At 70.0% G+C, this 57,671-nt stretch carries 42 protein-coding genes and 2 pseudogenes (2 of these 44 running past the window's edge); 34 read left to right on the top strand and 10 right to left on the bottom strand.

Annotated features, from left to right (window positions below; genetic code table 11):
* The 4 genes from dapF to hflX form a co-directional block, all read left to right on the top strand.
* Positions 1–438, top strand: the 3' portion of a protein-coding gene (gene dapF, locus IEZ19_RS07475; protein WP_189310272.1) for a diaminopimelate epimerase. Its footprint begins 435 nt before the window's first position; only the last 438 of its 873 coding nucleotides appear in the window; its start codon lies off the left edge, out of view; it ends in the stop codon at positions 436–438.
* Positions 439–721: 283 nt separating this feature from the next.
* The gene (locus IEZ19_RS07470) at positions 722–2,989 is read left to right on the top strand and encodes a RelA/SpoT family protein (protein WP_189310271.1); all 2,268 of its coding nucleotides are present in this window, start codon (positions 722–724) and stop codon (positions 2,987–2,989) included.
* A 352-nt stretch (positions 2,990–3,341) separates the two neighbouring features.
* Positions 3,342–4,859, top strand: coding sequence for a M1 family metallopeptidase (locus IEZ19_RS07465; RefSeq protein ID WP_189310270.1), 1,518 nt, complete (start codon positions 3,342–3,344; stop codon positions 4,857–4,859).
* A gap of 150 nt (positions 4,860–5,009) precedes the next feature.
* Complete coding sequence (gene hflX / locus IEZ19_RS07460; RefSeq protein ID WP_189310269.1) at positions 5,010–6,500, top strand: GTPase HflX; 1,491 nt, start codon at positions 5,010–5,012, stop codon at positions 6,498–6,500.
* 61 nt (positions 6,501–6,561) lie between these two features.
* On the opposite strand, the pseudogene IEZ19_RS07455 reads toward hflX, so the two are convergent.
* Positions 6,562–7,765, bottom strand: a pseudogene (locus tag IEZ19_RS07455) (trypsin-like serine peptidase).
* 136 nt (positions 7,766–7,901) lie between these two features.
* Positions 7,902–9,134 carry a trypsin-like serine peptidase gene (locus tag IEZ19_RS07450; RefSeq protein WP_189310268.1) on the bottom strand — a complete coding sequence of 411 codons (1,233 nt, stop codon included), beginning with the start codon at positions 9,132–9,134 and terminating at the stop codon, positions 7,902–7,904.
* A 286-nt stretch (positions 9,135–9,420) separates the two neighbouring features.
* Here IEZ19_RS07450 and IEZ19_RS07445 point away from each other — a divergent pair, with 286 nt between their 5' ends.
* The 4 genes from IEZ19_RS07445 to IEZ19_RS07430 all read left to right on the top strand — a co-directional run bounded on the left by IEZ19_RS07445 (position 9,421) and on the right by IEZ19_RS07430 (position 16,377).
* Positions 9,421–11,001 carry a diaminobutyrate--2-oxoglutarate transaminase family protein gene (locus IEZ19_RS07445; RefSeq protein ID WP_189310267.1) on the top strand — a complete coding sequence of 527 codons (1,581 nt, stop codon included), beginning with the start codon at positions 9,421–9,423 and terminating at the stop codon, positions 10,999–11,001.
* 126 nt (positions 11,002–11,127) lie between these two features.
* Positions 11,128–13,164, top strand: coding sequence for an IucA/IucC family protein (locus IEZ19_RS07440; protein ID WP_373296927.1), 2,037 nt, complete (start codon positions 11,128–11,130; stop codon positions 13,162–13,164).
* Positions 13,165–13,233: 69 nt separating this feature from the next.
* On the top strand, positions 13,234–14,247 hold the full coding sequence (locus IEZ19_RS07435; RefSeq protein ID WP_229840021.1) for a GNAT family N-acetyltransferase: 1,014 nt from the start codon (positions 13,234–13,236) through the stop codon (positions 14,245–14,247).
* A gap of 153 nt (positions 14,248–14,400) precedes the next feature.
* Positions 14,401–16,377, top strand: a complete 1,977-nt coding sequence (locus IEZ19_RS07430) for an ATP-dependent DNA helicase (protein WP_189310265.1) — start codon at positions 14,401–14,403, stop codon at positions 16,375–16,377.
* 153 nt (positions 16,378–16,530) lie between these two features.
* Here the strand turns inward: IEZ19_RS07430 and lexA are convergent, their stop codons facing one another.
* Positions 16,531–17,310, bottom strand: a complete 780-nt coding sequence (lexA, locus tag IEZ19_RS07425; protein WP_189310264.1) for a transcriptional repressor LexA — start codon at positions 17,308–17,310, stop codon at positions 16,531–16,533.
* A 561-nt stretch (positions 17,311–17,871) separates the two neighbouring features.
* Here lexA and nrdR point away from each other — a divergent pair.
* The 4 genes from nrdR (at position 17,872) to IEZ19_RS07405 (ending at position 23,250) form a co-directional block, all read left to right on the top strand.
* Positions 17,872–18,423 (top strand): transcriptional regulator NrdR, encoded by a 552-nt coding sequence (nrdR, locus tag IEZ19_RS07420; RefSeq protein ID WP_189310263.1) that lies wholly within the window; start codon positions 17,872–17,874, stop codon positions 18,421–18,423.
* 164 nt (positions 18,424–18,587) lie between these two features.
* Positions 18,588–21,482, top strand: a complete 2,895-nt coding sequence (locus tag IEZ19_RS07415; protein WP_189310262.1) for a vitamin B12-dependent ribonucleotide reductase — start codon at positions 18,588–18,590, stop codon at positions 21,480–21,482.
* Positions 21,483–21,651: 169 nt separating this feature from the next.
* A complete protein-coding gene (locus tag IEZ19_RS07410) occupies positions 21,652–22,356 on the top strand; it encodes a DUF6215 domain-containing protein (protein WP_229840019.1) in 705 nt (234 codons plus the stop codon).
* Between the two features lie 105 nt (positions 22,357–22,461).
* Positions 22,462–23,250, top strand: a complete 789-nt coding sequence (locus IEZ19_RS07405) for a DUF2785 domain-containing protein (protein WP_189310261.1) — start codon at positions 22,462–22,464, stop codon at positions 23,248–23,250.
* Positions 23,251–23,253: 3 nt separating this feature from the next.
* Here the strand turns inward: IEZ19_RS07405 and IEZ19_RS07400 are convergent, their stop codons facing one another.
* Complete coding sequence (locus IEZ19_RS07400; protein ID WP_189310260.1) at positions 23,254–23,787, bottom strand: TerD family protein; 534 nt, start codon at positions 23,785–23,787, stop codon at positions 23,254–23,256.
* Positions 23,788–23,937: 150 nt separating this feature from the next.
* On the opposite strand from IEZ19_RS07400, the gene IEZ19_RS07395 reads away from it, so the two are divergent.
* From IEZ19_RS07395 to IEZ19_RS07385, 3 genes are all read left to right on the top strand, one after another.
* Positions 23,938–24,543 carry a YdbC family protein gene (locus IEZ19_RS07395; RefSeq protein ID WP_189310259.1) on the top strand — a complete coding sequence of 202 codons (606 nt, stop codon included), beginning with the start codon at positions 23,938–23,940 and terminating at the stop codon, positions 24,541–24,543.
* A gap of 119 nt (positions 24,544–24,662) precedes the next feature.
* Complete coding sequence (locus tag IEZ19_RS07390; RefSeq protein ID WP_189310258.1) at positions 24,663–25,322, top strand: histidine phosphatase family protein; 660 nt, start codon at positions 24,663–24,665, stop codon at positions 25,320–25,322.
* Between the two features lie 12 nt (positions 25,323–25,334).
* Positions 25,335–26,240: an ADP-ribosylglycohydrolase family protein gene (locus tag IEZ19_RS07385; RefSeq protein WP_189310257.1), complete on the top strand. Its 906-nt coding sequence runs from the start codon at positions 25,335–25,337 to the stop codon at positions 26,238–26,240.
* A 319-nt stretch (positions 26,241–26,559) separates the two neighbouring features.
* Here the strand turns inward: IEZ19_RS07385 and IEZ19_RS07380 are convergent, their stop codons facing one another.
* Positions 26,560–28,107, bottom strand: a complete 1,548-nt coding sequence (locus IEZ19_RS07380; RefSeq protein WP_189310256.1) for an MFS transporter — start codon at positions 28,105–28,107, stop codon at positions 26,560–26,562.
* A gap of 187 nt (positions 28,108–28,294) precedes the next feature.
* Here IEZ19_RS07380 and IEZ19_RS07375 point away from each other — a divergent pair, with 187 nt between their 5' ends.
* The 3 genes from IEZ19_RS07375 (at position 28,295) to IEZ19_RS07365 (ending at position 30,403) form a co-directional block, all read left to right on the top strand.
* Positions 28,295–28,918: a TetR/AcrR family transcriptional regulator gene (locus IEZ19_RS07375; protein ID WP_189310255.1), complete on the top strand. Its 624-nt coding sequence runs from the start codon at positions 28,295–28,297 to the stop codon at positions 28,916–28,918.
* Positions 28,919–29,000: 82 nt separating this feature from the next.
* Positions 29,001–29,702: a ribonuclease HII gene (gene rnhB / locus IEZ19_RS07370; RefSeq protein ID WP_189310254.1), complete on the top strand. Its 702-nt coding sequence runs from the start codon at positions 29,001–29,003 to the stop codon at positions 29,700–29,702.
* A gap of 68 nt (positions 29,703–29,770) precedes the next feature.
* Entirely contained in the window at positions 29,771–30,403 is a 633-nt protein-coding gene (locus IEZ19_RS07365) for a hypothetical protein (RefSeq protein WP_189310253.1), read from the top strand.
* A gap of 352 nt (positions 30,404–30,755) precedes the next feature.
* Here the strand turns inward: IEZ19_RS07365 and IEZ19_RS07360 are convergent, their stop codons facing one another.
* Both IEZ19_RS07360 and IEZ19_RS07355 read right to left on the bottom strand, forming a co-directional pair.
* Positions 30,756–31,361, bottom strand: coding sequence for a hypothetical protein (locus tag IEZ19_RS07360; RefSeq protein WP_189310252.1), 606 nt, complete (start codon positions 31,359–31,361; stop codon positions 30,756–30,758).
* Positions 31,362–31,651: 290 nt separating this feature from the next.
* The gene (locus IEZ19_RS07355) at positions 31,652–33,817 is read right to left on the bottom strand and encodes a RecQ family ATP-dependent DNA helicase (protein WP_189310251.1); all 2,166 of its coding nucleotides are present in this window, start codon (positions 33,815–33,817) and stop codon (positions 31,652–31,654) included.
* Between the two features lie 132 nt (positions 33,818–33,949).
* Here IEZ19_RS07355 and IEZ19_RS07350 point away from each other — a divergent pair, with 132 nt between their 5' ends.
* The 7 genes and pseudogenes from IEZ19_RS07350 to IEZ19_RS07320 all read left to right on the top strand — a co-directional run bounded on the left by IEZ19_RS07350 (position 33,950) and on the right by IEZ19_RS07320 (position 45,319).
* Entirely contained in the window at positions 33,950–35,494 is a 1,545-nt protein-coding gene (locus IEZ19_RS07350; RefSeq protein ID WP_189310250.1) for a DUF4192 domain-containing protein, read from the top strand.
* Positions 35,495–35,791: 297 nt separating this feature from the next.
* Positions 35,792–38,086 (top strand): annotated as a pseudogene (locus IEZ19_RS07345) (glycogen debranching N-terminal domain-containing protein); the annotation flags it as partial.
* A gap of 132 nt (positions 38,087–38,218) precedes the next feature.
* Complete coding sequence (locus IEZ19_RS07340; RefSeq protein WP_189310326.1) at positions 38,219–38,977, top strand: NUDIX hydrolase; 759 nt, start codon at positions 38,219–38,221, stop codon at positions 38,975–38,977.
* Positions 38,978–39,135: 158 nt separating this feature from the next.
* Positions 39,136–41,340: an ABC transporter ATP-binding protein gene (locus IEZ19_RS07335; protein ID WP_189310325.1), complete on the top strand. Its 2,205-nt coding sequence runs from the start codon at positions 39,136–39,138 to the stop codon at positions 41,338–41,340.
* Between the two features lie 162 nt (positions 41,341–41,502).
* Positions 41,503–42,390, top strand: a complete 888-nt coding sequence (locus tag IEZ19_RS07330; protein WP_189310249.1) for a FadR/GntR family transcriptional regulator — start codon at positions 41,503–41,505, stop codon at positions 42,388–42,390.
* 430 nt (positions 42,391–42,820) lie between these two features.
* Complete coding sequence (locus IEZ19_RS07325; protein WP_189310248.1) at positions 42,821–44,365, top strand: RNA polymerase sigma factor; 1,545 nt, start codon at positions 42,821–42,823, stop codon at positions 44,363–44,365.
* Between the two features lie 123 nt (positions 44,366–44,488).
* Positions 44,489–45,319 (top strand): S1 family peptidase, encoded by an 831-nt coding sequence (locus tag IEZ19_RS07320; RefSeq protein WP_189310247.1) that lies wholly within the window; start codon positions 44,489–44,491, stop codon positions 45,317–45,319.
* Between the two features lie 145 nt (positions 45,320–45,464).
* On the opposite strand, the gene IEZ19_RS07315 is transcribed toward IEZ19_RS07320, so the two are convergent.
* Positions 45,465–45,695, bottom strand: a complete 231-nt coding sequence (locus tag IEZ19_RS07315; RefSeq protein WP_189310246.1) for a DUF7455 domain-containing protein — start codon at positions 45,693–45,695, stop codon at positions 45,465–45,467.
* 443 nt (positions 45,696–46,138) lie between these two features.
* Between IEZ19_RS07315 and IEZ19_RS07310 the strand changes: the two genes are divergently transcribed.
* The 6 genes from IEZ19_RS07310 (at position 46,139) to IEZ19_RS07285 (ending at position 53,582) form a co-directional block, all read left to right on the top strand.
* Positions 46,139–48,262, top strand: a complete 2,124-nt coding sequence (locus IEZ19_RS07310) for a DNA gyrase/topoisomerase IV subunit B (RefSeq protein WP_189310245.1) — start codon at positions 46,139–46,141, stop codon at positions 48,260–48,262.
* 772 nt (positions 48,263–49,034) lie between these two features.
* A complete protein-coding gene (locus IEZ19_RS07305) occupies positions 49,035–49,559 on the top strand; it encodes a DUF1453 family protein (RefSeq protein ID WP_189310244.1) in 525 nt (174 codons plus the stop codon).
* Positions 49,556–50,707 carry a sensor histidine kinase gene (locus tag IEZ19_RS07300; RefSeq protein WP_189310243.1) on the top strand — a complete coding sequence of 384 codons (1,152 nt, stop codon included), beginning with the start codon at positions 49,556–49,558 and terminating at the stop codon, positions 50,705–50,707. Before IEZ19_RS07305 ends, IEZ19_RS07300 begins: the two co-directional genes overlap by 4 nt.
* Positions 50,704–51,384: a response regulator transcription factor gene (locus IEZ19_RS07295; RefSeq protein WP_189310241.1), complete on the top strand. Its 681-nt coding sequence runs from the start codon at positions 50,704–50,706 to the stop codon at positions 51,382–51,384. Before IEZ19_RS07300 ends, IEZ19_RS07295 begins: the two co-directional genes overlap by 4 nt.
* A 69-nt stretch (positions 51,385–51,453) precedes the next feature.
* Positions 51,454–51,993, top strand: a complete 540-nt coding sequence (locus IEZ19_RS07290) for a DUF485 domain-containing protein (RefSeq protein ID WP_189310239.1) — start codon at positions 51,454–51,456, stop codon at positions 51,991–51,993.
* Entirely contained in the window at positions 51,990–53,582 is a 1,593-nt protein-coding gene (locus tag IEZ19_RS07285; protein ID WP_189310237.1) for a monocarboxylic acid transporter, read from the top strand. The genes IEZ19_RS07290 and IEZ19_RS07285 overlap by 4 nt, the downstream gene beginning before the upstream one ends.
* A 68-nt stretch (positions 53,583–53,650) precedes the next feature.
* On the opposite strand, the gene IEZ19_RS07280 is transcribed toward IEZ19_RS07285, so the two are convergent.
* Positions 53,651–54,343, bottom strand: a complete 693-nt coding sequence (locus tag IEZ19_RS07280; RefSeq protein WP_189310235.1) for a response regulator — start codon at positions 54,341–54,343, stop codon at positions 53,651–53,653.
* A gap of 161 nt (positions 54,344–54,504) precedes the next feature.
* On the opposite strand from IEZ19_RS07280, the gene IEZ19_RS07275 reads away from it, so the two are divergent.
* The 3 genes from IEZ19_RS07275 to IEZ19_RS07265 all read left to right on the top strand — a co-directional run bounded on the left by IEZ19_RS07275 (position 54,505) and on the right by IEZ19_RS07265 (position 57,317).
* Positions 54,505–55,320: an ABC transporter ATP-binding protein gene (locus tag IEZ19_RS07275; protein ID WP_189310233.1), complete on the top strand. Its 816-nt coding sequence runs from the start codon at positions 54,505–54,507 to the stop codon at positions 55,318–55,320.
* Positions 55,310–56,173, top strand: a complete 864-nt coding sequence (locus IEZ19_RS07270; RefSeq protein WP_189310231.1) for an ABC transporter permease — start codon at positions 55,310–55,312, stop codon at positions 56,171–56,173. Before IEZ19_RS07275 ends, IEZ19_RS07270 begins: the two co-directional genes overlap by 11 nt.
* A gap of 73 nt (positions 56,174–56,246) precedes the next feature.
* Positions 56,247–57,317, top strand: coding sequence for an ABC transporter substrate-binding protein (locus IEZ19_RS07265; protein ID WP_189310229.1), 1,071 nt, complete (start codon positions 56,247–56,249; stop codon positions 57,315–57,317).
* Positions 57,318–57,335: 18 nt separating this feature from the next.
* Here IEZ19_RS07265 and IEZ19_RS07260 read toward each other — a convergent pair whose 3' ends face one another.
* A protein-coding gene (locus IEZ19_RS07260; protein ID WP_189310227.1) for a response regulator crosses the window boundary here: on the bottom strand, positions 57,336–57,671 show its final stretch. It continues 345 nt past the right edge of the window; only the last 336 of its 681 coding nucleotides appear in the window; its start codon lies off the right edge, out of view; its stop codon occupies positions 57,336–57,338.

Here is a 57,671-nt window from a genome sequence, read left to right as displayed (position 1 = left end):
GGAGAGCGCAGCTGGCCCGCGCGCAACGTCAACATGGGCAACCCGCACGCGGTCGCCTTCGTCGACGACCTCGCGCACGCCGGCAGCCTGTACAGCCCGCCGCCCGTCGCCCCGGCGTCCGCCTACCCGGACGGCGTCAACGTGGAGTTCGTGGTAGACCGCGGGCACGGGCACGTGGCGATGCGCGTGCACGAGCGAGGCGCCGGCGAGACCCGCTCCTGCGGCACGGGCGCATGCGCCGTCGCCGTGGCCGCCGCCCGTCGGGACGGCGCCGACCCGGCCGTCACCGGCACCCCGGCGACGTACACCGTCGACGTGCCCGGCGGACGCCTCGTGATCACCGAACGCCCCGACGGCGAGATCGAGATGACCGGCCCCGCGGTGATCGTCGCCGAAGGCCTGATCGAGGCCGAATGGCTGGAAAACGCGGCCCGTTGACCGTGTGATCCGTGGCCTCGGCGCCCTGCGACGACCGGATTCGAGGCCGTTGTTCTTCGGCACGCCGGGAAACCACTGCCGACCGTCGTACGGGTGGCGTAAAACCGTAAACCTCCAGATCGTCGCTCGAATGGGTGATCCGTTTCACGCTCGGCGAGAGGCGGTCAATCGGGCGTGATGGGCTCGATAGCATCAAGCACCGGCACGGACGGGGGAACGTCGCCATCCCTGAGCCGCGTATGCCCTGTGGCCCCGTCCGCCGGTCCACGAGCCGGAGGTGCCCATGAGTGCGGAGGCCACGAACCCCGCGAGCCCAGGCCCTGTCACCCCTGCGGCGCCGCGCAGGAAGGCCCGCGCGCGGATCGATCTGCGGCGGCTCGGCCGGGCCGCGCTGCTGGGCTCACCCGCCCGTGACAAGCTGCCCGACGCCATCAGCCACGTCGTCGAGGCCCACCGCGCCCACTACCCGGACGCCGGCCTGGAACCGCTGCGCCGGGCCTATGTGCTGGCCGAGTCCTCGCACCGCGGACAGATGCGCAAGAGCGGCGAGCCGTACATCACGCATCCGCTCGCCGTGACCCTCATCCTGGCCGAACTCGGCGCCGAGACCACGACCTTGACGGCTTCTCTGCTCCACGACACCGTCGAGGACACCGACGTGACGCTCGATCAGGTGCGGGAACAGTTCGGCGAGGAGGTCCGTTATCTGGTCGACGGGGTGACGAAACTGGAGAAGGTCGACTACGGCGCCGCCGCCGAGCCGGAGACCTTCCGCAAGATGCTCGTCGCCACCGGCAACGACGTCCGCGTGATGTCGATCAAACTCGCCGACCGCCTGCACAACATGCGCACCCTCGGCGTGATGCGCCCCGAGAAACAGGCCCGCATCGCCCGGGTCACCCGCGACGTCCTCATCCCGCTCGCCGAGCGACTCGGTGTACAGGCACTCAAGACCGAGCTGGAGGACCTGGTCTTCGCGATCCTGCACCCCGAGGAGTACGCACACACACGGGAGTTGATCGCCGGCAACGCGACGCGCTCCGGCGACCCGCTCGCGGAGATCGCCGACGAGGTGCGGGGCGTGCTGCGCGAGGCCGACATCCAGGCCGAAGTCCTCATCCGCCCCAGGCACTTCGTCTCCGTGCACCGCGTGGCCCGCAAACGCGGACGGCTGCGCGGCGCCGACTTCGGCCGCCTGCTGGTACTCGTCAGCGAGGACGCGGACTGCTACGGCGTCCTGGGCGAGCTGCACACCTGTATGACGCCCGTCGTCTCGGAGTTCAAGGACTTCATCGCCGTACCGAAGTTCAACCTGTACCAGTCGCTGCACACCGCCGTCGCCCGCGCGGACGGCCAGGTCGCCGAAGTCCTCATCCGCACCCACCAGATGCACCGCGTCGCCGAGGCCGGCGTGATCGCGCTCGGCAATCCCTACGCTCCTCCCGCGGAGACCTCGGACACCTCGGAGGACCAGACGGCGGACGGTGCTCCGGCCGACGGCGAGCGCGCCGACCCCACCCGCCCCGGCTGGCTCTCCCGTCTCCTCGACTGGCAGCGCGCCGCGCCCGACCCGGACACCTTCTGGTCGACGCTGCGCGAGGACCTCGCCCAGGACCGCGAGATCACCGTCTTCCGCCCGGACGGCGGCACCCTGGGGCTGCCCGAGGGCGCGACCTGCGTGGACGCCGCTTACGCGCAGTACGGCGAGGACGCGCACGCCTGCATCGGCGCCCGCGTCAACGGCCGCCTGGCGACACTCAGTACGGTCCTCAAGGACGGCGACAGCGTCCAGCTCCTGATGGGCCAGGACCCCGCGTCCGAGCCGTCCCGGGAATGGCTGGAGCACGCGCACACCCCCGCGGCCCGGATCGCCATCCAGCGGTGGCTGGCGGCGCATCCGGGGGGCGACGGGACGGACGCGGCGCGGGCCGAGGCGAGCCGGTTCCGCCAAGGACCCCGTGAGGGGTTGCGCGAAGCGGCACCGCGCGACGGGAGCGGCGCAGAGGCCGACCCCGGCAATCGCACCACCACCATCGCCCGGCTCACTCCCGAAGGCGCGGGCGCCCCCCCTACCGCCGAGGCCCCCGCCCGCCCCCGAGGAGCCGAAGTCCTGCTGGACCGTGCCGGCGCCACCGCCCGCCTCGCCGGGTGCTGTACGCCCGTGCCGCCCGACGAGGTCACCGGATTCTCCGTGCGTGGGGGAGTGGTGACCGTGCACCGCGTGGAATGCCCGGCGGTGGCGCACATGAAGAGCGGGGGGCGCCCCGAGATCGGCGTGCGCTGGGGCGACACGACCGAGTGCAGGGTCACGTTGTTCGCGGAATCGTTCGGCCGCCCCCATCTGCTCGCCGACCTCACCGAGGCCATCGCCCTCGAAGGCGCCGAGATCGTCTCCGCGACCGTAGAACCACCGAGCCAGCAGCGCGTCCGGCACACCTACACCCTGCAACTCCCCGACGCGGCCCGCCTTCCGGCCCTCATGCGGGCCATGCGCAACGTACCGGGCGTGTACGACGTGAGCCGGGCGCAGCACCAGATGCCGACGTCGTGACGGCCGCGTCCAGCCACTGTCTGGACGTGCCGTGCGTCCACGACCCGGCCGGGCGCAGCACTTGGCCGTGGCCTCCGCAGCCGCCGTCCCCGGCTTACCGACGGCCACGCCGGCAGCCCCTGCGTTCGTGCCGGGCGCCCTGGTGTCCGCCAGCCACGGCACCGCACATCGGCATCCGCGGCCCTGTCCCCGACCTCGTGACACGCACGCCCGGGCCGCCGGCCGTACAGGCCCTGAGCCGGGCTCGCAACCAGCCCCCGGCCCCCTGACGGACGCGCCCCGGGCCAACCGTTCGGGTGGGACGGGCGCGCGTCGTCGCCGCTGCCCGCGCCCGCGCTGGTAGCGGTGGTCCATGCTGCTCACTCCCCGCACCGTCCGGCCGCCCCGGCCGCTTCCGCAGGCCCGGCCGGCCGGCCGGAGCCCTCGGCGCGCGGCGGCCCTCCTCGCCTCCGCCGTCTCCGTCTGTCTGCTCGCCGCGAGCGCCCCCGCCCCTCCGTTGGGCGTCGGCGACCGTCTCTTCCCGTACCTGGGGAACCCCGGATACGACGTCGCGTCGTACGACCTGTCCCTGACCTATCCCGGCACCAACGACAAGCCCCTCAAGGCCGTCACCACCATCGACGCCTGGACGACCACCGGCCTGGACCGCCTCAACCTCGACTTCGCGCACGGCAAGGTCGACTCCGTCGAGGTCGACGGCAGGCGCGCCACCTTCAGCCGCGCGGGTGACGACCTCGTCGTGACCCCCGAGCGGGCGCTGCCCCGGGGCAGCTGGACGCGCATCACCGTGCGGCACACCAGCGACCCGAGGCCCGCCAAGGGCCACGACGGCGGCTGGGTGCGGACGACCGACGGACTCGCCATGGCCAACCAGGCCGACGCCGCGCACCTGGTGTTCCCGTGCAACGACCACCCGTCCGACAAAGCGATGTTCACGATCCGGGTCACCGCGCCCAACCGCTACACGGCCGTCGCCAACGGCCTGCCGACCGGAGTGGACAAGGTCGGAAGCTCGACCACGTGGACGTACCGCACCCAGCACCCCATGGCCACCGAGCTGGCCCAGGTGTCCATCGGCCGGTCGACCGTGCTGCACCGCACCGGCCCGCACGGACTGCCCGTGCGCGACGTCGTGCCCACCGCCGACCGCAAGGCCCTCGAACCCTGGCTCGCCAAGACTCCCGACCAGATCGCCTGGATGGAGAAAAAGGTCGGACCCTACCCGTTCGAGACGTACGGCCTGCTGATGGCCCAGGCCACCACCGGCTTCGAACTCGAGACGCAGACCCTCTCTCTCTTCGAGAAGAACGTGTTCACCGAGCCCGCCTACCCCAAGTGGTACGTCGAGTCGATCATGGTTCACGAGTTGTCCCACCAGTGGTTCGGTGACAGCGTCAGCCCGCGCACCTGGTCCGACCTGTGGCTGAACGAGGGGCACGCCACCTGGTACGAGGCCCTGTACGCCGAGGAGAAGGCGCACAGGCCCATGGCGGACCGTATGAAGGCGGCCTACAGAGCCTCCGACAGCTGGCGTGAGTCCGGTGGACCGCCCGCCGCGCCCAAGCCGCCCAGCGCGGGCCAGAAGATCGGGATCTTCCGGCCGAACGTCTACGACGGCGCCGCCCTGGTGCTGTACGCCCTGCGCCAGGAGATCGGCCGGCCCGCCTTCGAGCGGCTGGAGCGGACCTGGGCCCGGACGCACCGGGACGGCACCGTGACGACGGCCGACTTCGAGCGCCTGGCCTCGAGCACCGCCGGACGCGATCTGAGCGGGTTCTTCAAAGCCTGGCTGTACGGCGCGAAGACCCCGCCGATGCCCGGGCACGGGGAATGGAAGGCCGCGCCGCCGGCGAAGGCGGCCGCGCGATAACCCGGTGACGAGACGGGCCGTGCCGTGCGACCATCGTCAGGTCGGCGCGGCACGGGGCGGGCACGGGAATCTCCGAACGTCCCCGTGCGTTGTAACCAGCGATCGCCGTAGCCGATTGCATATCGGCATATCCACCGACGTAAGGATCCAATGACCTCCTCTTCTTCCCCTTCCCAGGACACCAAGCGCTTCGCGCACGCCTACCCCGAAGGTCTTCGGGCCGATGCCCTGATGGAAGAGGACGTCGCCTGGAGCCACGAGATCGACGGAGAGCGTGACGGCGACCAGTTCGACCGCTCCGAGCGCGCGGCCCTGCGCCGCGTGGTGGGCCTCTCCACCGAGCTCGAGGACGTCACCGAGGTCGAGTACCGACAGCTCCGACTGGAGCGCGTCGTGCTCGTCGGCGTGTGGACCACCGGGACCGTGCAGGACGCGGACAACTCCCTCGCCGAGCTGGCCGCCCTCGCGGAGACCGCGGGCGCGGTCGTGCTCGACGGTGTGATCCAGCGCCGCGACAAGCCCGACGCGGCCACCTACATCGGCTCCGGCAAGGCCCTCGAACTGCGGGACATCGTCATCGAAACGGGCGCGGACACTGTCATCTGCGACGGTGAACTGAGCCCCGGCCAGCTGATCCAGCTCGAGGACGTCGTCAAGGTCAAGGTCATCGACCGTACGGCCCTGATCCTGGACATCTTCGCCCAGCACGCCAAGTCCCGAGAGGGCAAGGCGCAGGTGGCGCTCGCACAGATGCAGTACATGCTGCCGAGGCTCCGTGGCTGGGGTCAGTCGCTGTCCCGGCAGATGGGTGGCGGTCGCGGCGGCCTCGCGACGCGTGGCCCCGGTGAGACCAAGATCGAGACGGACCGGCGCCGGATCCGCGAGAAGATGGCGAAGATGCGCCGGGAGATCGCGGACATGAAGACCGGCCGCGAGATCAAGCGCCAGGAGCGCCGCCGCAACAAGGTGCCGTCCGTCGCCATCGCGGGCTACACCAACGCCGGCAAGTCCTCCCTGCTCAACCGCCTCACGGGCGCGGGTGTGCTGGTCGAGAACGCCCTGTTCGCGACCCTGGACCCGACCGTCCGCCGGGCGGAGACCCCGAGCGGCCGCCTGTACACGCTGACCGACACGGTCGGCTTTGTACGGCACCTGCCGCACCACCTGGTCGAGGCGTTCCGCTCCACCATGGAGGAGGTCGGCGACTCCGACCTGATCCTGCACGTGGTGGACGGTTCGCATCCGGTGCCCGAGGAGCAGCTGGCCGCCGTACGCGAGGTGATCAGGGACGTCGGCGCCACCGGCGTACCCGAGATCGTCGTGATCAACAAGGCGGACGCGGCCGACCCGCTGGTGCTCCAGCGGCTGCTGCGGGTCGAGAAGCGGTCCATCGCGGTCTCGGCGCGCACCGGTCAGGGCATCGACGAACTGCTCGCGCTCATCGACAACGAGCTGCCGCGTCCCTCGGTCGAGATCGAGGCGCTCGTGCCCTACACGCACGGCAAGCTGGTGGCCCGCGCCCACACCGAGGGCGAGGTGATCTCCGAGGAGCACACCGCGGAGGGCACCCTGCTCAAGGTGCGCGTCCACGAGGAACTGGCCGCGGACCTCGCGCCGTACGTGCCGGCTCCCGCGCTCTGACCATCTGCGCACGAAGGCCCGCCCCCGCGCACAGCGGAGGCGGGCCTTCGCCGTGCCGGTGTCACCGGCCGCCGTACGTCCTGCTCATGTTCTGGTAGAGCGCCTCGGCCTCCTGGCCGAGCTGCGGACCCGCCAGCCAGGTGTTGTCCGTCGGGCCGATCGAGGTGTTCGACACCAGCTCGGTCCTGCCGTCCACCACCCGGAACCAGCCGCCGCCGGACGAGCCACCGGTCATCGTGCAGCCGATGCGGTACATCGTCGGCAGCGCCGGGCTCAGCGACAGCCGCCCCGGCCGGTCGATGCACCGGAACATCCGCTGACCGCCGTACGGCGGCGCGGCCGGATACCCCCAGGCGCCCATGCTGCTCACCGCGGAGGACGGCGCGGAGAAGTCCACGTCCAGCGCCGCGCCGACGGTCTCCTCCAGGGACTTCGACCCGGACTCGGGCTTCACGTGCAGCACCGCGTAGTCGTACGTGGCACCCGCGCCGCCCGTCTCCGAGCCGCCCTGGGTCCACTGGTTCGAGGTCGACGCCCAGTCCGCCCACCACTGGCCGTACGGTGCGATCTGCGACGCCGTCGCGTTCGCCAGCTCCGCCTCGGGCTTGCCCAGGTCGTTGTACGACGGCACGAACGCGATGTTGCGGTACCAGCCGCCCTTCTTGCCGGCGTGCACACAGTGCCCCGCCGTCCACACCAGGTTGGACTTGCCCGGGTGGTTGACGTCCTTGACCGGTGCCCGAACAGACCATCGAACCCTCGGGCGAGTCGAAGAAGACCTTGCCGACGGGCGCCGCGTTGTCGTGGTACGGCGTCTTCTCCGCCTGTGCCTGCACGGGCTGCGGCTCCGGGTCGCTGACGCCCTGGTCGGCCGAGGCGTCCTTCGTCGAGACCGTCTTGTCGGCCTCCTTCGCGGACTTCATCCGCTCCGGCTTCCACAGGCCCTCGATCACCGGGTTGACGAAGTCCTTGGCCTCACTGAGCCACTTGTCCTTGTCCCAGTCCTGCCAGCCGCCGTCGCCCCACTTGTCGACGTCGATGCCGTGTTCCTTGAGCTTGCCGGCGATGTCGGCCGGGATCTCGACCTTGCCGCCACCGTCGTCGGCCGCCTGCGAAGTGCCGGGCTTGTCGCCGGCCTTGCTGTCGTCGGCCGAGCCGCCGCAGGCCGCGGCCGTGAGTGCCAGCGCCGCGACCAGGCCGGTGGCGGCCAGGACGGTGCGCCGCCGTCCGCGCCGGTGGGCGAAGGGCGTACGTATGGAACGCATGGTGCGATTACCCCCGTTGATGCATGTGATGACACCCCACTGTGCCCGTGGGGCTGGGACGAACGGCGGCGAGGGAGTGAAGGTCTCCCGTGCGGGACCTCGCCGCCGCCTGTGACTCGGCCGCGCCCGTCCGCCGCTACTGAGCGGCGAACTTCTTGCTGACCGCCTGATACACGCCCTCGGCCACGTCACCCAGCCGCGGACCCGCAAGCCAGCCGGAACTCACCGGCCCGATCGAGGTGTTGGACACCAGAGCCGGCTTGCCGTCGGAACCGGTCGCCACCCAGCCACCGCCGGACGAACCGCCCGTCATCGTGCAGCCGATCCGGTACATCGTCGGGTCCGCCTTGTTGATGGACAGCCGCCCCGGCTTGTCCTGGCACTGGTACAGCGACTGACCGTCGAACGGCGCCGCCGCCGGGTAACCGGTCGCCGTGATGCTCTCCACCTGCGGCACCGCCGGAGCCTTGAAGTTCACCGGGAGCGCCGAACCGACCGTCTCCTCCAGCGACTTGCCGCCGTTGCCCTGCTCCGGCGTCACATGGATGACCGCGTAGTCGTACGAGGCGCCGTCCCCGCCCGTCTCCCCGCCCTGCTCGATCCACTGCTGGGAGGTCTGCGCCCAGTCACCCCACCACACGCCGAACGGAGCGACCTGCTCCTTGGTGGCGTTCTGCAACTGCTCTTCCGTCATGCCCTTGTCGTTGTACGACGGCACGAACGCGATGTTGCGGTACCAGCCGCCCTTCTTGCCGGCGTGCACACAGTGCCCCGCCGTCCACACCAGGCTGGACTTGCCCGGGTGGGCCGGATCCTCCACCACGGTCGCCGAGCAGACCATCGTGCCCTCGGGGGAGTCGAAGAACACCTTGCCCGCCGTCGCAGCGTTGCTGTGGTACGGCGGCCGCACCGCCTGTGCCTTGACCGGCGCCGGCGTCGGGTCGGTCACGCCCTGGTCGCCCGAGAGGTCGTTGTCGTCGACACCCCGGTCCGGGTCGTCGGCGTCCCGCATACGGTCCGGGTCCCACAGACCCTTGATGATCGGGTTGATGAAGTCGTTGGCCTCGCGCAGCCAGTCGTCCCTGTCCCAGTTCTTCCAGGCGCCGTTCTTCCACTTGTCGATGTCGATCCCGTGCTCTTTGAGCTTGTCCTTGATGTCGTCCGGGATCTGGATCTTTCCGTCGCCGTCGGCACCGCTCGTCGCGGAGGCGGACGCCTCCCCGCCCGCGTTGTCGTCCTTGTCGCCGCCGCAGGCGGTGGCGGTCAGCGCCAGCACCGAGGCGAGAGCGACGGCCGCCAGCACGGGGGAGGTTCCGCGGGACCCACTCCTCCCTCGGCGAACGGTGAACGACGGCCGTATGGATCGCATGGTCTTGACTCCCCGTGAGGTAAAGGAACTCGGTGCCGCGCCCGCGAAACGCACCGCACGCACATGCGGTCCACATCGGTCTCGCGGGCGTCTGGGAATGGCACCACACACTATGCGCTCGCTGTGGGGGACTTCCGACCGAACGGCAACAGTTCCGTCACGGCAAGGATCTTGAGTCAACCCGTAACCCCCTGAGCCGTCCGGGGTTGTAGCGGTGGGGGGCCCGCTGCCTGCACCCGGTCCCCGCGGATCAACTCGCCTCTGGACAGCGGGAGGACAGGGAACCGTGGCCGTGACCGAGTCGTTGACCGGGGAGACGTGCGAGGGAGCGCGCGGCGCGCACGAAGGAATCCTGAGGCGCCAGTCGGCGCGCGAGTCCTCGGCGCGCACCTATGCGCGGGCCCTCCCCATCGTGCCGGTGCGCGCCCGCGGGCTGACCATCGAGGGTGCCGACGGCCGCCGCTACCTCGACTGTCTCTCCGGCGCAGGAACCCTCGCCCTCGGCCACAACCACCCGGTCGTCCTGGAAGCCATCCGCAAGGTCCTCGACTCGGGCGCCCCCCTCTCCGTCCTCGACCTGGCGACCCCCGTCAAGGACGCCTTCATCACCGAACTGTTCCGCACCCTCCCTCCTGGCCTCGCCGACCGCGCCCGCGTCCAGTTCTGCGGCCCGGCCGGCACGGACGCCGTCGAAGCGGCGTTCAAACTGGTCCGGACGGCGACCGGCCGCACCGGAATCCTCGCCTTCACCGGCGCCTACCACGGCATGACCTCCGGCGCCCTGGCCGCGTCCGGCGGCGCCGACGACGTACGGGTCGCCCGCCTCCCCTATCCCCAGGACTACCGCTGCCCCTTCGGCGTCGGCGGCCCGTTCGGCGCGGAACTCGGCGCCCGCTGGACCGAGTCCCTCCTCGACGACCCGAAGTCGGGCGTCCCTCTCCCCGCCGGGATGATCCTCGAGCCCGTCCTGGGCGAGGGCGGAGTGATCCCCGCCCCCGACGACTGGCTGCGCCGCATGCGGAAGATCACCGCCGACCGGTCCATCCCGCTGATCGCCGACGAGATCCAGACCGGAGTCGGCCGCACCGGCGCCTTCTGGGCCGTGGAGCACAGCGGCATCACGCCCGACGTGATGGTCCTGTCCAAGGCCATCGGCGGCAGCCTCCCCCTGGCTGTCGTGGTCTACCGCGACGACCTCGACGTCTGGGAACCCGGCGCCCACGCGGGCACCTTCCGCGGCAACCAACTCGCCATGGCCGCCGGCACGGCAACCCTCACCCACGTCCGCGAAAACGGTCTCGCCGAACGTGCGGCCGGACTCGGCTCCCGGATGCTGCTCCAACTGCATGAGCTCAAGCGGGAGTTCGCTTGCGTGGGTGACGTCCGGGGACGGGGGCTGATGATCGGCGTTGAGTTGGTGGATCCGGAGGGGGGCGGGGAGCCAGCGGGAATCGGGAGATCAGTCGGAGCCCGGGGAGTAACCGGGGCCGAGGAATCCGCGCGGGCGCGAAGAGCAGCGGGAGCCGGGGAAGCAGCGGGAGCGGGAGAACCAGCCTTGGCCGGCCTCGGCACCGAGCACGAGTTCGCCGGCACCCCACCGCGCGCGGCTCCCGAACTCGCCGCCGCCGTCCAGCGGGAGTGCCTGCGCCGAGGCCTGATCGTGGAACTCGGCGGACGTCACTCAAGTGTTGTCAGGCTTCTCCCTCCTCTCACGATCAGCGATGAACAAGCGGCAGCGGTCCTGGACCGACTCACCGACGCGGTGGCAGCGGTGGCCCGCAGCGACACGGGCCGGGTCGGTCGTCCCCGGCGACCCGAGGGCCGTACCGGCCGCCGATCCGAAGGTGGTACCGGCAGGGCCGGTTAGCGGGGCGAGCGCCAATCGGCCGCCTCTCGGCGCACCTCGGCCGTCCAGCCTCTGCCGCACCGCTCCCGCTCGACCCCGTCCCGTCTCGCGGAGCCGCGTCAGCCCGAACCGCATTGAGGAACCGTCTTGAACAGCACTCCTACCACCACCTCCCGTTCGCACACTCCTGACGACAACTCCCTGGTGACGCAGGCTTCAGCGGGGTGGCCAGGAGCGGGACCGGCATCAGGATCGGTACCGGCGTCGGGCCCCGCACCGGCGAGGGAGCCGCTCCCCGAGCAGCGGCACCGCACCCCGGAGGCCGAGTGCCCACCGCCTGCGGCCGACCCCCTGGAACACCCTGACCCCCACACCGCCGCCCAGGCCGCGGCCATGGAGAACCTGCTCCGATGCTGGGTACGGGAGGCGAACCTCCCCGCACCCGAGTCAGGCACCCTGCACATCCCCCTTCCCGCCACCGGAACAGCGCTCACCGCACCGGTCCACTACTGGTCCCCGACCGGCTGGCACCGCTTCGGTCTCCCGCGCGTTGCCGAAGCATCCGGGTGGCTCGAGAACATCCCGCCGGTCGACGCCGTCACGCTCGCGGCACTGCTCTCCAGGGAAACACCCCCCGGAACCGGCGCCGCAGCGACCGACCCCGTAGCCGCCGTGACGACGCACGGCGGTGACCTCGTTGCCAGGGTGGCCGACTCCGTCGCCCGTACCGTCACGTTCATCAGCGACCGGCGTGAGCAGCCCGCCGACGGTCCCGACCTCTTTCTCAGCGCCGAGCAGGCACTGCTCCTCGGACACCCCCTGCACCCGACCCCGAAGAGTCGCGAAGACCTGTCCGGTACCGAAGCCCGCCTGTACTCACCCGAATTACGCGGCTCCTTTCCCCTCCACTGGATGGCTGTCGCGCCTTCCGTGCTCACAACCGACTCGGCCTGGACGGACCGCGGCCGTCCCGTTCCGGCGGAGCACCTCACGGCACGGCTCGCGGGCACCAGCCTCCCGTTGCCCGACGGCTACGCCGCTCTGCCCCTGCACCCGTGGCAATCGCGCGAGGTCCGGCACCGCGACGAGATCGCGGCCCTGCTCGATGCCGGGCTGCTCCGGGACCTCGGCCCCTACGGCCCTCCCTGGAACCCCACCTCCTCCGTACGCACCGTCCACCAGTCCGGCACCCCTGCGATGCTCAAACTGTCGCTGGGTCTTCGAATCACCAACTCCCGCCGTGAGAACCTCCGCAAGGAACTCCACCGTGGCGTCGAGGTCCACCGTCTGTTGCGCAGCGGCCTGTCCAGGCAGTGGCAGGCCGTGCACCCGGGCTTCGACATCGTTCGCGATCCCGCCTGGGTGGCCGTCGACGGCCCCGACGGCCTGCCCGTCCCCGGCCTCGACGTGGTGATCCGGTACAACCCCTTCCTCCCGTCCGACGACGTCTCCTGCGTCGCCGGTCTCGTTTCGCCCCGGCCCATGGCCCGTCCTGCTGCCGGCAGAGACGCACTGGCTGATGACCCCGGATCCGAGTACGGGGGCAGAGGGACACCACCACCTCTCGGCTCCCGTCTCGCCCACGTCGTCACGCGGCTGGTCGAGCGGTCGGGCCGCTCCCGTGGTGCCGTCGCTGCAGAGTGGTTCCTGCGGTACCTGGAGCAGGTCGTGCGTCCTGTGCTGTGGCTGGACAGCGAGGCCGGCATCGCCCTCGAAGCGCACCAGCAGAACACGCTGCTCCTGCTGGACCCGGACGGCTGGCCGGTGGGCGGCCGGTACCGCGACAACCAGGGTTACTACTTCCGCTCATCCCGGCGTGCCGATCTGAATGCCCGACTGCCCGGCATCGGCGAGCGGAGCGACACCTTCGTCTCCGACGAGGTCGCCGATGAACGCTTCGCCTATTACCTCGCCATCAACAACGTGCTCGGCGTGATCGGCGCCTTCGGCTCCCAGCATCTCGCCGACGAGACGCTGCTGCTCGCCGCCTTCCGCCGATTCCTCGCGGACGTCACCTCGGGGCCTGCACCTCTTCGCACGTCTCTGCCCTCCCTCCTGCTCGACTCACCCGTCCTGCGCTGCAAGGCCAATCTGCTGACCCGGCTGCATGGTCTCGACGAACTCGTGGGCCCGGTCGACACCCAGTCCATCTACGTCACCATCGCCAACCCCCTTCACTGCTGAACCGAACAGCATCGACTTCATTCACCCCCGAGGACCATGACCCACCTCGGCTCCCGAAAGGAGGGCGCTGTGCCTCCCACCGACGCGAGCGCCGACGCCGGCCACGGCCCTGTCCCGGCCCCGGAGTACCCGGGCCGTCCCGGCTCCGGCGGAGACAGCGAGGACACACTGGACCTGCGTCTCCCTGACGAACTTGTCGCCCTCTTCGCCGGGGAGACAGCCGACGGCGATGGCCGGAAGGGAGAGCGGAACGCGGAAGTCCGCTCAACCCCCGCTGAAGGCAAGCCTGCCGGCGCCGACGGAGGGTTCGCCCGAGCCGCAGTGCGACCCGTCACCGCCCCGGATCAACTCGCCCTCATGGACGATGATTTGCTCGCCCTGACGGACGACGCTTCGGCCACTGTCGCGGACGTTGCCCCGTTCTCGGTGGTGGACCATGCCCGGTTCGAGGTCGTGGACCAGGCCCCACCTGCCGTCGCGAACGACAACAACCCGGTTTCCACGCAAGACGACGACCTGCTCGACCGCGTAGGAGCCTGGGGCCCCGGAGACACCTCTGCCGGTCCCTTCGAGCTCGTCCCGGTCCGCCCGGAACACGACCTGCCGCTCATCAGCCGCTGGATGAACGACCCCGCCGTCGCCGCGTTCTGGGAACTGGCCGGGCCTCCTTCCCGCACCGAGGACCACCTCCGCGCCCAACTCACCGGCGACGGGCGCAGCGTTCCGTGCCTCGGCGTGCTGGACGGCACCCCCATGAGCTACTGGGAGATCTATCGGGCGGACCTGGATCCACTGGCCCGCCACTATCCGGCCCGCCCGCACGACACCGGGATCCACCTCCTCGTCGGCGATGTCGCCGACCGGGGGCGGGGACTGGGCTCGGCTCTGCTCAGAGCCGTGGCCGACCTGGTCCTGGACCGGCGTCCCTCCTGTGCACGGGTCATCGCCGAACCCGATCTTCGCAACACCCCCTCCATCGCCGCTTTCCTCTCTGCGGGCTTCCGGTTCGCCGTCGAGGTCGACCTGCCCGCCAAGCGGGCCGCCCTCATGATCCGAGACCGGTCCCTGCGTCATCTGATGTAGCGCTACGTGACGACGCCTTCACATGTGGTACACCGCTCGGGCCGCCCGGGTTCCCGTCCCACCCCCTTCTCCTGGAGCCCCACCCGTGTCCCCACCGCCCGTCCGAGCCTTGATCACCCGTTTGTCAGTGCCGGGCCGTAGGGTGGTCGGGCTATGACGAAGCCCTCACTCCCCGAACTCCTGCATGCCGCTGTCACAGCTGTCGGCGGTACGGAGCGCCCCGGCCAGGTGACCATGGCCGAATCGGTCGCCGAGGCGATCGGTGACGGATCCCACCTGCTGGTCCAGGCCGGTACCGGCACCGGAAAGTCGCTCGGCTATCTCGTGCCCGCGCTCGCGCACGGCGAGCGCGTCGTCGTGGCGACGGCGACCCTCGCGCTGCAGCGCCAGCTCGTGGAGCGCGACCTGCCGCGCACGGTGGACGCGCTGCATCCGTTGCTGCGCCGCCGCCCGGAGTTCGCGATGCTCAAGGGCAGGTCGAACTACCTGTGCCTGCACCGTCTCCACGAGGGCGTTCCGCAGGACGAGGAAGAGGGACTCTTCGACCAGTTCGAGGCGGCGGCACCCACCAGCAAACTGGGGCAGGACCTGCTGCGGATGCGCGACTGGGCGGACGAGACCGAGAGCGGCGACCGCGACGGCCTCACACCCGGCGTCTCCGACCGGGCCTGGGCGCAGGTGTCGGTGTCTTCGCGGGAATGCCTGGGTGCTTCGAAGTGCGCGTACGGCGCCGAGTGCTTCGCCGAGCTGGCCCGCGAGCGCGCCAAGCTCGCCGAGGTCGTCGTCACCAACCATGCGCTGCTCGCGATCGACGCCATCGAGGGTGCCCCGGTGCTCCCGCAGCATGAAGTGCTGATCGTTGACGAGGCGCACGAACTGGTCTCACGGGTCACGGGTGTCGCGACCGGCGAGCTCACGCCAGGCCAGGTCAACCGAGCCGTGCGCCGGGCCGCGAAGCTCGTCAACGAGAAGGCCGCCGACCAGCTCCAGACCGCCGCCGAGGGCTTCGAGCGGCTCATGGAGCTGGCGCTGCCCGGTCGCCTGGAGGAGATCCCTGAGGACCTCGCCTATGCCCTGATGGCCCTGCGGGATGCAGCCCGGACGGTCATCTCGGGCATCGGCGCGACCCGCGACAAGTCTGTCCAGGACGAGGACGCGGTCCGCAAACAGGCCCTGGCCTCGGTGGAGGCGGTGCACGACGTGGCGGAGCGCGTGGTCAACGGCTCCGAGTGGGACGTCGTCTGGTACGAGCGTCACGACCGCTTCGGCGCTTCCCTGCGCGTCGCCCCCATGTCCGTCTCCGGTCTCCTCAGGGAGAAGCTCTTCGCGGACCGGTCCGTCGTCCTCACCTCAGCGACCCTCAAACTGGGCGGTGACTTCAACGGAGTCGGCGCCTCCCTCGGCCTCGCCCCGGAGGGAGCAGAGGGCGAGGACGTTCCGAAGTGGAAGGGCGTCGATGTCGGCTCGCCCTTCGACTACCGCAAGCAGGGCATCCTCTATGTGGCCAAGCACCTGTCGCGCCCCGCACGGGACGCCGACCGCGCCGACATGCTCGACGAGCTGACCGAGCTCATCCAGGCGGCCGGCGGCCGCACGCTGGGCCTGTTCTCCTCGATGCGGGCCGCCCAGCTCGCCGCCGAGGAACTGCGCACCAGGATCCCCGAGTTCCCCATCCTGCTCCAGGGCGAGGAGACGCTCGGCGAGTTGATCAAGAACTTCTCGGCGGACCCGAAGACCTGCCTGTTCGGCACGCTGTCACTGTGGCAGGGCGTCGACGTCCCCGGCCCCAGCTGCCAACTGGTCGTCATGGACAAGATCCCGTTCCCGCGCCCCGACGACCCGCTGATGAGCGCCCGTCAGAAGGCGGTGGAGGACGCCGGGGGCAACGGCTTCATGGCGGTCGCCGCCACGCACGCCGCGCTCCTCATGGCCCAGGGTGCCGGCCGTCTCGTACGGGCTTCCGAGGACCGCGGTGTGGTCGCCGTACTCGACCAGCGGCTCGCCACCGCGCGGTACGGCGGTTATCTCAAGGCTTCACTGCCCGACTTCTGGTACACGACGGACCGTAACCAGGTCCGGAAGTCGCTCGCGGCCATCGACGCGGCGGCTCAGCAGGCCGGGGCGACGTGATCATGGGGCGGCCGGACCCGGCGCCGGGTCCGGCCGCCCCATGATCACGTCGCCCCCGGGCGACCTGGGCCCGTACAGCTCAGGGCCCCGGAACCGGCGCAGAGGTCCCGGGGCCCGGTCAGGGGACGGGGGCCGGCCCGCCCGACGCACCCGTCACACGCGCCGCAGCACCGCGACGACCTTGCCCAGGATGGTCGCGTCGTCGCCGGGGATCGGCTCGTAGGCCGAGTTGTGGGGGAGGAGCCAGACGTGGCCGTCCTCGCGCTTGAAGCGCTTGACGGTCGCCTCGCCATCGAGCATGGCGGCCACGATGTCGCCGTTCTCTGCGACCGGCTGGCGGCGGACAGTGACCCAGTCGCCGTCGCAGATCGCGGCCTCGATCATGGAGTCGCCGACGACCTTCAGCACGAACAGCTCACCGTCACCGACCAGCTGGCGGGGGAGAGGGAAGACGTCCTCCACCGACTCCTCGGCGAGGATCGGGCCACCGGCGGCGATACGGCCGACCAGCGGGACGTACGACGCGGCGGGCTTGCCCGCGGTGTCCGTGGGCTGCACGGTGACCGCCTGGTCGGAGCCGCGCACCTCGTACGCGCGCGGGCGGTGCGGGTCGCGGCGCAGGAAGCCCTTCCGCTCGAGTGCCATGAGCTGGTGCGCGACCGAGGAGGTGCTGGAGAGGCCGACGGCCTGACCGATCTCCCGCATCGACGGCGGGTAGCCCCGCCGTTGGACCGAGTCCCGGATCACTTCGATCACACGGCGCTGCCGGTCGGTGAGTCCCGAGCTGTCCGCCCTGATTCCTGGAGGTCGGCCGGGCAAGGAGCGCTTGTGCGCTTCGGGATTCACGGCTTCGTTCATCGCATGCACCGGCTCGAGTCGGCCCTGGGAGCGGTCCTGGGCGGTGATGGTGGCGCTGTCTGCGGTGGTGGTCACGTCGGCCCCTCTCGATGGTCTCCCTGCTGGACAACGGTAGTAGCTTTCGAAAGGTTGCGCCAAACACACGTTCGAGTGAAAAGCGGCGGTTCACCTGTCGCGATCATGTGTCTGGGTGTATGGCTGACGCGGTACCCGACGGACAAAAGCGCTCATTGTTGTACGCTTCACCGCCGTGGTGGTGGCCTAGCGGGTTGTTTCCCCAGTCTGCCATTCGGGACTCGGTCAACCGTGAACCGGGTCCGCTCTGCGCCGGAGTCCCACGCGTTCTCCGTGCGGCGCCCACGGTATCTCCGTAAGTGCCACCGCGATACGGCCGTGCGTGTACGTGTTCCGGGAAGTGGGCGGTGCTGTGGTGCCGCGTCGCACGCGCGCGACACGCGCATAGGCTCAATGTGTGAGCCGATCCCCACATCTAGTGGTTGGATTGCAAGAGCAGCCCACAAGTTGTGGTCCCCCGGGTCCTCGGTGGTTCCACGATCGCCTATGCTTGGGGCTGCTCCGAGGGGCCCAAGAGGTCTTTCGGGGCTATTGAGTCTGCTGTGAGGAGGGTTGGAGATCATGCACTGCCCCTTCTGCAGGCACCCCGACAGCCGCGTCGTCGACAGTCGTACGACCGACGACGGCACGTCGATCCGCAGGCGCCGCCAGTGCCCCGACTGCTCCCGTCGTTTCACGACCGTGGAGACGTGTTCGCTCATGGTGGTCAAGCGGTCCGGAGTCACCGAGCCTTTCAGCCGTACCAAGGTCATCAACGGCGTGCGCAAGGCATGCCAGGGGCGGCCTGTCACCGAGGACGCGCTCGCCCAGCTCGGTCAGCGGGTCGAGGAGGCGGTGCGCGCCACCGGCAGTGCCGAGCTGACCACCCATGACGTGGGTCTGGCCATACTCGGCCCGTTGCAGGAGCTCGACCTGGTGGCCTATCTGCGATTCGCCTCCGTGTACCGGGCGTTCGACTCGCTCGAGGACTTCGAGGCCGCGATCGCGGAACTGAGGGAAGCGACGCGCGGCCCCGCCACGGAGGACGAAGACGCGGGAGCGGGGAGCCAGGAAGACGATCGCGGGCGCGGCGGGACCGAGCAGGTTCCGGTGCCCGCCCACGCCGCCGACTGATCGGCGGGCCGGAACCGGGCAGGGGACTCCGGTTCCGGCCGGACGGCGGCTATCGAAGATCTGTTGCGGGCGGCAGCGTGAGGGTGCCCGCGACACCAGACAGAACACTGTGCCACGGGAACATCGGGGCATTTCAGGGCGTTTTGCCCGTAGAGGGAGGCGGCATGACAGAGACGGCGAGCGGTCCGGCACGAGGTTCCCGAGCCAAGGGAACCAAGGTCACCAAGGGGCTGCGTATCGAGCGCATCCACACCACCCCCGGCGTGCACCCGTACGACGAGGTCGAGTGGGCGCGCCGTGACGTCGTCATGACCAACTGGCGCGACGGCTCGGTCAACTTCGAGCAGCGTGGCGTCGAGTTCCCCGACTTCTGGTCGGTGAACGCGGTCAACATCGTCACCAGCAAGTACTTCCGCGGTGCCGTCGGCACCCCGCAGCGCGAGACCAGCCTCCGGCAGCTGATCGACCGCATCGTGAAGACGTACCGGAAGGCCGGTGAGGACTACAAGTACTTCGCGTCGCCCGCCGACGCGGAGATCTTCGAGCACGAGCTGGCGTACGCCCTCCTGCACCAGATCTTCAGCTTCAACAGCCCCGTGTGGTTCAACGTGGGCACCCCGCAGCCCCAGCAGGTCTCCGCCTGTTTCATCCTGTCCGTCGACGACTCCATGGAGTCGATCCTCGACTGGTACAAGGAAGAGGGCATGATCTTCAAGGGCGGCTCCGGCGCCGGCCTGAACCTCTCCCGCATCCGTTCCTCCAAGGAACTGCTGTCGTCCGGCGGCAACGCCTCCGGTCCGGTCTCCTTCATGCGCGGTGCCGACGCCTCGGCCGGCACGATCAAGTCCGGTGGTGCCACCCGCCGTGCCGCGAAGATGGTCATCCTGGACGTCGACCACCCGGACGTCGAGGACTTCATCGAGACCAAGGTGAAGGAGGAGGAGAAGATCCGGGCCCTGCGTGACGCGGGCTTCGACATGGACCTCGGCGGCGACGACATCACCTCCGTCCAGTACCAGAACGCCAACAACTCGGTCCGCGTGAACGACGAGTTCATGAAGGCGGTCGAGTCCGGTGGAAAGTTCGGCCTCCGCGCGCGGATGACCGGTGAGGTCATCGAGGAGGTCGACGCGAAGGCGCTGTTCCGCAAGATGGCCGAAGCGGCCTGGGCCTGTGCCGACCCGGGCGTGCAGTACGACGACGTCATCAACCACTGGCACACGTGCCCGGAGTCCGGCCGCATCAACGGCTCGAACCCGTGCAGCGAGTACATGCACCTGGACAACACGTCCTGCAACCTCGCCTCGCTGAACCTGATGAAGTTCCTGAAGGACGACGGCAAGGGCCACCAGTCCTTCGACGTCGAGCGCTTCGCCAAGGTCGTCGAGCTGGTCATCACCGCGATGGACATCTCGATCTGCTTCGCGGACTTCCCGACCCAGAAGATCGGTGAGAACACGCGCGCGTTCCGCCAGCTCGGCATCGGCTACGCCAACCTCGGCGCACTGCTGATGGCGACCGGCCACGCGTACGACTCCGACGGCGGCCGCGCCCTCGCCGGTGCCATCACCTCCTTGATGACCGGTACCGCGTACAAGCGCTCCGCCGAACTCGCCGCGGTCGTCGGCCCGTACGACGGTTACGCCCGCAACGAGCAGCCGCACCTGCGCGTGATGAAGCAGCACGCCGACGCCAACGCCGAGGCCGTCCGCATGGACGACCTGGACACCCCGGTGTGGGCCGCCGCCACGGAGGCCTGGCAGGACGTCCTGCGCCTCGGCCAGAAGAACGGCTTCCGCAACTCCCAGGCGTCCGTCCTCGCGCCGACCGGCACCATCGGTCTCGCGATGTCCTGCGACACCACCGGTGTCGAGCCGGACCTGGCGCTGGTCAAGTTCAAGAAGCTGGTCGGCGGCGGCTCCATGCAGATCGTCAACGGCACCGTGCCGCAGGCGCTGCGCCGCCTCGGTTACCAGGAGGAGCAGATCGAGGCGATCGTCGCCCACATCGCCGAGCACGGCAATGTGATCGACGCGCCGGGCCTCAAGCACGAGCACTACGAGGTCTTCGACTGCGCCATGGGCGAGCGCGCCATCTCCCCGATGGGCCACGTCCGCATGATGGCGGCCATCCAGCCGTGGATCTCCGGCGCCATCTCCAAGACGGTCAACATGCCGGAGTCGGCGACCGTCGAGGAGGTCGAGGAGATCTACTTCGAGGCCTGGAAGCTGGGTGTCAAGGCGCTCGCGATCTACCGCGACAACTGCAAGGTCGGCCAGCCGCTCTCCGCCAAGACCAAGGAGAAGGAGAAGGCCGAGATCACGGAGAAGGCCGAGGCCACCATCCGTGAGACGGTCGAGAAGGTCGTCGAGTACCGCCCGGTCCGCAAGCGCCTCCCGAAGGGTCGTCCCGGCATCACCACGTCCTTCACGGTCGGCGGCGCCGAGGGCTACATGACCGCCAACTCCTACCCGGACGACGGTCTCGGCGAGGTCTTCCTGAAGATGTCCAAGCAGGGCTCCACGCTCGCGGGCATGATGGATGCCTTCTCCATCGCCGTCTCGGTCGGCCTCCAGTACGGCGTGCCGCTGGAGACGTACGTCTCGAAGTTCACGAACATGCGCTTCGAGCCGGCCGGCATGACGGACGACCCGGACGTGCGGATGGCACAGTCGATCGTCGACTACATCTTCCGCCGTCTGGCGCTGGACTTCCTGCCCTTCGAGACGCGTTCGGCGCTCGGCATCCACTCCGCCGAGGAGCGTCAGCGCCACCTGGAGACGGGTTCGTACGAGCCCGCCGATGACGAGGTCGACGTCGAGGGCCTGGCCCAGTCGGCGCCGCGCACCCAGGAACTGAAGGCGGTCGCCACGCCGAAGGCCGACATCGAGGCGGCCAGGCCCGCTCCGCGGCAGGCCCACACCAGCGCCGAGCTGGTGGAGATGCAGCTGGGCATCCAGGCCGACGCCCCGCTGTGCTTCTCCTGCGGTACGAAGATGCAGCGGGCCGGTTCCTGCTACATCTGCGAGGGCTGCGGCTCGACGAGCGGCTGCAGCTGATCCCGCCCGCCCGCCGGGCATGAAGTAGCTGATCAGGGTGGTGGTGCCGGAGTCCCGGTGCCACCACCCTCGGCGTTTGTGCCACCCGGCACGAATATCTCTTTCCGGCGAAACGATCACCGGTCAGGCTCCCCCAGCGCGCATCGGGCGCGCGGTCGGGTGGGGAGACATGACGGAGGGTCTCAAGGAATCCGGCAAGGGCATGAGCGCGGGGGCTCAGGCCGTGGCGGCCGTGGTGGTGGTCGGCGGCGTCCTGGGAGGCATGTGGGGGCTGGGAGAGGTCTCCGAGTGGGGAACGAGCACCGATCCGGGGCCGGCCGCCTGCGAGAAGCCGCACGGCACCAAGTCGTTGAAGCCCATTTCGTCGCCGAAAATCGTTTCCGGCGCGCAGCTGTGCACCGCGCTGAACCTTCCGGACCTGCCCGGACTCCTGGGCACGCCCACGGAGTACGCGCTGAACGCATACGGCAGCGACGGCTTCATCAAACTAGCCGGCGGCACCAAGATCGCGTCACCGGAGGCGAACGTCCAGCTCGACACCTACTCCGTGAAGCTCTCGGCGTCCGACGATCATCTTCCGATCGGCGAATACGCCGACTTGCTGGGTACGACCGTGGAGCGCAGGACGATCCTGGGGCATCCCGCGGTTCTCTACTCGGACCGGACCATCGCCATCTCCTTCCACGACGGCAAGGCCGCCACCGGACCCGGCGGCATCGCCCGCAGCCTGCTCGTCGCCCGGGACGCGAAGGACGGTGGCGGTTCCTTCGAGATCGACATCTGGCGCCAGGACGCAGTGCCGCCCGACGACACCGCATTGCTGTGGGTCGCCGAGAAGGTACTGCCGAGGATCCCGGGCTGGACCGCCGTCTGAGGGGACCTGGGCGAAGTCGCCGATCGCCCGCACTCTGCGGCAATCCCCGCAGCGCCCGGGGCAGCGCCATTCCCAGCCCGTGGCCGGGCGTCGTAGCCTCCGCGCATGACCACATCGCAGACGTACGACGGCGACATCCGCGAGCTCTCCGGGCCGGGCCGTGCCGTAGCACTCGCCGCGCTCGTCGCGGACCTGCGTTCCCCGGACCCCGAGGTGCGCGACGAGCGGGGGTACGTCACTGCCGTGCGCTGGATACCGTCCTTGGACGCGACCGAGCGTCACCTCCTCGGTGACCGGATGGCCGCACACTTCGATCATCCCGCCGTTCAGGCCCGTGCCTTCGCACCTCTGGTCCTGGCCCGGATCGTCGAGGCGGGTGACTGGCGGCGGGAATGGTGGCGGGCCTTCGCCGACTGGTACCCGGCAGAAACGGATCTGCGCGGCCATGACCCGGTGCTCGGCTGGGTGCACGCCGCCGCGCACGGCGCGGACCTCCTGGCCGCCCTGGCCAGGCGCCCCGGGCAGGATCCGCTTTCGCTCGCCGGGTCCGCCGTGGCCCGGCTCCTGGCGCCCACGGACCACGTCTTCGACGCCCAGGAGGACGACCGCCTCGCGTACGCGCTCGCTCAGATCCTGAGCCACCCCGGCCTGACCGAGGCCCGGTCGACGCAGTGGCTCGAACCCGTCGCCAGGGCCTTCAGGACGGGCGAACCCGGACCGGTGCCCGCCTGGGCCTCGAACACCATGCGGACGCTGCGCATGCTCTACCTCCTGGCTGACCGGGGCCTGAACACGCGCAACACGGACGAGCCCCCGCACGCGCTCACCCACCGCGAGGCCGTCCTGAAGGCCCTGGCCGAGACACTCGCGATCGTCGCCCCGTACACGGGTTGAACGTCAGGGCCGGCCCAGCGCGCCCATCGTCCTCGTGAAGGTCACGGGGTCGTCCTCGAAGCCGTTCATGGCGTGCCGGAAGTCCCACCCGCCGGACGCGCCGCGCACGAACTCCGCGACCGTCGTCGCCGTCGCCCCGAGGACGGAACCGAAGCCGTCCTCGGCGAGGACGGTGTAGCCCTCGCGTATGCGCACGCCCGGGTTCAGCACGTTGACGAACGTCCGTGCCGCGTCCCGCTGTTGGATGACGACACCCACCACAACGCGCGCGTACCGGGCATCGAGCCGGTCGAGTTCGAGCGTCATGACCTCGTCCCAGCCGAAGCCCTTGCCGTCCTTGCTGTCCCTGTTGAGATAGATCGTGCCGTCGGGCGAGCGGCTGTCGAAGTGCACCAGGTACGCCGGTGTCGCGTACGGGTCGTTCGCCAGATAGGTCGCCGCGACGATGTCCAGATCGGTGGGCGGCTGTCCCGCGGGACTCGGATCCCACTTCAGTGCGACCTCGACCCTGCGGATTCCCTTGCTCAAGCCGTTCACCAGGTCTCCCCTTCCCCTGATCGCCTGCGGCTCCAACTGCCAGGTAGCCAAGACTCGTTGTCCATCGTGCCACGCACGCGGGGGCGTGCGCGCGGGTGATCTCCGCCCGAGCGTGACCGGCGCCACGCCGCATGGCCTTACCATGGCGCGGTGCTGGTCAAGTGGATTCGCTGCACCGTGGTGGACCGCCGCGGCTTCGAGCGGGGGCAGCGAAAGTGGGCGGGGCTTCTGGGGGAGCCGGGATTTCGTGGGCAGGGCGGAGGCTGGAGCCGGCAGCGGCCGGGAGTCGTCCACATCTTCGCGTTCTGGGAGAGCCGTGCCTTCTACGACTCCTTCATGGCCCGCTCGCACGACCGGCTCGCGGCGGCCCAGACGGGCACCTTCAAGGACAGCCAGGTCAAGCTGTTCGAGTACCGGTTCGACGTGAAGACGGGGTTCGAACCGCGGTTCACGGACTCCGATCTGATCCGCATCGCCCACTGCCGCATTCACGAGGAGCGTGTCGAGCACTTCACGCTGATGCAGGAGAAGGTCTGGAACCCCGCGATGGCGGGCTCTCCCGGCATGATCCGCGGGATGTTCGCCGAGGCCCCCGAGCATGAGTTCCTCGTCCTGTCGATGTGGCGGTCGGCCGCCGAGCACGGCAAGTACCGCACCGAGCGCGTGGAGCGCCTCGCGCTGCGGGCACAGACCGAGGCGGACGTCGCAGGACTCACCGGCGACATCGTCGACCTGGAGCCGACCTGGACGGTTTGACATCCCAACCCGTGAAACGTGCGCCCAGTGTGGCCTGTGAGGCAGGGCTTCGTGTGACCTACGCCGTATGGAGCCCCCACGGTTCCGCGATCGGCCGTCACCCGATCTAGGGTTTTGGCATGGTACGACCACGGCGCATCGTCCTTGTCCGGCACGGCGAATCAATGGGCAATGTTGATGACTCCGTTTACGAGCGTGAACCCGACCACGCTCTGGCACTGACGGAGCGCGGATGGCAACAGGCGGAGGAGACCGGCAAGAAACTCCGCGAGGCGTTCGGGCGTGAGCGCGTGAGCGTGTACGTCTCCCCGTACCGCCGTACGCACGAGACCCTCCGCGCCTTCCATCTCGACCCCGAGCTCATACGGGTGCGGGAGGAGCCCCGGCTGCGCGAGCAGGACTGGGGAAACTGGCAGGACCGCGACGACGTACGCCTCCAGAAGGCCTACCGGGACACCTACGGACACTTCTTCTTCCGCTTCCCGCAGGGCGAGTCCGGCGCCGACGTGTACGACCGGGTCGGCGGCTTCCTGGAGAGCCTCTTCCGCAGCTTCGAGGCTCCAGACCATCCGCCCAACGTGCTCCTGGTGACCCACGGTCTGGCCATGCGGCTGTTCTGCATGCGCTGGTTCCACTGGACGGTCGCGGAATTCGAGTCCCTGTCGAACCCCGGGAACGCCGAGATGCGCATGCTCGTTCTCGGCGACGACGGCAAGTACACGCTCGACCGGCCCTTCGTTCGCTGGCGCCATCCGGAACCGTACTGGATCACCGGATAGAGTGGCAGGGCAATGACCGCTGACTCTCCTTCTCCCGGGCGCCTGGACCGCGCCCTGACCAGCCTGTGCGGACTGGCGGTGGGGGACGCTCTGGGCTCCCAGTTCTTCGTCCCCGCGAACTACCCGCTGCTGAAGCGCCGCGAGCTGCCGGCCGGCTCCTGGCGGTGGACGGACGACACGGAGATGGCCTGCTCCGTGGTCGCCGTTCTCGCCGCTCACCAACGCATCGACCAGGACGCCCTGGCCCGGTCCTTCGCCGAGCACCACGACTTCGACCGCGGCTACGGCCCCGCGGTCAACCGGCTCCTGCGCCTCGTCCGGGAGGGCAGCGACTGGCGTGAACTGGCCGCCGCGCTCTTCAACGGGCAGGGGTCCTGGGGCAACGGCGCGGCCATGCGCATCGCTCCGCTGGGAGCCTGGTACGCGGACGACCCCGAGCAGGCGACCCACCAGGCGGAGATCTCGGCGTACCCGACGCACCAGCACCGTGAGGCCGTTGTCGGAGCCATGGCCGTCGCCGCGGCCGCCGCGCTCGCCGCCGGCCCGGGCGGTCCGCCCAGCGCCGAGGCGCTCCTCGACGGCGTCATCGCGCTCGTGCCGAAGAGCGCGGTGGGCGCGGGTCTGCGGCGTGCCCGCGACATGCTCGACTACGGTGACGCCGGCACCGTCGCGGCCGTGCTCGGCTGCGGACGGCGCACGAGCGCCCATGACACCGTCCCCTTCGCCCTCTGGTCGGCGGCCCGGTCCCTCGGTGACTACGAGACGGCGTTCTGGACGACCGCCCAGGTCGGCGGAGACGTGGACACCACCTGCGCGATCGTGGGCGGCGTGCTCGCGGCCGGCAAGGCGGGGACACCGCCCACCGAGTGGGTGGAGCGGACGGAGATCCTGCCGGAATGGGTGCGAGCGCCGGTCTGAAGACCGCACGCCGCATGCTTGAAGACTCTCTGTGCTCGCCGGGAACTCTGTGTGACCGTGGCGCGTTGTTGTGGCATCGGCAGTGCGACGCATGGGTGCACACGGGGCAGAGGTCTTGAGGGTGGCAGGGGGTGTGGTGATGTCGTGGGTGGCGTCGGCGCCGCTGGTGCTGGTCGCGCTTTTCGTCCTCGTGACCTGGCTGGTTCTCACGAGCAGGATGGTTCTCTCGATCGGCATGCGAATGGCCGGACCGTCGCCCTCGCCGTCCGTCCCCCGGGCGTGGTCCGGCCATCCGCGGTCTTGCGGGGGCCTGTTCGGGTCAGCCGATCCCCGGACCCGCCGCGCCGGAGAGCGCTTCGAGATCGCTCTTGCGGACCTTGATCACCAACCAGGCCGTGGCCAGGGCCAGTACGGCCATCGCGGCGGCGGGGACGAACGCGGTCGAGATTCCGTGCGCGAGCACCTCGTGTCCCCAGGGAGCCGGCAGTTGTCGGGTCTTGGCGAACTCCGCCTTCTGCTCCGGCGAGCCGTCGGCGAGGAACTTCGGCAGCTGGTTCTTCGCCTCGTCCTTGCTGGCCGAGCCGAAGACCGTGGTCAGGATGGACAGTCCGAGCGAACCGCCCACCTGCTGTGTGGCGTTGAGCAGGCCGGACGCCGCACCCGCCTCGTGCTGGGCCACACCGGAGACCGCTGTCACTGTCACCGTCACGAAGTTGAGGCCCATACCGAAGCCGAACACGAGCATCGGGCCGAGGATGCCACTGAGGTACGTGCTGTCGGGACTGATGAAGGCCTGCCACGTGAGCCCGATCACCGCGAGTGTCGAGCCGACCAGCATGAACGGCTTGGGGCCGAGCGTCGGCAGGAACCGCTGGGACAGACCCGCGCCGACAGCGATCGCAAAGGTCACGGGCAGGAAGGCGAGACCGGCCTTGATCGCGCTGTAGCCGAGCACGTTCTGCACGAACAGCACGATGTAGAAGAACATGCCGAACATGGCCGCGGCCAGGCTCAGCATGATCACATACGTGCCCGAGCGGTTGCGGTCGGCGAACATCTTGAGCGGTGTGATGGGTTCCGTGGCCCGCATCTCCGTGAAGACGAAGGCCAGCAGCAGGGCCACGGCGGCGCCGAAGGAGCCGATGGTCAGGCTGTCGCGCCAGCCCTGTTCCGCCGCGCGGATGAAGCCGTAGACGAGGGAGGCCATTCCCAGTGTCGAGGTCAGCGCTCCGGCGATGTCGAAGCGCCCCGGGTGCCGTTCGGACTCGTTGATGTACAGCGGTGCGAGCGACGCGATCAGCACACCGATCGGGACGTTGACGAAGAGTACCCAGCGCCAGTCGAGCCAGTCGGTCAGCATGCCGCCGGCGAGCAGACCGATGGCACCGCCGCCCGCGGACACGGCCGCGAAAACGCCGAACGCCCGGTTCCGTTCCGGACCTTCGGGGAACGTGGTGGTGATGAGCGCCAGCGACGTGGGCGACGCGATCGCGCCGCCCATGCCCTGCAGCGCGCGTGCGGCGAGCAGCTGCCACGGCTCCTGGGCGAGACCGCCGAGCAGCGAGGCGAAGGTGAACAGCAGAATGCCGGTCATGAACACTCGGCGGCGACCGAGAATGTCACCGGCACGTGCGCCGAGGAGCAGCAGGCCTCCGAAGGTGAGCGTGTAGGCGCTGACCACCCAAGTGAGGTCCGTGGTGCTGAACTTGAGCGCTTCTTGAATGTGCGGGAGAGCGATATTCACAATCGTCGCGTCGAGTACCACCATGAGTTGGCAGGCCGCGATGACGGTGAGTGCGATGCCGGGCCGCCCCGCCCGGCGGGCCGCTCCTGGTATGTCGTCCTTGATCAGCTGAGAGGTTGTCACTATGGGTCCCCCACGGAGGTGTTAGTGAACGCTTGCGTTCACTGTCCCGCCAACCGTAGTGAGTCCCCGATAGAGAACGCAAGCGTTCACTTAATCCCGCGTCGCGCGTCAGGTCCCCCTTCGATGTCTCGCGATACGTCCCCATGTAGCGGAATCCCCGATTCCACAGTTCGCTGGAGAAACTCAGATGGTTACCTCGAGCTGGACGGCCGCCCCCGCTCAGACGGCCTCACTCCGCCGGCGCGGCGCCGTGCTCGAACGCGCGATCCTGGACGCCGCGCTGGAGCAGCTCAGTACGGTCGGCTGGAACGGCCTGACGATGGAGGGTGTCGCCGCCGGCGCCCAGACCGGAAAGGCCGCGGTCTATCGCCGTTGGTCGTCCAAGGAGGACCTGGTCGCCGACGCGCTCCAGGCGGGACTGCCGCGCCTCGAGCAAGCGCCCGATCTCGGGAGCGTGCGCGAGGACCTGCTCGCCCTGTGTCGGGAGGCGCGGGAGGCGATGTACTCACGCCCCGGTTCCGCCTTGCGCTCAGTGGTTCACGAATGCGATCCCGCGCAGGCCGAACGCTTCCATGGCGTGATCTTCGGTGGGGTGGTCGAGCCGATGATCAAGCTGCTCGGTGAGGTCATCACCCGTGGAGTGGGGCGGGGAGAGGTGCGCGGCGACGCGGCGAACGGCTATGTCCTCGATGTGATTCCCGCGATGATGATGTACCGCTCGAAGATGTGCGCCAGTGAATGGAGCGAGCAGGATCTCGAGGAGATGATCGACCAGTTGATGGTTCCGCTGCTCCGGCCCAACAGGGCCTGAACCCAGGGCACGGGGGCGGTGCGGCGGACCAGCACGGGCGGGGTGTCGCTCGGGTATCCCGGCGGCGTACGCTAAGGGCGCCATGCCGTACGAACCGCCTACTCACACCGTCGAGCGCTCCCTTCGCGCCACGACCGGAGCGAAGGTCATCGCCGGTGTCGACGAGGTCGGACGCGGCGCCTGGGCCGGGCCCGTTACGGTCTGTGCGGCGGTCACCGGTCTTCGCCGACCGCCCGAAGGTCTCACCGACTCCAAGCTGCTCACTGTCAAGCGGCGCACTGAACTGGCCGAGACCCTGCGGACGTGGGTGACGGCCTACGCCCTGGGGCACGCCTCCCCGGAGGAGATCGACGACCTGGGGATGACGGCGGCGCTTCGGCTCGCGGCATCGCGCGCCCTTGAGGCGCTGCCGGTCCGCCCCGAGGCCGTGATTCTCGACGGGAAGCACGACTACCTGGGAGCCCCCTGGAAGGTCCGCACGGTGATCAAGGGCGACCAGTCCTGCGTGGCCGTGGCAGCGGCCTCGGTGATTGCCAAGGTTCAGCGCGACAAAATGATGGCCGAACTGGGTATCGACCATGCAGACTTCGGTTTTGCGGACAATGCCGGGTATCCGTCGCCCGTGCACAAGGCCGCACTGGCGGAGCGGGGCCCCACCCCGTACCACCGATTGTCGTGGGCGTATCTTGATGCGCTGCCCCAGTGGCGGCATCTCAAGAAGGTCCGCAGCTGGGCGGATGGAAGCGTTCCGGAGATCGAGGGCCAGCTCGGCTTCGATTTCTGACGGTTCCGCTCGCACTGTTGTGCCACCCGGTCACGCCGGCTGCACCAACGTTTGATAAATATCAGCTCATGCCTCTCCTTCCCGAGGAGCCTCAGATTCACGAGAGTGCCCAGGGTCCCCGCGCCACGCCGGCCAGTGGCCGCACCGCGCCGACCCCCCGCCCCGTACCCGGACCCCGCCCCGCGGCTCCGTCGCGTCCCGGTCGTCCGGGCCCTCTGCGGCCCGCGCCGCCGGTGCAACGCACGCCGCGTGACGCGGCCGCAGCCAAGCCGGGCCCGTCGGGTCCGGCCGTTCCCGCCGCCTCGGCGGCGACCCCGCAGATCCAGCTGATTCCGGCTTCGGTCGAGGGTGCGCTCGACTCCGCCGAGGAAGCAGTGGACCTGCTCCTGGAATCGGGCCGTGCCCCGGGCGACGTGCTGGTGATCACCACCGGCCGACCCCACCCGTGGGCCGAGCACGAGATGTCCTTCGGTGAAGCCTCCTACTGGGCGCAGCACGACGCCGGTGACGACGTCTTCTACGCGGATGTCTCCGTGGCCTCCCGTGCCGCGTCCCGTCCCGTGGTCGTGGTCGCCGTCAACGGCGGTCCGGCCACCGCTGCCGCCACCGCCCTTCCCCTGGCCCATGCCAGGGCCGGTGCCCTGCTGATCGTGTGCGGCGACCCGCAGCAGATCAACTCGGTGCTGGGCGCGGGCGTCTGAGCCGCGTCCGGCACCGCCGGGGCATCGGGGATGACGAGGGCGCCGCTGCCGCGGCACCCAGGCACGGTGGCGCTTTCGGCATGCCCGCACACGTGGCGATCGCCGTTATGTATTGAGGGACGGCTGCTGGACCGGCGGCCGATGGCCGGTCGCGGGAGTCGCGGGGGACTCCGGCGAGGCGGACCGGCGGCCGGGCCGGTGGGGCGGGCCTGTTCGGCATGGCTTGAGGCGTCGGTGGTGGCCGTCGCGACGACACCACGAACGCACACTGTGACGCCCCGCGGGGACCGCTGACCAGGCGGAGCCATCTGGAGGCGGAGGCGGGGGAGAGGCGGACGCGTAGCCGGCCTCCTCAGCGAGCCGCCGCCCGGCGCAGTAGCTCTGAGGCGGCGCCGCCTGTTCGCGGTGGCAGGACCGAGGCGTCCGAGGTGCCGAAAGGTTCCGGCGTCGACGTCGAGTTCGGGCGGCGTCCACCGCGGCCCTCGCCGAGCACCTGCCAGCCGTCGCGTGTGAGCGTGATGTACGCCCCGCAGCGCAGCCCGTGCAGGGTGCAGGCGTCACGCAGCCCCCACATCCATGCGCCGTCCTCCTCCGTCCAACGCGCGTCCCCCTCGCGGCAGTAGAGCAGCACGGCGGTGCGCACGGGAGTGCGGCGCCGCAGGTCGTGCGGGATCACGCGGCGCAGCTGTGCGAGCAGTGCATTGCGGAACATCCAGCCATCGGCCGGTGCCGGCCGGCGGATGAACGAGGCGCTCGCCAGCAGCCGTTCCTCTGGGTCGAGGACGGCGACGACCGCGGTCGCCGGTCCGGGCCGGTGCCGGGTGTGCAGCCCGCTGACGACCTCACGCGGGTTACGCAGCAGGGGGATGCCGGCGGCTGCCCACTCCGCCGGTTCGAGCAGGCGGCTGGCGGACGCGGACGTGGATGCCGCCGAGGACGGAGCGAATCCGAAGGTCACGTTCCTCCCTTCGGCTACGCGCCCACACTGCGGGCGGGGTCGGATTCGGGGAGCGCGCACCGCAGGGGAGCCCAATCGGATCACGGCAAGCCGTGCGGGGAGCGGACTTCAATTCTTCCTGTCGAACTTGAATGCGGCAACGAGCAATTGGGGCCACCCGCTGTTATCTGGTGATACGTGGCATATATCCCTACCTTGAGGGTCTCCCGGCGACCCGTGGGGCGTTCGGCCACGGCGCGTTCGTACATCACGGGTGGGGCGGTGAGGCGGACCTCCGGAGGAATCGGCAGTCAGCCCTGAACCGCGAGCACCAGCGGCAACACACCGTGGGCACCGGACTTTCTGAGCAGCCGGGCCGCGACGGCCAGGGTCCAGCCGGTCTCGGTGTAGTCGTCCACGAGCAGGACAGGGCCCTGAGCCTCGGTGAGCGCGGAGGCCAGTGCGGAGGGCACGGACAGCGCGCCGTCGAGGGTCTTCAGCCGCTGGGCGCTGTTGCTGCGCGGGGCCCGCGACTCCTCCCCGACGTACTCGAGCGAACCCAGGAGCGGCAGTCTGCCGATCTCCGCGATGCGCGCGGCCAAGGAGTGGATCAGTCGTGGCCGTGTGCGCGAGGCCAGGGTCACGACGCCCACCGGGCGTGGTTGTGCCTCGGATGAGCCGGGCGCCCAGCCGTCGGGTCCCTTGGCCCAGTCGGCCAGCACGCCCACCACGGCCGTTGAGACGTCGTCCGGAACGGGAGTGTCGGGTGCTTGCGGTGCGAGCAATGGCCGCAGCCGGTTGCCCCACCCGATGTCCGACAGACGCCCCAACGCGCGCCCCCCGGACGCCTGCTCTCCGGCCGGAATGCGCCCCTTGAGATCGATGCCGATCGCCGGCAGGCCCGTCGGCCACATGCGCCTGGGTTCCACGTCGACGCCCGCGCGGCCCAGATCGACACGTGCGGCGTCCAGCGCTGCGACGGATGTGTCCGCGGCGAAGCGCGCACCGGCGCAGTTGTCGCAGCGGCCGCAGGGTTTCGCGCCCTCGTCGTCCAGCTGCCGCTGCAGGAAATCCATCCGGCAGCCCGCCGTGGACGCGTACTCCCGCATCGCCTGTTGCTCGGCCTTGCGCTGCCGTGCCACCCAGTCGTACCGCTCCGCGTCGTAGGTCCACGGTCGGCCGGTCGCGATCCAGCCTCCCTTGACCCGTTTGACGGCCCCGTCCACGTCGAGGACCTTCAGCATCGTCTCCAGACGGGAGCGACGCAGCTCCACCAGAGGCTCCAGGGCGGGCAACGACAGTGGGCGTTCCGCCCGGGCGAGGACGTCCAGGGTGCGGCGCACCAGGTCTTCGGACGGGAAGGCCAGTGACGCGAAGTACTCCCAGATCGCCTCGTCCTCCTTGCCCGGCAGGAGGAGCACCTCGGCGTGTGCGACGCCTCGGCCCGCGCGGCCGACCTGCTGGTAGTAGGCGATGGGGGAAGAGGGTGAACCGAGGTGCACCACGAAGCCGAGGTCGGGTTTGTCGAAGCCCATGCCCAGCGCGGAGGTGGCCACCAGCGCCTTGACCCGGTTGGCGAGGAGATCGTCCTCGGCCTGTTGCCGATCGGCGTTCTCCGTCTTCCCCGTGTACGAGGCGACGGTGTGCCCGCGCTGCCGCAGGAACGCACTGACTTCCTCGGCGGCAGCCACGGTGAGCGTGTAGATGATGCCCGAGCCCGGCAGATCGTCCAGGTGCTCGGCCAGCCAGGCCATGCGATGCGCCGCGTCCGGCAGGGGCAGCACGCTCAGGGCCAGGCTCTCCCGGTCGAGTGGGCCGCGCAGCACCAGCGCGTCGGACGCGCCTCCGGTACCGAGTTGTTCCGCGACGTCGGCGGTCACGCGCGCGTTGGCCGTCGCGGTGGTGGCCAGTACGGGTACGCCTGGCGGGAGGTCGGTGAGCATGGTGCGCAGCCGTCGGTAATCGGGGCGGAAGTCATGGCCCCAGTCGGAGATGCAGTGAGCTTCGTCCACGACGAGCAGTCCGGTCGCGGCCGCCAGTTTGGGCAGGACCTGGTCGCGGAAGTCGGGGTTGTTGAGACGCTCCGGGCTGACGAGCAGCACGTCTACGTCGCCCGCCGCGATCTCGGCCTGGATGGTGTCCCACTCCTCGGTGTTGGAGGAGTTGATGGTCCGGGCGTGGATCCCGGCCCGGGCCGCGGCTTCCACCTGGTTGCGCATGAGGGCGAGAAGTGGTGACACGATCACGGTCGGGCCGCTGCCGCGGGCCCGCAGGAGCGAGGTCGCCACGAAATACACGGCGGATTTGCCCCACCCCGTCCGCTGGACGACCAGGGCACGGCGCCGTTCGGCGACGAGCGCCTCGATAGCGCGCCACTGGTCTTCGCGCAGCCGCGCCGTGCCCGAGGTGTCCCCGACGAGTCGGGCGAGGACGCCGTCGGCCTGTGTCCGGAGGTCTGCGTTGCTCGTGTGCGCCATGCGTCCCATACAACAGGACGGCGCCGACAATCGGGCCGGCGGCCTGTGGACAACGCGGCCGGTTGTCGTGTTCCTGCTCGTAGTTGTCCACAGGCTCAAGCGGAATCTCATGATCCGCGAGATCGTCTGCGCATGACAAATCACAGCGAAACGACCGGACCCTCCGAAAACGACGGCATCGGCCGACGTGACGTGACCGGCGCGGGCACCATGCACGACAACCAGGTGACACTGCGCACCCCGGCCGAGCTGGCGGACGCCTTGCCATATCTGCTCGGGTACCGCGCAGAGGACAGCATCGTGCTCGTGGCCCTCCACGACCGGGGCGGACGCGGCCGGTTCGGCGGCCGGGCCCGGCTGGGCATCCCCACGAGCAGGGACGACTGGGAGCCTGCCGCCCGGCAACTGGCGCAGGGGCTCGTGGCCGGCAGTGAACGCAGAGGAGCTCGCCCCGAGCAGATGGTCGCCTACGTCTGCCAGGAACCGGGGAAGGGCGAGTCCGGCCGCGACGTCATGCGGCGGCTGCAGCCACTCGCCCAGCTGCTGCGCACGGAGTGCGGCCGTCTCGACGTACCGGTCATCGAAGCCCTGTGCATCTCGGCCGGCCGCTTCTGGTCCTACTGCTGCCCGAGCGAAGGATGCTGTCCCGACGACGGATCGCCCATGGGCCTGCCCGGAACCTCCGTGCTCGCGGCGGCGGCAACCTACGCCGGAATCCAGGTGCGCGGCACCCTGCGCGAGTTGCGGGCCAGGCTGCTTCCCTGGGAAACCGCCGCCGCTCTGGAACAGGAGATCGCCCTGGACACCGTGGGCATGAACCTGGTGCCGCGGATCCTCGACGAGGCGAACCGTGCACAGGTGGCGCAGGAGACCCTCGACCTCGCCGAACTCGTACTCGTCCGGTTCACCGCGGCCACGCCCGTGCCCGGGACGCTTCCGTCCGACCTCCGCGACGACGAGCTGCTCACGCACGAGGAAGCTGCCGCCCTGATCCTCGGCCTCCAGGACCGTACGACCCGCGACCGTGCCGCCGCCTGGATGGAAGGGGACGAGGCCGGCCCCGCACTGCGCCTCTGGCGCGCCCTTGCCCGCCGTTGTGTCGGACCGTACGGCGAGCACGCCGCAGCGCCGCTCACTCTCGCCGGCTGGGTGGCCTGGTCGTCCGGTGACGACCTGGAGGCCAGGGAAGCCCTCGCGATGGCGCTGGGAGCGGACCCCGACTACCTCTTCGCACGCCTGTTGCACCAGGCCTGCAACGAGGGCCTCGACCCCGAGGCGATCCGCCGTTGTCTGCGGGCGGGAGGCACGGGACGCAAGGCATCGTGCGCCGACGAGAAGAACGCAACGGAACAGCAGGACGGGCCACACCAGAAGTACGCGCCGGATCGGAAGGACGGGGCCGGGAGCCCCGACGGTTCCTCGGAGACGGGCCCCCGCCGTCGGCGCCGCCTGCGTTCCGGCGACGGCGGTCGCTCTCGCTCGGCACGAACCGAGAGTCGCAGGTCACGGCCGGACGTGTCCCGCACCAGCACTTCGCCCGAGGGACGCACACATCCCCGTGTCTCGAGGCCGGGCGCCACGCGCACGAATGGGGCGGGCAAGGGAGCCATGGCGCGTGACACCGCTTCCTCGGGAGGCGGGCGATCGGAGAGCAACGGCACTGAGGGGGATGTATGAGCGACGGCCGGCGGGAGGGTGGCCGGTGGAGTCGCGCGCTCACGCACTGCTTCCGGGTCCGGGCACTGCTGCCGCTCGGCCGCGACAGGACAGCCGCTGAGCACACAGGCTCACCCGGCGTCGGCCGTTGTTCGGACGGCGGTGCCGAGGCAGGGCGTGACCCGGAGCAGGCCCGTTCCGTTCACCTGAGTGGCGGAGCGCCAGGAGGCGTGCCGCCGCACGTCCGTTGTCCCTCCGGGGCCCTCCATCAGGCGCCGAGCATGCACGAGGCGCACCGAGCGCAGAAGAAGCCGCATCATGCACCAGCCGACTTCGCCTTCCACCGCCGACGACAATGGCCCGGTCCCGGGCACGATCGCACCGTCCGCGCCAAGTGGTCCAGGACCTCGTTCTCCGGTCAGCACCGGCGGCCTTCGGTGGCCGGAGCGGGAACGCCGGGACGAGCCCTCGTTCACACCGGACCGCGCGTCGCCGCTGGACTGGGGACAGGCCTTCGGCACATCGACCGTGCCGCGGGAAAATCGTCCGCATTCCCAGGCACCCCCGAGCCTGCCACAATCCGGGCACGGGAGTCCGGTCGGCGGCGCCGCCACGTCACCGCCGCCCGGCCCCTCGCCACATGCCCTGTTTCCGGCCCCTCGCCGCTCGGCCGACCTTCCCTCCACCCACACCGCCCTCATCTGCGTCGCCCTGCCCGGCCTCGCCATCTCCGGCGGGCAGGGGGAGCTGACGGGGCAGGGGCTGGAGGGGTTCTACCGGGCCGGTCGTCGCCTGCTCTCGCGCTGCCGGCTTCGGGTGGCCGGACGGGAGCCGCTCGTGGTGCAGGCCAGGACGGCGGGAGCGGACCGGGCCCGCATCGTGGCGACACTGCGTACTACGCCGGGCGGCGGTCCGGACCCGGATGTCGTCGTCGAACGCATCCGGCACGCGGACGGGACCGAGCGCATCACGCTCCACAACACCGGCCACCGCCCGCTGCGTCTGCCTGTCGAGGTGTCCCTCGGCACGGACCTCGCGGATCTGAGCGCCATCGCCTCCGGCCGTGTGGGCCCGGAACTTCCCGCCTGCGTCCACGACTCGGGCCTGCGCTGGGCCGGAGCCACGGCGAACTCCCTGGTCACGGCGGATCCGCCACCCGCCGACGCACTGGCCTCCGCGGGGCTGCTGCGTTGGGAGTTCGAACTGCCGACGGGTGGGACGGCGACCGTGGAACTGCGGGTACGGCCGGACGGCGCGGCACCGCTGCGGACCGTGGGCCGTGTCGCGACGGGGCTTCTGGCGCCCGCCAGAGCCGTCGGCGACGATCCGAGGATTCCGGAACTGCTGCGGACGAGCGTCGAGGACCTCCAGGCGCTGCTGCTGCGCGACCCCGCGCACCCTTCCGACACCTACCTCGCGGCAGGGGTGCCCTGGCGCTGTGGGCTGGCCCCGGCCGAGGCACTCGCCGCAGCGCGCATGACACTGCCACTCGGTACCCGGCTCGCTGCGGGCACGCTGCGCATCCTCGCCCGTACCCAACGCCCGGGCTCGGGCGCCCAGACGGGCCTGATCGCCGGACCGCTCCGAGATGCAGGCCCTCATCTGCCGCCCGGCTGCACGGGCACGGAAGCCACACTGCTGTTCCCCGTGGTGCTCGCGGAGGCCCGCCGCTGGGGCCTCGCGGAGCAGGAGATCCAAGAGCTGCTGCCCGCGGCCGAGCACTGTCTGACCTGGCTTCTCAACACGGTCGAGGAGGGTACGTACCTGTGCGACCCGCAGCCCGGAGGCCCCGTCCGCTGCGAGACACAGGCTCACGCCCACCGTGCCGCGCTGCTCGGCGCCGATCTTCTCGACGCGTACGGCAGACCGGGCGGTGCGCGGCTGCGACAGTGGGCGCAGGAACTGCGGACGGCGTTCCAGCAGGACTTCTGGGTCGAGGACCCCGCGGGCGGACGCCCCGTGGCGGCCCGCACGGCGGACGGCCGCACCGTGCCGTATCTCTCGTCCGCGGTCGTCCACCTCCTCGACACCGGACTGCTCGGCGCGGGCGAACTCGCGCCCGGCCTGCTCGACAAGGTGAGGACCGAGCAACTCGCCCGCCTGCTCAGCGGCCCGGCCATGGACTCCGGCTGGGGACTGCGCGGTATCGGTGCGAAGGAGGTGGGACACAGTCCGTTCGGCCACCGGTCAGGCGCGGTCCGTGTGCAGGAGACGGCGCTCGCCGTCGCCGGCCTGGCCGTGGCGGGCTACGAGAAGGAGGCGAGCGGACTGCTGAAGGGTGTATTGGCTGCGGCCGAGCATTTCGGCCACCGGCTGCCCGAGATGTACGCCGGCGAGCAGCGCTCGGACGGGAGCGCTCCGGTATCCCACCCGGCGGCTTGCCGCCCGGCAGCCACGACGGCGGCCTCTGCGGTGCTGCTGCTCGCCGCCCTCGTGGGTGTCCGGCCTGACGCCCCCGCCCGGACCGTCACCCTGCGACCCGTGCGCACCGCACCCCTCGGCCAGATCGGCCTCACAGGGCTGCGGGTCGCCGGCGCCCCCTTCGCCGTACGGGTCAGCCGGCTCGGCCTCGCCATGGTCGAGGAAGCGGTGGACGGCCTGCAATTGCGGGCGTACCTCGTACGACGTGACCGGCACGGCGAGCGGACGGTGATCGCGGGCTGCGCGGCGGACCGGCGTGGATCAGCCATCGATGCGGCTGATGAAGGGAGTGTTTATCGTCAGGCAGACGACTATGATCGCGGCATGCCCTACGACCCGTCAGCCTTTCCGCCCTTCGCCGTCACCGTGGACCTGGTCGTGCTGACCGTGCGCCGCCATGCCCTGTGTGCGCTGGCGGTACGCAGGGGCGAGCCGCCGTTCCAGGGGCGCTGGGCGCTGCCCGGCGGCTTCGTACGGGCCGACGAGGACCTGTCACAGGCCGCGGCACGCGAACTCGCCGAGGAGACCGGGCTGCGTGTTCACGACACCGCCCACCCCGCCCAGGACAACTGCGCGCACCTGGAACAGCTCGCGACCTATGGAGACCCCAAGCGCGACCCACGCATGCGCGTGGTCAGCGTGGCGCACCTCGCGCTCGCCCCGGACCTGCCCGCACCCAGGGCGGGCGGTGACGCGAGCAACGCACGCTGGGCCCCGGTCGAGGAACTGCTGCAGCAGGGCGGTTACGGACGCGATGGTGAGCCGGTGGCGCCGCTTGCCTTCGACCATGCGCAGATCCTGGCCGACGGGGTGGAACGCGCCCGCTCGAAGATCGAGTACTCGTCGCTGGCCACGGCGTTCTGCCCGCCCGAGTTCACCGTCGGCGAGCTGCGCCGTGTCTACGAGGCGGTGTGGGGTGTCGTACTCGACCCGCGCAACTTCCACCGCAAGGTGACCGGTACGCCCGGCTTCCTCGTGCCCACCGGAGGCACGACCACGCGTCAGGGCGGCCGCCCCGCACAGCTCTTCCGCGCCGGAGGCGCCACCCTGCTCAACCCGCCGATGCTGCGCCCCGAGGTGTGACCTCGCCGCAGCCGAGAAGGGGGCATGGACAGTTGGGGCAGGATCCGGAGCGAACTGAACTGCGGAGTGGCGAACAGGAGTCCCTTCGGGCGGGCATCTCTGCGGTGCAGACCGGGTGATACCCGAAAAAGGGGGCGTAGCGCGCTATCTTGCTGCAGGTGATCCAGGCCTTCGGACTGACCAGCAACCCCCGCAAGGTGCAGCGGCCCGCCCTTGAGGACGTCTCCTTCGAGGCCCGTGCGGGCCATGTCACCGCGCTCCTGGGAGCGCCCGGCGCGGGCAAGACGACGGCGCTGAAACTCATGCTCGAACTCCAACAGGGCCGGGGCATCACCTACTTCAGAGGCCGTCCCCTGAACCGGATCTCCCACCCGTCGCGCGAGATCGGCGTCGTTCTCGGCGACGTACCCGGGCATCCGGCCCGCTCGGTCCGCAGCCACCTGAGGATGCTGTCGGCGGCCGCCGGTGTCGGCGTACGGCGTGCCGACGAGGTGCTCGAAGTGGTCGGCCTCGTCAGCCTGCGCGAGGAGCGTCTGGGCACGCTGTCGCGCGGCATGGACCGCCGCCTCGGCCTGGCCTGTGCCCTGTTGCCCGATCCGCACACGCTCGTCCTGGACGATCCCGCGCGCGGGCTGTCCGCAGCCGAGGCCCGTTGGCTGCACGGCATGCTGCGGGCACACGCGGCCCAGGGCGCCACCGTCCTGTTCACCACGGCCGACCCGAAGGAGGCCGCCCGTGCCGCCGACCGAGTCGTCACTCTGGACCAGGGCAGGCTCGTCGCCGACCAGGAGGCCAAGGAGTTCGCCCGCACCCGGCTCCGCCCCCGCGTGGCCGTCCGCACCCCTTATGCCGCCCGCCTCGCGGCTCTCCTCACCAAGGAGGCCCGCACCGCCCAGCGCTCGCTGGAAGTCGTACGGGAAGACGGCAACCGCCTGTCGGTGTACGGCAGTACGACGGCCGACATCGGTGAGGCGGCCTTCCGGCACGGCATCCTCGTCCATCAACTCGCCGACGAGGTCGGGGACATGGGGCCCGGCGCCGGATCAGTTCCCTCGGACGGGCAACGCCCGGACCCCGAGGCGGCGATGTCGGATCAGCGGCATGCCTCCGGCGAATCGGCTGCCACGGACCGGCGGCACACCGCTGACGAGCACGAGCCGCAGTCGGCCGAACCGTCACGAACCATCGACAGCCCCCAGCCGACGGATCCGCCACGGACCACCGACGGCCCGCTCGCCGACAACGTGCCCGCACCGGCGGCGCAGCTCCGCGGTGCGTTCCCGTCCCAGGGGCAGCGACCACGCGCAGCAGTTCGGACCGTCGGTGTCCCGGCACCCGGTGACGGCCGGGAATCAGCCGAGGCCGGGCCCCTGCCAAGTCCGTCGCCCGCCTCGGCGAGCGACACAGTCGTGGAGGACGGCACCTCGCCGTTCCTGACCGCCGGCTCACCGGCAGCATCGACACGCGGCGCGCGTGTCGTCCGCCGTCGGCGCACGAGCGGTGCTCAGCCCCAGGTGGGCCCCGCCCGCGCAGAAGGATCACTCACTCCCGGCGACACGTCTCCCCTTCCGCCGCCCATCTCCGTCCGTCCCGCCCCCAGTCCCCTCCGGCCGCTGCGTTACGAGTTCCGCCGTGCCACCGGGATCGGCACGGGTTTCTTCATCTGCGGCGCCGTGGTCGCCGTGTCCGCGCTCGCCGCCGTACTGCTCGCAGGCATCGGCCACACCCCGCAGGCGCGCCTGTTCGCGGCCTGGCCTCGGGAGGTGCCCCTGCCGCCCGCGGCGCTCGGTGCCGGGCTGCTCGGCGCGCTGGCCTTCGGGGACGAGTTCCGCCATCCCGCCCTGGCGGTGGACCGCGGCAGCGTGCCCCGCAGGCTGGGACTGCTCACCGCGAAACTCCTGCTCTCCGGGGCGACGGCCCTGATGCTGGGCTTCCTCACCCTGGGCTGCGACGCCGAAGTCCTCTATGTCGTATATGGACGGGAACTCGCGCAGGTTCCCACGGACTGGCTTTCGCTGAGCGCGAGTTGGTTCGGGCTCGTGATCGGATGCGCCTGGGCCGGCGTGCTGGCGGCGGGCGTCTTCCGGTCCACCTCGGGTGGGCTCGCCACGGTGGTCGCCGTACCCGTCGTGGTCGTGCCCCTGGTGCACGAGGTGCTGCAGGGGCGACAGGTGTCGATGGCGGCGGGACTCCCGATGCGGATGCGGGAGGTCTTCCTGCTGCAGTGGCCCTTCGGAGGAGAACGCTACCTCGTCGCGGTGGCCCGGGTGCTCGCCCAACCCGTGGGCGGCGCACTGACGTTGTCGCTGGCCGCCCTGCTGTGCGCGTATCTGCTCACGACCCTGCGCAGCAGGGTCAGATGACGACCGTCCGTGCACTTCGGAGCAGGCTCTGAACACAACTCCCCGAAGGCAGGCCGTTTCTTTCCGATAAGGCGTCAATTGCGACGGGGTGAGCGATCACCCTTTCGTGTGCTTTTCACCAAAGACCTCAAGGGAGTTGGGGACGACGCCGACAAAGGATCCGTGAGTACCCTTGCGCACACCATGATGACCGCCGCCCGCTCCGCCGACTCAGGTCTCGCCGGCCCGGGCGATCTCGATCGCTACCCCTACGCCGAGGCCACCGTGCCCGACCGGGTGGGGACGCCCTCCTGGGAGGGTGCGGACCCCGAGCTGGGCCGTGTGGGCCGGCGCGCCGCGGGCAGCCGCGGACGCGGACTGCACGGCCAACTCGTCCAGCAGCTCGGACAGATGATCGTCTCGGGCGATCTGGGCGCGGACCGCCCGCTCGTACCCGAGGAGATCGGCCAGCGCTTCGAGGTCTCCCGCACCGTCGTCCGCGAGTCCCTCCGTGTCCTCGAGGCCAAGGGCCTGGTCAGCGCCCGTCCGAACGTCGGCACACGCGTGCGTCCCGTCAGCGACTGGAACCTCCTCGACCCGGACATCATCGAGTGGCGGGCCTTCGGACCGCAGCGCGACGACCAGCGCCGCGAGCTGAGCGAGCTCCGCTGGACGATCGAGCCGCTCGCCGCGCGCCTCGCCGCCGGACACGGGCGCGAGGACGCCCAGCAGCGCCTGTCCGACATGGTCGAGATCATGAGCCACGCCATGGGGCAGGGTGACGCGCTCACCTTCTCCCGCGCCGACACCGAGTTCCACACGCTGCTCATCCAGATCGCCGGCAACCGCATGCTGGAGCACCTCTCCGGGATCGTCTCTGCCGCGCTCCAGGTCTCCGGTGGCCCGGTCACCGGCTGTGACCGGCCCAACGACGTCTCTCTGGCTCAGCACGCGCGGATCGTCGACGCCCTCGGCACGGGCGACGGCGCCGCGGCTGAGACCGCCATGCGTCAACTGCTCACCGTTCACCCCGAGGTGGAGCGCGTGGTGCCAGCGCCCCGCGAGCACTGACTCCCCGACGCGGGCAGGGGTGGTCGGGGTGCGCCGCGTTCCTGTGTCAGCGTCGGGCCCGGGAACCGTCCGCTGCCGGACCCCGCCGGATCTTCTGGAGTCCGGCGGGGTCCGGCGGTGCGACGAGGCGGCTCGACCCGGCGGAGCAGCCCTGGTCAAGGTCGCCATAGGAAGCTTCTATCCGTATCTGACCGTTTTTGAGCGCTTACGGGGTGTGACTCGGGCCACGAAGATTGGGCGTAACACTCTTGGGATCAGCGCGATGACCTAATAGGTGACAGCCGCGGAGGGAATACGGACGCCATAAGAGGCGCTGTGTATCTTCCCCGGTTCCCGCCCGCGCCGTCGGCCCATCCCCAGGCCGGTGGTCGGCTCCGGTCCGTAGTGGACGGGGCCGGAAGCCGTTTTCCAACGTTCCGAGAGGTTGTTCGTGTCGGCCAGCACATCCCGTACGCTCCCGCCGGAGATCGCCGAGTCCGTCTCTGTCATGGCGCTCATTGAGCGGGGAAAGGCTGAGGGGCAGATCGCCGGCGACGATGTGCGTCGGGCCTTCGAAGCTGACCAGATTCCGGCCACTCAGTGGAAGAACGTACTGCGCAGCCTCAACCAGATCCTCGAGGAAGAGGGTGTGACGCTGATGGTCAGTGCCGCGGAGCCCAAGCGGACCCGTAAGAGCGTCGCAGCGAAGAGTCCGGCCAAGCGCACCGCCACCAAGACGGTCGCGGCGAAGACAGTGACCGCCAGGAAGGCCACCGCCACCACGGCCGCCCCGGCCGCGCCCGCCGAACCCGCCGTCGTCGATCCCGCCGAGGAAGCCGCACCGGCCAAGAAGGCCGCAGCCAAGAAGACGACGACCGCCAAGAAGGCGGCCGCGAAGAAGACCGTCGCCAAGAAGACGGCGGCCAAGAAGACCACCGCCAAGAAGGACGACGCTGAGATCCTCGAGGAAGAGGTCCTCGAGGAGACCAAGGCCGGCGACGAGCCCGAGGGTGCAGAGAGCGCGGGCTTCGTCCTGTCCGACGAGGACGAGGACGACGCGCCCGCCCAGCAGGTCGCCGCGGCCGGCGCCACCGCCGACCCGGTCAAGGACTACCTCAAGCAGATCGGCAAGGTCCCCCTCCTCAACGCCGAGCAGGAGGTGGAACTCGCCAAGCGCATCGAGGCAGGCCTGTTCGCCGAGGACAAGCTGGCCAACGCCGACAAGCTCGCCCCCAAGCTCAAGCGTGAGCTGGAGATCATCGCCGAGGACGGCCGCCGCGCCAAGAACCACCTCCTGGAGGCCAACCTCCGTCTGGTGGTCTCCCTGGCCAAGCGCTACACCGGCCGCGGCATGCTCTTCCTGGACCTCATCCAGGAGGGCAACCTCGGTCTGATCCGCGCGGTCGAGAAGTTCGACTACACCAAGGGCTACAAGTTCTCCACGTACGCCACCTGGTGGATCCGTCAGGCGATCACCCGCGCGATGGCCGACCAGGCCCGCACCATCCGTATCCCGGTGCACATGGTCGAGGTCATCAACAAGCTCGCGCGCGTGCAGCGCCAGATGCTCCAGGACCTGGGCCGCGAGCCCACCCCGGAGGAGCTGGCCAAGGAGCTCGACATGACCCCCGAGAAGGTCATCGAGGTCCAGAAGTACGGCCGTGAGCCCATCTCGCTGCACACCCCGCTGGGCGAGGACGGCGACAGCGAGTTCGGTGACCTCATCGAGGACTCCGAGGCCGTCGTCCCGGCCGACGCGGTCAGCTTCACGCTCCTGCAGGAGCAGCTGCACTCGGTCCTCGACACCCTCTCCGAGCGTGAGGCGGGCGTCGTCTCGATGCGCTTCGGACTCACCGACGGTCAGCCGAAGACCCTCGACGAGATCGGCAAGGTGTACGGCGTGACGCGTGAGCGCATCCGCCAGATCGAGTCCAAGACCATGTCGAAACTGCGCCACCCATCGCGTTCCCAGGTGCTGCGCGACTACCTCGACTAGGTCGCGCGGTCGCCCGACGTCGAAGGCCCGGTCTCCCACGGGGAGGCCGGGCCTTCGTGCTGCGGGTCACGGCGCTCTGGATGACTCTGGGTTTCCCGAAGGCACCCTGAGTGAGGAGCGTGCATGCGTCGTCGTTTCAAGCAGGCAGTGGTCGGGCCGCTGGTTCTGGCCGCCACCGCCGCAGTCATACCGCTGGTCACGGCGGCTCCCGTGGTCGCTGACAGCGTTGTCGTCGGCGGTTTCCCCGTGGACGTCTCCCAGAGCCCCTGGACGGTCGCGCTGTCCAGCCGTGACCGGTTCGGGGGTACGCGGGCCGGACAGTTCTGCGGAGGGGTGGCTGTAGACCGTACGACCGTGCTCACGGCAGCGCACTGCCTGGGCGAAGAGGTCATGGGAGGACCGCCGGAACAGGTCCGCGACCTCAAGGTCATCGCAGGCCGTACGGACCTGCTGTCGGACCAGGGGGAGGAGATATCCGTGCGGGAGGCCAAGGTCAATCCCGGCTACGACATGGCGAGCAACTCCGGCGACTTCGCCGTGGTCAAGCTTGCCGAGCCGCTGCCGCAGAGCGCTGTCATCGGCCTGGCTGCGGCGGGCGACCCGGCGTACACGCCCGGAACCGGTGCCACGGTCTACGGATGGGGCGACACGACCGGTGCCGGGGACTACCCGCGGCACCTGCGCGCCGCTCGCGTGCACGTGCTGCCCGACAAAACGTGCCGGAAGGCCTATCCGGGCGGCCCGGACGGTACGTACCGCTCCGCCTCCATGCTGTGCGCCGGTGAAGCCGCGGGCGGACCCGACGCGTGCCAGGGCGACAGCGGAGGCCCGTTGGTCGCCAACGGGCGGCTGATCGGCCTCGTCTCATGGGGGAACGGCTGTGGACGGGCGGGGAGCCCCGGTGTCTACACCCGGATGTCCGAGGTCGCACACGCGCTGGGACGCAGTGCCTGACGGCGGCGGCCCGGCAGAGCTGCACGCCGGCATTTGAGGCCTCTCCCGAGCCCACTGAGGTACGACGACGGGCGACCGCTCCCGGAAGGGGCGGCCGCCCGTTCACCGGCCTGTGCCGGAACTGGCTCGTCGTGGATGCGAGGTGTCAGCGCTCTTCTTCGGAGGAAGATGCCGGAACGGACGTCAGCCGCTCCGTCTCGTCCTGTATCTCAGCGGCGATCTTCTTGAGTTCCGGCTCGAACTTGCGGCCATGGTGGGCGCAGAAGAGCAGTTCACCACCGCTGAGCAGGACGACGCGCAGGTATGCCTGGGCGCCGCAGCGGTCGCAGCGGTCGGCGGCCGTCAACGGGCTCGCGGGGGTCAGAACAGTAGTCACGTCGCCTCTTCTCTAGCTCGACGAGCTGTCGTACCAGGGTCAACATCCAACCAGCCCGAAAACGTTCCCGCTCGTGGCCTTTCCGCGAAAAAATCTTTCCGGGGCGGCTGTTTGCTGCCGGTTGGCGGCGAATGGGCCGTATTGCGTGTCTTGCGTGCCTTACGGTTTCGCGCTGTCAATCGGTTTGGTGTCCCCCCGGCTGGCGTGCCGGTTGTTCATGAGGACATGTCCGGAGCCTAAATGGTTCATGCCCCGAAGGGAACGTGATATGTGCTTCACTCCATCGAGGGATCGAACACCTATGCGACCCTGGGCTAGTGTGACGTAGAGACGAGGGTGGCGTTACAACGGCTCTACCAGGCCTCGGTACCCTCTTGGCGGCGAACCAAGCCGCGCCCTTACTCAGAAGGGCCCCACCTGAAATTCAGCGAGGAGCGAACCGCGTGACCGCCGATACGTCCGTGCCGTCCACAGCGCTGCTGGCAGGAGCAGACCGGGACGGTTCCAATTACACCGCGCGGCACCTGCTCGTCCTCGAGGGCCTCGAGGCCGTGCGGAAGCGCCCGGGCATGTACATCGGATCGACCGACAGCCGCGGTCTGATGCACTGCCTGTGGGAGATCATCGACAACTCCGTGGACGAGGCCCTCGGCGGGTACTGCGACCACATCGAGGTGATCCTCCACGACGACGGATCCGTGGAGGTGCGCGACAACGGCCGCGGCATCCCCGTGGACGTCGAACCCAAGACGGGTCTGTCCGGCGTCGAGGTCGTCATGACCAAGCTGCATGCCGGCGGCAAGTTCGGCGGCGGCTCGTACGCGGCCTCCGGCGGCCTGCACGGCGTCGGAGCGTCCGTCGTCAACGCCCTGTCCGCCCGCCTCGACGTCGAGGTGGACCGCGGCGGCCACACCCACGCCATCAGCTTCCGCCGCGGTGTGCCCGGCGCCTTCGCCGCGACCGGCCCGGACTCGAAGTTCGAGGCCAAGAGCGGCCTGCGCAAGGCCAAGAAGATCCCCAAGACCCGCACCGGCACGCGCGTGCGCTACTGGGCCGACCGGCAGATCTTCCTCAAGGACGCCAAGCTCTCGCTGGAGAACCTCCACCAGCGCGCCCGTCAGACCGCCTTCCTCGTGCCGGGCCTGACCATCGTCGTCCGTGACGAGTTCGGTCTCGGTGAGGGCGGCAGCAAGGGCGAGGAGTCCTTCCGCTTCGACGGCGGCATCAGCGAGTTCTGCGAGTACCTGGCCACGGACAAGCCGATCTGCGACGTCCTGCGCCTGTCCGGACAGGGCACCTTCAGGGAGACCGTGCCCGTCCTGGACGAGCACGGTCAGATGACCCCCACCCAGGTCACCCGTGAACTCGCGGTCGACGTGGCCCTGCGGTGGGGAACCGGCTACGACACGACCCTGAAGTCGTTCGTGAACATCATCGCCACCCCCAAGGGCGGGACCCACGTCGCGGGCTTCGAGACGGCCGTGACCAGCACGCTGAACGAGGTGCTGCGCGCCAAGAAGCTGCTGCGCGTCGCCGAGGACGACATCGTCAAGGACGACGCCCTGGAAGGCCTCACCGCCGTCGTCACCGTGCGCCTGGCCGAGCCCCAGTTCGAGGGCCAGACCAAGGAGGTCCTCGGTACGTCCGCGGCCCGTCGCATCGTGAACACCGTGATCTCCAAGGAACTCAAGGGGTTCCTGACCTCCACGAAGCGTGACGCCGCCGCACAGGCGCGTGTGGTCCTGGAGAAGGCGGTGGCCGCCGCACGCACGCGCATCGCGGCCCGCCAGCACAAGGACGCACAGCGCCGGAAGACGGCCCTGGAGTCCTCCTCCCTGCCCGCGAAGCTCGCCGACTGCCGCAGCGACGACGTCGAGCGCAGCGAGTTGTTCATCGTCGAGGGAGACTCCGCGCTCGGCACGGCCAAGCTGGCCCGGAACTCCGAGTTCCAGGCACTGCTGCCGATCCGGGGTAAGATCCTCAACGTCCAGAAGTCGTCCGTGACGGACATGCTGAAGAACGCCGAGTGTGGCGCGATCATCCAGGTCATAGGAGCTGGGTCGGGCCGGACCTTCGACCTCGACGCGGCGCGTTACGGCAAGATCATCATGATGACGGACGCCGACGTCGACGGCTCCCACATCCGCTGCCTGCTGCTGACGCTGTTCCAGCGCTACATGCGGCCGATGGTCGAGGCCGGCCGGGTGTTCGCCGCGGTCCCGCCGCTGCACCGCATCGAGCTGACCCAGCCGAAGAAGGGCCAGGACAAGTACGTCTACACGTACTCGGACCGCGAGCTGCGCGACAAGCTCATGGAGCTCCAGAGCAAGGGTGTCCGGTACAAGGACTCCATCCAGCGCTACAAGGGTCTCGGCGAGATGGACGCCGACCAGCTGGCCGAGACCACGATGGACCCCCGCCACCGCACCCTGCGGCGGATCAACCTCTCCGACCTCGACGCCGCCGAGCAGGTCTTCGACCTGCTGATGGGCAACGATGTGGCGCCGCGCAAGGAGTTCATCTCGAGCTCGGCGGCTACGTTGGACAGGTCGCGGATCGACGCGTAGGCGCTGCGCCGGCCTCGGCCGACGGGGCTGGCTGGGCGGGATTCGGCTCGGTTCGCGGTAGTCGAGCCGGGGTGGGATTCGCGGGATTGGGCCGGGGCTGGACTCGGTGGTTCGGTTCGGGCCGGGCTTGGGACTCGGCCGACCGCTTCGCGGGGCCCGGCCTTGGGCCCCGGTCGGGTCGGGTTCCGGGCTGGGCGGGCTGACCGGTTCGGGGGCCGGCCTCGGTCGTCGGTTCGGAACGGGGCTCGGCTCGGCCGGCCGGCTTGTGCCGGCGTCGGGTGTGAGCCGCGGGCTCGTGTCGGGGCGAGCATTGGCCGGGGTCGGGTCGGGGCGAGTATCGGTCGCGGGTTCAGGTCGGGCCATGGTCTTGGCCGACAGGTCGGCACTCGGATAGATCTCTGCCTGCGGGTTCCTGGCCCGGCTACGCGGCGCGCTGCGTCAGTCTCGGCTCGTGCGGTGCGGGGGACTGCTACCCGCTGTGACAGCTGAGGCGGGGCTCGATGGGCCGGTGTGTCTGCACTACGTCCCTCGGCCCCACGGCACTGCATTCCCCGGCCCATGCCCCTCCCGCTCAGCTCGGCCGACCTCCTGCTCCGCAGACCCAGGGTCCGTCGGCTCGCCGTGTTCTCCACCCGTGGGTGGAGGATTCCCGCTCGTGAGGTTCCACCCTTGATCCACCCTGGCTCCGATCTGCTGACCTGTGCATTTCCGTAGCGTCTTCGGTGTCGGCGGCAACCGCTGCCGCCTCCCCCTTCCGCTCACGGAGGCTCTGATGTCCGGGCTCGTCAACGCGTTGGTGATCGTGGCCGTTGTCGCGCTGGTGATCGTGCGGCAGTTCCGTGCCCGTGCGATCGGCACCGACCGGCGCTGGTGGATCGTGCCCGTGATCCTTGCCGTGGTGGCCCTGCGCGAGCCCGGCCTACTCGACGCCCACCACCGCACGGAGTCCGCGCTCCTGCTCGCCGCCGAGCTGCTCATAGGCCTCGCCACCGGCGCGGGGTGGGCCTGGACGACCCGGGTATGGGTGGAGCCGGACGGCGTCGTGTGGACCAAGAGCACGAAGTCCAGCGTGGTCGTCTGGATCATCGGCATCGCACTGCGGGTCGGCGTCTTCGGGTTCGGCGCGACGACGGGCGTCCACCAGGACAGCTCCGCACTGCTCCTGGCCCTCGCCGCTACGCTGCTGGTCCGCTCGGGGATCCTGCTCTGGCGGGCCCAGTCGCTCACCGCGGTGCCCGCTCGAGCCACGGCGTACGGTGACGCCGTGCGCGGGTCGGTGTGGAAGGAGCGCGCGTGACGGAGAACGCCTGGACGCGCTGGCCCTCGCGGGAGGCGCTCGGTCGTGAGGGGACGTCGCGGCCGAGGCGTCTGCTCGCCTGGGCCGTGCGGATTCTGGTCATCGGCCTGCTGCTGTGGAGTGCCTTCTCGTCCCACCACCTCCACGGCTGGGGCACGGTCGCGGCGGTCGGCGGGATCCTGCTGACCGGGTTCCTCGCCTGGGCCTTCTTCCGGACCACCTACCAGCACCGGCTCGGTGTGTCCCTCCTGTTGGTCACCCTGCTGCTGGGGATGGCCGTCGCGGCCCAGACCATGGGGTTCCGCGGGCCGGCGCTGGTCGTGTGGTGCGGCTGTGCCATCTCCGCGCTGGAGCGGCTTCCGCTCGGGGCGGCACTGCCCGTCGCCTCGGTCGCGCTCGCCGCGTTCTCCGCGGTCAACAACGACGTCTGGCTGACCACTGCGGCCACGGTGACGGGCATGGCACTCGCCGGATACGTCCTCCGGCTCGACGCCGAGGCGCGGGGCGGCGCACAGCGGCTGCTCGCCCAGGAGCGTGCGGCACGAGCGGCCGAGGCGGAGTCGGCGGCGCTGGGCGAACGGGCCAGGATCGCGCGGGAGATCCACGACGTCCTCGCCCACAGCCTCTCGGCCCAGCTCGTGCACCTGGAGGCGGCCCGGCTGCTGATCGAGCGGGGTGCGGACCGGGAGCAGATCCTCGAAAGGGTGGTGGCGGCAAGGGGAATGGCCCGGGACGGGCTCGACGAGACACGGCAGGCGCTCTCCGCGCTGCGCGGCGAGCTGACTCCGCTGGAGGAGTTCCTGAGCGGGCTCGTCAGCGTGGCTGACGGCGCCGAGGTCACCGTCACGGGTGAGCGCAGAGCGCTGCCGGCAGAGGCGTCGCAGGCCGTACGCAGGGTGGCCCAGGAGGCACTGACCAACATCCGCAAGCACGCCCATGGGGCCAAGGTCCAGGTGCTGCTGGATTACGGCGAGCACGAAGTGACGCTGGGCGTGCGGGACTCGGGCGGTACGGCGGGCGAACTCACGGGATCGGGCGGCGGGTACGGTCTGCTGGGTATGCGGGAGCGCGCAGAGCTGCTGGGCGGTTCTCTGGAGGCCGGGCCGGGTGAAGAGGGGTTCGTGGTGACGTTGAAGGTGCCGGCATGACGGAGGAGGCAGGCAGGAAGCCCGCGCGGGTGGTGGTCGCGGACGACCAGACCGTGGTCCGGGAAGGCATCGTGATGCTGCTCGGACTGCTGCCGGGCATCGAGGTGGTCGGGGCGGCCGGCGACGGGGACGAGGCGGTGAAGCTGGTTGCCGAGCTCGCTCCGGACGTGGTCCTGATGGACCTGCGGATGCCGCGCTGCGACGGTGTGGAGGCGACCCGGCGGATCCGGTCGGAGTACCCGGGCACGCAGGTCGTGGTGCTCACCACGTTCGCGGACGACGACTCGCTGTTCCCCGCGCTGAGAGCGGGAGCACGGGGCTATCTCACGAAGGACGCGGGAGGTGACGAGATCGTGCGGGCCGTACACAGTGTGTTGTCCGGGGACGCGGGGCTGTCGCCGAGTGTCCAACGGCGGCTGCTGGAGCGGCTTTCGGAGCCCGAGCCGCAGCCCGTGCGCGCCGGGGCGCCCGACGGGCTCACCACGCGGGAGACGGAGGTCCTGGTGCTGATCGCCGAGGGTCTGTCCAACCAGGAGATCGCGCGTCGGCTGCACGTCTCCACCGCGACGGTGAAGACGCACATCAACAACCTGTTCGCCAAGACGGGGCTCAAGGACCGTGCCCAGGCGGTGCGTTACGCGTATGGGAAGGGCTTGGTGCGGCCACCAGCGGATTGAGTCACCTGATGGGGTGAAGTGCCGGGGGAAGAAGAGTCAGGGATCTTCCCGTTCTGTCCATCCTTGGGCATGCAGTCAAGCAACGGTCGCCTCCACGGAAGCGGGGGCGGTCCCGAGAGTTCGGCCGAGAGCCACGAAGACCACGGCACGGATCAACGCAAGGTGAGGTACGAGGACCCCTGGTACGACGCACTGGCCTCGGGCTGGGGCGAGTCGGACGGCACGGGAGTGCCGGCGCCCGTCGCGCCGGCGGCGCGTGAGGGAGCTGCCGTTCGCGCGCGGGATGTGTACCTCGAGGTACAGCGCAGTGCGGCGTTCCAGGAGGTGCGCAGTCGCTACCGACGGTTCGTGGTGCCGGGCGTCGCCGTCTTCCTCGCCTGGTACGTGGGATATGTGATCACCGCGACGACCGCGCCGGGGTTCATGGCCCGGCCCGTGGCGGGTGCGGTGAACGTGGCAATGGTCGCGGGTCTCGGGCAGTTCCTCACCACGTTTCTGCTCACCTGGGCGTACTCGCGGCACGCGCGGTTGCGCAGGGACCGGGCCGCGCTCGAGCTGCGGTGGGACACCCAGGAACTGACGCGTGAAGTCCGGGGCGGTGAGCTGTGACGGATCGTCATCAAACGTTGACGCTCCTGCTGTTCAGCGCCTTCGTGGCGGTGACCCTGGGGATCACGACATGGGTGAGCCGTAAACGGCACGGCTCCGCCGAGGAGTTCTACGCCGGCGGGCGGCTGTTCTCGCCGATGGAGAATGGTTTTGCCATCGCGGGTGACTACATGTCGGCTGCTTCCTTCCTGGGCGTGACCGGACTGATCGCCCTGTTCGGCTACGACGGGCTGCTGTACGGGGTGGGGTTCCTCGTCGCGTGGCTGGTGGTGCTGTTTCTGGTGGCCGAACTGGTCCGTAACTGCGGACGGTTCACGCTCGCCGACGTGTTGGCGGCGCGCATGAGCGAGCGGCCCGTGCGGATCGCCGCGGGAACGTCCTCGGTCACCGTGTCCGTTCTCTATTTGGTGGCGCAAATGGTGGGGGCGGGCAGCCTCGTAGCGCTGTTGCTCGGGCGGACGGGCGGGGCGGCGCAGGTGTGGACGGTGATCGGCGTCGGCGCACTGATGGTGATCTACGTGTCGTTCGGAGGGATGCGGGCCACCACCTGGATTCAGATCGTGAAGGCGGTGCTGCTGCTCGGCGGGACGATCGCGCTCACCGTGCTCGTCCTGGTGCGCTTCCACGGGGACGTCGACCGACTGCTGCTCACGGCCGCGGAGCGCAGCGGTCACGGGGACGCGTTCCTGGCGCCGGGACTGAAGTACGGCGGGGACTGGACCGCCCGATTCGACTTCATCAGCCTGGGACTCGCGCTCGTCCTGGGCACGGCCGGGCTGCCGCACATCCTCTCCCGCTTCTACACGGTGCCGACGGCGCGGGCCGCACGCCGTTCGGTAGTGTGGTCCATCGGGCTGATCGGCGGTTTCTATCTGATGACGATCGTCCTCGGTTTCGGGGCGGCCGCCATCGTCGGGCCGGAGGCGGTGCGCAGATCGAACGAGGCCGGGAACACGGCGGTTCCGCTGCTCGCGCTCGATCTCGGCGGTGGAGCCGACTCCACGGGTGGGACGGTGCTGTTCGCCGTCGTCGCGGCCGTGGCCTTCGCCACGATCCTCGCGGTGGTCGCCGGGATCACCCTCGCCTCCTCGGCGTCCGTGGCCCACGATCTGTACGCCTCGCTGCGCCGTCGGCGCCGCGAGCCGCGCAGCGAGGTGGCCGTGGCGCGCGTGGCGGCGGTCGGGATCGGTGTGGTGGCGATCGCGCTGGGGCTGCTGGCGCGTGACCTCAACGTCGCCTTCCTGGTGGGCCTCGCCTTCGCCGTGGCCGCGTCCGCGAATCTGCCGGTGCTGCTCTACTCGCTGTTCTGGCGCGGCTTCACGACGCGTGGCGCCGTGTGGGCCGTGTACGGCGGGCTTGTTCCGGCGCTGTGCCTGGTCGTCCTGTCGCCGGTGGTGTCGGGCAGCCCGGGGGCGCTGTTTCCTGGGGTCGACTTCCAGTACTTCCCGCTGCAGAACCCCGGCATCGTCTCCATCCCGCTCGGCTTCCTCGCCGGCTGGCTGGGCACCGTCACCTCGACCGAGGTGCCGGACGAGGCCAAGCACGCGGAGACCGAGGTGCGCTCGCTGACGGGTGCGGGGGCGGTGTAGGTGCGGCGCGCGTGCCGAGGCGGTGAGCCGTCATGGCGGCGCCCCCGACGCGTCCGGGAGCCGAAGTGTTACGGCGCCACCCACGCGTACTGGTGTTCCGGCCGCCCCGTGTCGCCGTACTTCAGCGAGAGGCGCAGTCGGCCGGCCTGTTCCAGGTGGCGCAGATAGCGCTGTGCGGTGGATCGGCTCAGGCCGGTCCGGGCGGCCACCTCGTGGGCCGACAACGGGTGGTCGGCGCGGTGCAGGACACCGCAGATGAGGTCCGTGGTGGGTTCCGAGTGACCGCTCGGCAGGCCTGGCGAACTCGGCGCGGGCGCGGTGCGCAGCGCGCCGAAGATCCGGTCGACCTGCTCCTGGCCCGTCAGCCCCCGGCCGCCGACGCGGTCGACGGTGCGGCACAGGGCGGCGTACGAGTCCAGGCGGGTGCGCAGCGCGGCGAAGGTGAACGGCTTGACCAGATAGTGCAGGGCGCCCAGCCGCATCGCTTTCTGCACGGTCGTCACATCGCTGGCCGCCGTGATCATGATGACGTCGGTGCCATGGCCCTGTTCGCGCATGCGGTGGACCAGTTCCAGGCCCGTCTGGTCCGGCAAGTAGTGGTCGAGAAGCACCAGGTCGATGCCCCCGCGTTCCACGGCGGCCAGGGCCTGGGCAGCGCTGTGCGCGCGGGTGGCCACCCGGAATCCGGGAACCTTTCCCACGTACTTGGCGTTGATCTCGGCGACACGGAAGTCGTCGTCCACCACCAGGACGTCAATCATGGGGCCTCATTTCCTCAAGGCCAGGCGAGCGTTAAGCCCGTGTTTCGGCTCCGCAGTTGTAGCGCGAGCAAAACGAGCACAACAGGCTCTTGCGAGCAAAAGAACGGCTAGCGCTCAGAAGACTCCTGCTGTGGCCGGGACCACACCTACCGTCCCGGGCCATGAGCGCAGACACCGGCCCCGCCATCGAACTGCGGGGCGCCAGCAAGATCTTCAAGACCCCGTCGGGGGGTCTGCACACGGCCGTCAGGGGCCTGGACCTCACTGTCGGGCGCGGTGAGTTCGTGGCCGTCGTCGGCCCCACCGGCTGCGGCAAATCCACCACCCTGACCCTGGTCAGCGGCCTGGAGGAGCCCACCGAGGGCGAGGTGCTGGTGGCCGGGGAGCCGGTTTCCGGCGTAGGTGACAAGGTCGGTTTCGTCTTCCAGCAGGACGCCACGTTCCCCTGGCGTTCCGTTCTGTCCAACGTCATGGCGGGCCCGCGCTTTCGCGGCGTACCGAAGGCCGAGGCCAAGGAGAAGGCCCGCGAGTGGCTGGCCCGCGTCGGCCTCGCCGCCTTCGAGGACCGCTACCCGCACCAGCTCTCCGGCGGCCAGCGCAAGCGTGTCGCCCTCGCCGCGACCTTCGTCAACGACCCCGAGATTCTGCTGATGGACGAGCCGTTCTCGGCGCTGGACGTCCAGACCCGGGCGCTGATGTCGGACGAACTCCTCGAACTGTGGGAGGGCACAGGCGCCTCGGTCGTCTTCGTCACCCACGACCTGGAGGAGTCCATCGCGCTGGCCGACAAGGTCGTCGTCATGACCGCCGGGCCCGCGACGGTCAAGCAGGTCTTCGACATCGACCTGCCCCGGCCGCGCAAGGTCGAGTCGGTGCGTCTCGAACCGCGGTTCATCGAGATCTACCGCGAGATCTGGGAGTCGCTCGGTGAAGAGGTCCGCATCACCCGCGAGAGGGGTGCCGCCGATGTCGCCTGACGTCCTCAGCACGCCGGTCGTCGACACGGCCAAGACATCCGACCGCGCGCAGTCCCGGGCCCAGGCCGCCCGCAGACGGAAGGTGGTCGTCGCCGCTGTACGGGTACTGCTCCTCGTGGCCGTGCTCGGCCTGTGGGAGGTGCTGTCTCGCACCGAGGTCATCGATCCGTTCAACTTCTCGATGCCCTCGAAGATCTGGGACCAGATCTACACCTGGCTGACGCACGGCACAGCGCTCGGCTCCCTGGGCGAGCAGATCTGGTACACGCTGTACGAGGCGCTCGTCGGCTGGATCATCGGTGTGATCGCCGGTGTCGTCTTCGGTATCGCTCTCGGGCGGATCGCCTTCCTCGCCGATGTCCTTGGTCCATACATCAAGGTGCTCAACTCCATTCCCAGGATCGTCCTGGCGCCGATCTTCGTGATCTGGTTCGGACTCGGACCGGCGTCCAAGGTCGCCTCGGCCGTGGTGCTCGTCTTCTTCCCGGTCTTCTTCAACGCCTTCCAGGGCGCCCGGGAGGTCGACCGCAACCTGGTCGCGAACGCCCGCATCCTGGGTGCCAGCGACCGGCGGGTCACGCTCCAGGTGGTCATCCCTTCGGCCACGTCCTGGATCTTCACCAGCCTCCACGTCAGCTTCGGCTTCGCGCTGATCGGCGCCATCGTCGGCGAGTACATCGGCGCCACGAAGGGCATCGGCCTGCTCGTCGCCCAGTCCCAGGGCACCTTCAACGCGGCCGGTGTGTACGCCGCGATGGTCATCCTCGCTGCCGTCGCACTTGTCGCCGAGGGCCTGCTGACCTTCGCCGAGCGTCGCATCTTCCGGTGGAAGCCGACCGGCTCGGACAGCTGACCGAGCCCCGCACGCCCCCCACGCACCTGCTCCTCATCCCCGCACCGCCCTCTCACAAGGACGTGAAACCGCCATGCGCAAGACCGCCAGATACGCGTCGCTGGCCGCCACCGGCCTGCTTGCCCTCTCCTCGCTCACCGCCTGCGCCAACGACGCGGCGAGCACCGCGTCCAGCGGCTCCGGAAGCAAGGGCGACGGCAAGGGCGAGAAGGTCAAGATCATGGTCGGTGGCCTGGACAAGGTCATCTACCTGCCCGCGATGCTCACCCAGCGGCTCGGCTACTTCGACGCCGAGGGCCTCGATGTGGAACTGCTCAGCGAACCCGCCGGCGTGCAGGCCGAGACCGCGCTCGTCTCCGGTCAGGTGCAGGGCGCGGTCGGCTTCTACGACCACACCCTCGACCTCCAGGTGAAGGGCAAGTCCGTGGAGTCCGTCGTGCAGTTCTCGCACGCGCCGGGCGAGGTCGAGATCGTGTCCGACAAGGCGGCCGGAGACGTCACCTCGCCCAAGGACTTCAAGGGCAGGAAGCTGGGCGTTACCGGTCTCGGTTCCTCGACCGACTTCCTCACCAAGTACCTCGCCGTCAAGAACGGCGTGCAGGTCAACGAGTTCACGCCGGTCGCGGTGGGCGCCGGCCCGACGTTCATCGCGGCGCTCCAGAAGGGCGCGATCGACGGCGGCATGACGACCGACCCGACCGTCGCCACGATCCTGGACAAGAAGGCGGGCAAGATCCTGCTCGACATGCGCACGCCCGAGGGCTCGCAGGAGGCGCTCGGTGGGCCGTATCCGTCGTCAAGTCTGTACATGCAGACGGACTGGGTGAACGGCCACAAGCCCACCGTCCAGAAGTTGGTCAACGCATTCGTCAAGACGCTCAAGTGGATGTCCACCCACAGCGCTGACGAGATCGCGGCGAAGATGCCCGCCGACTACTCCCAGGGCGACAAGACGCTCTACGCGGAGTCGATCAAGAGCACGCTGCCGATGTTCACGGACGACGGTGTGATGCCCACCAACGGTCCGGAGACTGTTGAGAAGGTCCTCAAGGCGTTCAACCCCAACATCAAGAACGCTGAGGTGGACCTCGGCAAGACGTTCACGACCGAGTTCGTCGAGCAGGCCGCCAAGTCCGCCGGCTGACGGACGCGGCACGGCGCATCAGACGCGGGTCGCCCACACGTAACGGTGTTCGGGGCGGCCCACGTCGCCGTACTTGAGGGCGAGCCGGGCCCGGCCCGTGCGCTCCAGGAGCTTGAGATAGCGCTGGGCGGTCTGCCGGCTCACCCCGGTCCGCTCGGCGATCTCCTGGGCCGACAGCGGGTTCTCGGCGTTCATCAGGGACTGCCGCACCAGTTCGGCGGTGGTGGGGGAGTGCCCCTTGGGCAGATTCGGCGCCGACGGTGCGGACAGTGCGCCGAAGATGCGGTCGACCTCGGCCTGTTCGGCCACTCCGCCGCCGTCCAGGGTGCGCCGCAGCCGCGCGTAGGCCTCCAG

Source organism: Streptomyces brasiliensis, from assembly GCF_014647875.1.
In the GTDB taxonomy this organism is placed as follows: Bacteria; Actinomycetota; Actinomycetes; order Streptomycetales; family Streptomycetaceae; genus Streptomyces; species Streptomyces brasiliensis.
Note: the sequence above shows the minus strand (reverse complement) of the source record. Positions and strands in the feature narration are given on the sequence as shown.

Bases quoted from the DNA above. Each gene is read 5' to 3' on its own strand.
- IEZ19_RS07470 (WP_189310271.1), top strand. From the start codon at position 722: ATGAGTGCGGAGGCCACGAACCCCGCGAGCCCAGGCCCTGTCACCCCT.
- IEZ19_RS07465 (WP_189310270.1), top strand. From the start codon at position 3,342: ATGCTGCTCACTCCCCGCACCGTCCGGCCGCCCCGGCCGCTTCCGCAG.
- hflX (WP_189310269.1), top strand. From the start codon at position 5,010: ATGACCTCCTCTTCTTCCCCTTCCCAGGACACCAAGCGCTTCGCGCAC.
- IEZ19_RS07450 (WP_189310268.1), bottom strand. From the start codon at position 9,134: ATGCGATCCATACGGCCGTCGTTCACCGTTCGCCGAGGGAGGAGTGGG.
- IEZ19_RS07430 (WP_189310265.1), top strand. From the start codon at position 14,401: ATGACGAAGCCCTCACTCCCCGAACTCCTGCATGCCGCTGTCACAGCT.
- nrdR (WP_189310263.1), top strand. From the start codon at position 17,872: ATGCACTGCCCCTTCTGCAGGCACCCCGACAGCCGCGTCGTCGACAGT.
- IEZ19_RS07415 (WP_189310262.1), top strand. From the start codon at position 18,588: ATGACAGAGACGGCGAGCGGTCCGGCACGAGGTTCCCGAGCCAAGGGA.
- IEZ19_RS07410 (WP_229840019.1), top strand. From the start codon at position 21,652: ATGACGGAGGGTCTCAAGGAATCCGGCAAGGGCATGAGCGCGGGGGCT.
- IEZ19_RS07405 (WP_189310261.1), top strand. From the start codon at position 22,462: ATGACCACATCGCAGACGTACGACGGCGACATCCGCGAGCTCTCCGGG.
- IEZ19_RS07390 (WP_189310258.1), top strand. From the start codon at position 24,663: ATGGTACGACCACGGCGCATCGTCCTTGTCCGGCACGGCGAATCAATG.
- IEZ19_RS07385 (WP_189310257.1), top strand. From the start codon at position 25,335: ATGACCGCTGACTCTCCTTCTCCCGGGCGCCTGGACCGCGCCCTGACC.
- IEZ19_RS07375 (WP_189310255.1), top strand. From the start codon at position 28,295: ATGGTTACCTCGAGCTGGACGGCCGCCCCCGCTCAGACGGCCTCACTC.
- rnhB (WP_189310254.1), top strand. From the start codon at position 29,001: ATGCCGTACGAACCGCCTACTCACACCGTCGAGCGCTCCCTTCGCGCC.
- IEZ19_RS07365 (WP_189310253.1), top strand. From the start codon at position 29,771: ATGCCTCTCCTTCCCGAGGAGCCTCAGATTCACGAGAGTGCCCAGGGT.
- IEZ19_RS07355 (WP_189310251.1), bottom strand. From the start codon at position 33,817: ATGGCGCACACGAGCAACGCAGACCTCCGGACACAGGCCGACGGCGTC.
- IEZ19_RS07350 (WP_189310250.1), top strand. From the start codon at position 33,950: ATGACAAATCACAGCGAAACGACCGGACCCTCCGAAAACGACGGCATC.
- IEZ19_RS07340 (WP_189310326.1), top strand. From the start codon at position 38,219: ATGCCCTACGACCCGTCAGCCTTTCCGCCCTTCGCCGTCACCGTGGAC.
- IEZ19_RS07320 (WP_189310247.1), top strand. From the start codon at position 44,489: ATGCGTCGTCGTTTCAAGCAGGCAGTGGTCGGGCCGCTGGTTCTGGCC.
- IEZ19_RS07305 (WP_189310244.1), top strand. From the start codon at position 49,035: ATGTCCGGGCTCGTCAACGCGTTGGTGATCGTGGCCGTTGTCGCGCTG.
- IEZ19_RS07295 (WP_189310241.1), top strand. From the start codon at position 50,704: ATGACGGAGGAGGCAGGCAGGAAGCCCGCGCGGGTGGTGGTCGCGGAC.
- IEZ19_RS07290 (WP_189310239.1), top strand. From the start codon at position 51,454: ATGCAGTCAAGCAACGGTCGCCTCCACGGAAGCGGGGGCGGTCCCGAG.
- IEZ19_RS07280 (WP_189310235.1), bottom strand. From the start codon at position 54,343: ATGATTGACGTCCTGGTGGTGGACGACGACTTCCGTGTCGCCGAGATC.
- IEZ19_RS07275 (WP_189310233.1), top strand. From the start codon at position 54,505: ATGAGCGCAGACACCGGCCCCGCCATCGAACTGCGGGGCGCCAGCAAG.
- IEZ19_RS07270 (WP_189310231.1), top strand. From the start codon at position 55,310: ATGTCGCCTGACGTCCTCAGCACGCCGGTCGTCGACACGGCCAAGACA.
- IEZ19_RS07265 (WP_189310229.1), top strand. From the start codon at position 56,247: ATGCGCAAGACCGCCAGATACGCGTCGCTGGCCGCCACCGGCCTGCTT.